General features: G+C 57.7%; 53 protein-coding genes and 3 pseudogenes. 22 read left to right on the top strand and 34 right to left on the bottom strand.

Annotated elements, in window-relative coordinates:
• Positions 1-118 precede the first annotated feature (118 nt).
• Positions 119-460, bottom strand: coding sequence for a hypothetical protein (locus tag ASE80_RS16340; RefSeq protein WP_056859833.1), 342 nt, complete (start codon positions 458-460; stop codon positions 119-121).
• 33 nt (positions 461-493) lie between these two features.
• Positions 494-1,138, bottom strand: a complete 645-nt coding sequence (locus ASE80_RS16335) for a hypothetical protein (protein ID WP_056859832.1) — start codon at positions 1,136-1,138, stop codon at positions 494-496.
• Between the two features lie 143 nt (positions 1,139-1,281).
• Here ASE80_RS16335 and ASE80_RS16330 point away from each other — a divergent pair, with 143 nt between their 5' ends.
• Positions 1,282-1,527, top strand: coding sequence for a hypothetical protein (locus tag ASE80_RS16330; RefSeq protein ID WP_056859831.1), 246 nt, complete (start codon positions 1,282-1,284; stop codon positions 1,525-1,527).
• A gap of 3 nt (positions 1,528-1,530) precedes the next feature.
• Here the strand turns inward: ASE80_RS16330 and yfcF are convergent, their stop codons facing one another.
• Positions 1,531-2,163, bottom strand: coding sequence for a glutathione transferase (yfcF, locus tag ASE80_RS16325; protein WP_056859830.1), 633 nt, complete (start codon positions 2,161-2,163; stop codon positions 1,531-1,533).
• A gap of 185 nt (positions 2,164-2,348) precedes the next feature.
• On the opposite strand from yfcF, the gene ASE80_RS16320 reads away from it, so the two are divergent.
• Entirely contained in the window at positions 2,349-3,797 is a 1,449-nt protein-coding gene (locus ASE80_RS16320; protein WP_056859829.1) for a hypothetical protein, read from the top strand.
• A gap of 144 nt (positions 3,798-3,941) precedes the next feature.
• On the opposite strand, the gene ASE80_RS16315 is transcribed toward ASE80_RS16320, so the two are convergent.
• Positions 3,942-4,493: a DUF924 family protein gene (locus tag ASE80_RS16315; RefSeq protein WP_371920521.1), complete on the bottom strand. Its 552-nt coding sequence runs from the start codon at positions 4,491-4,493 to the stop codon at positions 3,942-3,944.
• A 178-nt stretch (positions 4,494-4,671) separates the two neighbouring features.
• On the bottom strand, positions 4,672-5,277 hold the full coding sequence (locus tag ASE80_RS16310) for a LysE family translocator (protein ID WP_056859827.1): 606 nt from the start codon (positions 5,275-5,277) through the stop codon (positions 4,672-4,674).
• Positions 5,278-5,408: 131 nt separating this feature from the next.
• Between ASE80_RS16310 and ASE80_RS16305 the strand changes: the two genes are divergently transcribed.
• The 5 genes from ASE80_RS16305 to ASE80_RS16285 all read left to right on the top strand — a co-directional run bounded on the left by ASE80_RS16305 (position 5,409) and on the right by ASE80_RS16285 (position 10,583).
• Entirely contained in the window at positions 5,409-7,052 is a 1,644-nt protein-coding gene (locus ASE80_RS16305; RefSeq protein WP_056859826.1) for a sensor domain-containing diguanylate cyclase, read from the top strand.
• On the top strand, positions 7,052-7,501 hold the full coding sequence (locus ASE80_RS16300) for a GNAT family N-acetyltransferase (RefSeq protein WP_056859825.1): 450 nt from the start codon (positions 7,052-7,054) through the stop codon (positions 7,499-7,501). Before ASE80_RS16305 ends, ASE80_RS16300 begins: the two co-directional genes overlap by 1 nt.
• A 172-nt stretch (positions 7,502-7,673) precedes the next feature.
• Positions 7,674-8,771, top strand: coding sequence for a carboxynorspermidine decarboxylase (locus ASE80_RS16295; protein ID WP_056859824.1), 1,098 nt, complete (start codon positions 7,674-7,676; stop codon positions 8,769-8,771).
• A 28-nt stretch (positions 8,772-8,799) separates the two neighbouring features.
• Positions 8,800-10,044, top strand: coding sequence for a saccharopine dehydrogenase family protein (locus ASE80_RS16290; protein ID WP_056859823.1), 1,245 nt, complete (start codon positions 8,800-8,802; stop codon positions 10,042-10,044).
• A gap of 323 nt (positions 10,045-10,367) precedes the next feature.
• Positions 10,368-10,583: a hypothetical protein gene (locus tag ASE80_RS16285; RefSeq protein WP_056859822.1), complete on the top strand. Its 216-nt coding sequence runs from the start codon at positions 10,368-10,370 to the stop codon at positions 10,581-10,583.
• A 148-nt stretch (positions 10,584-10,731) separates the two neighbouring features.
• Here the strand turns inward: ASE80_RS16285 and ASE80_RS16280 are convergent, their stop codons facing one another.
• The 7 genes from ASE80_RS16280 to ASE80_RS16250 form a co-directional block, all read right to left on the bottom strand.
• The gene (locus ASE80_RS16280; protein ID WP_156376415.1) at positions 10,732-11,118 is read right to left on the bottom strand and encodes a hypothetical protein; all 387 of its coding nucleotides are present in this window, start codon (positions 11,116-11,118) and stop codon (positions 10,732-10,734) included.
• Between the two features lie 7 nt (positions 11,119-11,125).
• Positions 11,126-11,422 (bottom strand): hypothetical protein, encoded by a 297-nt coding sequence (locus ASE80_RS16275; RefSeq protein WP_056859820.1) that lies wholly within the window; start codon positions 11,420-11,422, stop codon positions 11,126-11,128.
• 827 nt (positions 11,423-12,249) lie between these two features.
• A complete protein-coding gene (locus tag ASE80_RS16265) occupies positions 12,250-13,230 on the bottom strand; it encodes an IS5 family transposase (RefSeq protein ID WP_056859818.1) in 981 nt (326 codons plus the stop codon).
• 125 nt (positions 13,231-13,355) lie between these two features.
• Positions 13,356-13,874, bottom strand: a complete 519-nt coding sequence (locus ASE80_RS30780; protein ID WP_133257351.1) for a hypothetical protein — start codon at positions 13,872-13,874, stop codon at positions 13,356-13,358.
• 482 nt (positions 13,875-14,356) lie between these two features.
• Entirely contained in the window at positions 14,357-14,872 is a 516-nt protein-coding gene (locus ASE80_RS16260; protein ID WP_056859817.1) for a DUF4823 domain-containing protein, read from the bottom strand.
• Positions 14,873-15,100: 228 nt separating this feature from the next.
• On the bottom strand, positions 15,101-16,303 hold the full coding sequence (locus ASE80_RS16255) for a phospholipase D family protein (protein ID WP_236708839.1): 1,203 nt from the start codon (positions 16,301-16,303) through the stop codon (positions 15,101-15,103).
• 172 nt (positions 16,304-16,475) lie between these two features.
• Complete coding sequence (locus ASE80_RS16250) at positions 16,476-16,985, bottom strand: ProQ/FinO family protein (protein WP_056859815.1); 510 nt, start codon at positions 16,983-16,985, stop codon at positions 16,476-16,478.
• Between the two features lie 77 nt (positions 16,986-17,062).
• Between ASE80_RS16250 and ASE80_RS31880 the strand changes: the two genes are divergently transcribed.
• Positions 17,063-17,449: a DUF7693 family protein gene (locus tag ASE80_RS31880; protein ID WP_442962911.1), complete on the top strand. Its 387-nt coding sequence runs from the start codon at positions 17,063-17,065 to the stop codon at positions 17,447-17,449.
• Positions 17,450-17,754: 305 nt separating this feature from the next.
• On the opposite strand, the gene ASE80_RS16240 is transcribed toward ASE80_RS31880, so the two are convergent.
• Entirely contained in the window at positions 17,755-18,003 is a 249-nt protein-coding gene (locus ASE80_RS16240; RefSeq protein ID WP_056859814.1) for a CsbD family protein, read from the bottom strand.
• A gap of 100 nt (positions 18,004-18,103) precedes the next feature.
• Positions 18,104-18,283 (bottom strand): CsbD family protein, encoded by a 180-nt coding sequence (locus ASE80_RS16235; protein ID WP_003191424.1) that lies wholly within the window; start codon positions 18,281-18,283, stop codon positions 18,104-18,106.
• 219 nt (positions 18,284-18,502) lie between these two features.
• On the opposite strand from ASE80_RS16235, the gene ASE80_RS16230 reads away from it, so the two are divergent.
• From ASE80_RS16230 to ASE80_RS16220, 3 genes are all read left to right on the top strand, one after another.
• Positions 18,503-19,816: a sensor histidine kinase gene (locus tag ASE80_RS16230; protein ID WP_056859836.1), complete on the top strand. Its 1,314-nt coding sequence runs from the start codon at positions 18,503-18,505 to the stop codon at positions 19,814-19,816.
• Between the two features lie 213 nt (positions 19,817-20,029).
• Positions 20,030-20,758: a helix-turn-helix domain-containing protein gene (locus ASE80_RS16225; RefSeq protein WP_056859813.1), complete on the top strand. Its 729-nt coding sequence runs from the start codon at positions 20,030-20,032 to the stop codon at positions 20,756-20,758.
• 79 nt (positions 20,759-20,837) lie between these two features.
• Entirely contained in the window at positions 20,838-21,782 is a 945-nt protein-coding gene (locus tag ASE80_RS16220; protein WP_056859812.1) for a DMT family transporter, read from the top strand.
• A 62-nt stretch (positions 21,783-21,844) separates the two neighbouring features.
• On the opposite strand, the pseudogene ASE80_RS16215 reads toward ASE80_RS16220, so the two are convergent.
• A pseudogene (locus ASE80_RS16215) lies at positions 21,845-22,312 on the bottom strand (IS66 family transposase); the annotation flags it as partial.
• A 155-nt stretch (positions 22,313-22,467) separates the two neighbouring features.
• Complete coding sequence (locus ASE80_RS16210) at positions 22,468-23,406, bottom strand: LysR family transcriptional regulator (protein ID WP_027620513.1); 939 nt, start codon at positions 23,404-23,406, stop codon at positions 22,468-22,470.
• 121 nt (positions 23,407-23,527) lie between these two features.
• Here ASE80_RS16210 and ASE80_RS16205 point away from each other — a divergent pair, with 121 nt between their 5' ends.
• Positions 23,528-24,454 (top strand): alpha/beta hydrolase, encoded by a 927-nt coding sequence (locus ASE80_RS16205; RefSeq protein WP_056859810.1) that lies wholly within the window; start codon positions 23,528-23,530, stop codon positions 24,452-24,454.
• A 25-nt stretch (positions 24,455-24,479) separates the two neighbouring features.
• Positions 24,480-24,770, top strand: a pseudogene (locus tag ASE80_RS30210) (transketolase C-terminal domain-containing protein); the annotation flags it as partial.
• A gap of 279 nt (positions 24,771-25,049) precedes the next feature.
• On the opposite strand, the gene ASE80_RS16200 reads toward ASE80_RS30210, so the two are convergent.
• Positions 25,050-25,412, bottom strand: coding sequence for a histone-like nucleoid-structuring protein, MvaT/MvaU family (locus ASE80_RS16200; protein ID WP_056859809.1), 363 nt, complete (start codon positions 25,410-25,412; stop codon positions 25,050-25,052).
• A gap of 499 nt (positions 25,413-25,911) precedes the next feature.
• A pseudogene (locus tag ASE80_RS16195) lies at positions 25,912-26,370 on the bottom strand (winged helix-turn-helix transcriptional regulator); the annotation flags it as partial.
• A 194-nt stretch (positions 26,371-26,564) separates the two neighbouring features.
• On the opposite strand from ASE80_RS16195, the gene ASE80_RS16190 reads away from it, so the two are divergent.
• The 3 genes from ASE80_RS16190 to ASE80_RS16180 all read left to right on the top strand — a co-directional run bounded on the left by ASE80_RS16190 (position 26,565) and on the right by ASE80_RS16180 (position 29,518).
• Positions 26,565-27,503 carry an aromatic alcohol reductase gene (locus tag ASE80_RS16190; RefSeq protein WP_056859807.1) on the top strand — a complete coding sequence of 313 codons (939 nt, stop codon included), beginning with the start codon at positions 26,565-26,567 and terminating at the stop codon, positions 27,501-27,503.
• 1,104 nt (positions 27,504-28,607) lie between these two features.
• Positions 28,608-28,943: a DUF6124 family protein gene (locus ASE80_RS16185; RefSeq protein WP_056859806.1), complete on the top strand. Its 336-nt coding sequence runs from the start codon at positions 28,608-28,610 to the stop codon at positions 28,941-28,943.
• Positions 28,944-29,014: 71 nt separating this feature from the next.
• Positions 29,015-29,518 (top strand): signal peptidase II, encoded by a 504-nt coding sequence (locus tag ASE80_RS16180; protein ID WP_056859805.1) that lies wholly within the window; start codon positions 29,015-29,017, stop codon positions 29,516-29,518.
• A gap of 41 nt (positions 29,519-29,559) precedes the next feature.
• Here ASE80_RS16180 and glsB read toward each other — a convergent pair whose 3' ends face one another.
• Positions 29,560-30,468, bottom strand: coding sequence for a glutaminase B (gene glsB / locus ASE80_RS16175; RefSeq protein ID WP_056859804.1), 909 nt, complete (start codon positions 30,466-30,468; stop codon positions 29,560-29,562).
• Between the two features lie 193 nt (positions 30,469-30,661).
• The gene (locus ASE80_RS16170) at positions 30,662-31,072 is read right to left on the bottom strand and encodes a hypothetical protein (RefSeq protein ID WP_056859803.1); all 411 of its coding nucleotides are present in this window, start codon (positions 31,070-31,072) and stop codon (positions 30,662-30,664) included.
• A gap of 109 nt (positions 31,073-31,181) precedes the next feature.
• Here ASE80_RS16170 and ASE80_RS16165 point away from each other — a divergent pair, with 109 nt between their 5' ends.
• The gene (locus tag ASE80_RS16165; protein ID WP_056859802.1) at positions 31,182-32,033 is read left to right on the top strand and encodes an AraC family transcriptional regulator; all 852 of its coding nucleotides are present in this window, start codon (positions 31,182-31,184) and stop codon (positions 32,031-32,033) included.
• Here the strand turns inward: ASE80_RS16165 and ASE80_RS16160 are convergent, their stop codons facing one another.
• Both ASE80_RS16160 and ASE80_RS16155 read right to left on the bottom strand, forming a co-directional pair.
• A complete protein-coding gene (locus tag ASE80_RS16160; RefSeq protein ID WP_056859801.1) occupies positions 32,034-32,663 on the bottom strand; it encodes a ribonuclease T2 family protein in 630 nt (209 codons plus the stop codon). It abuts the gene before it with no gap.
• A 37-nt stretch (positions 32,664-32,700) separates the two neighbouring features.
• Positions 32,701-33,681, bottom strand: a complete 981-nt coding sequence (locus ASE80_RS16155; protein WP_056859800.1) for a Gfo/Idh/MocA family protein — start codon at positions 33,679-33,681, stop codon at positions 32,701-32,703.
• Positions 33,682-33,808: 127 nt separating this feature from the next.
• On the opposite strand from ASE80_RS16155, the gene ASE80_RS16150 reads away from it, so the two are divergent.
• A complete protein-coding gene (locus ASE80_RS16150; protein ID WP_056859799.1) occupies positions 33,809-34,171 on the top strand; it encodes an NUDIX hydrolase in 363 nt (120 codons plus the stop codon).
• 339 nt (positions 34,172-34,510) lie between these two features.
• Here ASE80_RS16150 and ASE80_RS16145 read toward each other — a convergent pair whose 3' ends face one another.
• Genes ASE80_RS16145 through ASE80_RS16130 form a run of 4 tightly spaced genes read right to left on the bottom strand, consistent with a single transcriptional unit; the run spans position 34,511 to position 36,353 of the window.
• Positions 34,511-35,005 carry a periplasmic heavy metal sensor gene (locus ASE80_RS16145; RefSeq protein WP_056859798.1) on the bottom strand — a complete coding sequence of 165 codons (495 nt, stop codon included), beginning with the start codon at positions 35,003-35,005 and terminating at the stop codon, positions 34,511-34,513.
• Complete coding sequence (locus ASE80_RS16140) at positions 35,002-35,433, bottom strand: hypothetical protein (RefSeq protein ID WP_056859797.1); 432 nt, start codon at positions 35,431-35,433, stop codon at positions 35,002-35,004. Before ASE80_RS16140 ends, ASE80_RS16145 begins: the two co-directional genes overlap by 4 nt.
• Positions 35,430-36,008, bottom strand: a complete 579-nt coding sequence (locus ASE80_RS16135; protein ID WP_056859796.1) for an RNA polymerase sigma factor — start codon at positions 36,006-36,008, stop codon at positions 35,430-35,432. Before ASE80_RS16135 ends, ASE80_RS16140 begins: the two co-directional genes overlap by 4 nt.
• A 33-nt stretch (positions 36,009-36,041) precedes the next feature.
• Positions 36,042-36,353: a YXWGXW repeat-containing protein gene (locus ASE80_RS16130; RefSeq protein ID WP_056859795.1), complete on the bottom strand. Its 312-nt coding sequence runs from the start codon at positions 36,351-36,353 to the stop codon at positions 36,042-36,044.
• 217 nt (positions 36,354-36,570) lie between these two features.
• On the opposite strand from ASE80_RS16130, the gene ASE80_RS31125 reads away from it, so the two are divergent.
• Positions 36,571-36,711, top strand: coding sequence for a hypothetical protein (locus ASE80_RS31125; RefSeq protein ID WP_164488400.1), 141 nt, complete (start codon positions 36,571-36,573; stop codon positions 36,709-36,711).
• Here ASE80_RS31125 and ASE80_RS16125 read toward each other — a convergent pair.
• Positions 36,708-36,956, bottom strand: coding sequence for a DUF1652 domain-containing protein (locus ASE80_RS16125; RefSeq protein WP_056859794.1), 249 nt, complete (start codon positions 36,954-36,956; stop codon positions 36,708-36,710). The two genes, ASE80_RS31125 and ASE80_RS16125, sit on opposite strands and share 4 nt — an antisense overlap.
• Positions 36,957-37,202: 246 nt before the next feature.
• On the opposite strand from ASE80_RS16125, the gene ASE80_RS16120 reads away from it, so the two are divergent.
• Positions 37,203-38,147 carry a sensor domain-containing diguanylate cyclase gene (locus tag ASE80_RS16120; RefSeq protein WP_056859793.1) on the top strand — a complete coding sequence of 315 codons (945 nt, stop codon included), beginning with the start codon at positions 37,203-37,205 and terminating at the stop codon, positions 38,145-38,147.
• Positions 38,148-38,434: 287 nt separating this feature from the next.
• Here ASE80_RS16120 and ASE80_RS16115 read toward each other — a convergent pair whose 3' ends face one another.
• From ASE80_RS16115 to ASE80_RS16095, 5 genes are all read right to left on the bottom strand, one after another.
• Positions 38,435-38,695, bottom strand: a complete 261-nt coding sequence (locus ASE80_RS16115; RefSeq protein WP_056859792.1) for a hypothetical protein — start codon at positions 38,693-38,695, stop codon at positions 38,435-38,437.
• A gap of 3 nt (positions 38,696-38,698) precedes the next feature.
• Positions 38,699-39,145, bottom strand: a complete 447-nt coding sequence (locus ASE80_RS16110; RefSeq protein WP_056859791.1) for a GNAT family N-acetyltransferase — start codon at positions 39,143-39,145, stop codon at positions 38,699-38,701.
• Between the two features lie 83 nt (positions 39,146-39,228).
• A complete protein-coding gene (locus ASE80_RS16105) occupies positions 39,229-40,137 on the bottom strand; it encodes a helix-turn-helix transcriptional regulator (protein ID WP_056859790.1) in 909 nt (302 codons plus the stop codon).
• 36 nt (positions 40,138-40,173) lie between these two features.
• Positions 40,174-40,869, bottom strand: a complete 696-nt coding sequence (locus ASE80_RS16100) for a fumarylacetoacetate hydrolase family protein (protein ID WP_056859789.1) — start codon at positions 40,867-40,869, stop codon at positions 40,174-40,176.
• Between the two features lie 66 nt (positions 40,870-40,935).
• Positions 40,936-41,991, bottom strand: a complete 1,056-nt coding sequence (locus ASE80_RS16095) for an AbrB family transcriptional regulator (protein ID WP_056859835.1) — start codon at positions 41,989-41,991, stop codon at positions 40,936-40,938.
• Between the two features lie 106 nt (positions 41,992-42,097).
• Between ASE80_RS16095 and ASE80_RS16090 the strand changes: the two genes are divergently transcribed.
• Positions 42,098-42,997: a LysR family transcriptional regulator gene (locus ASE80_RS16090; protein ID WP_056859788.1), complete on the top strand. Its 900-nt coding sequence runs from the start codon at positions 42,098-42,100 to the stop codon at positions 42,995-42,997.
• 13 nt (positions 42,998-43,010) lie between these two features.
• On the opposite strand, the gene ASE80_RS16085 is transcribed toward ASE80_RS16090, so the two are convergent.
• Positions 43,011-43,340 carry a hypothetical protein gene (locus ASE80_RS16085; protein WP_056859834.1) on the bottom strand — a complete coding sequence of 110 codons (330 nt, stop codon included), beginning with the start codon at positions 43,338-43,340 and terminating at the stop codon, positions 43,011-43,013.
• A 90-nt stretch (positions 43,341-43,430) separates the two neighbouring features.
• Positions 43,431-45,923: a TonB-dependent siderophore receptor gene (locus ASE80_RS16080; RefSeq protein ID WP_056859787.1), complete on the bottom strand. Its 2,493-nt coding sequence runs from the start codon at positions 45,921-45,923 to the stop codon at positions 43,431-43,433.
• A gap of 1,482 nt (positions 45,924-47,405) precedes the next feature.
• Here ASE80_RS16080 and ASE80_RS16070 point away from each other — a divergent pair.
• The coding region (locus tag ASE80_RS16070; protein WP_162238852.1) for an RHS repeat domain-containing protein at positions 47,406-48,252 on the top strand (847 nt) is incomplete at both ends.

The raw sequence follows: 48,252 nt of genomic DNA, 5'->3' as shown, positions 1-48,252 counted from the left end.
TGCATGCGGATACTACTGATCAGACTAAATGCCATGCTGCGAGACGGTACAGAATGGCGCTGACGGACGGTAGGTTAAGACAGTTGCTCCCACATTTAAATCTGTACGCCTACCAGGATTATTTGCAATCCTGCGCCGCCAACTCCAGCCGCGAAGGCTTGATCGCCGACGCCAGCGGCTTGCGCTCATACAGGAACACCTTGGTGCCGTCCTGGGATTTGTAGGCTTCCAGCACATCATCGGCGGCAATCTTGCTGGTCAACACTACTTTGGCGTGACGCGAGTTCTGGGTCACGGTCGAGGTGATGCCGTGCTTTTCAAGCTTGGGCAATACGCACTGCACATAGCCCTCGGGCGTCTTGCTGGTTTGCAGGGTCAAGCTCGGAGCATTGGGAGCGGTGATACAACCGGTCAGCAACAAAGGTGCAGCAGCCAGGGCCGGAATGAAAAAAGCGCGCATATAAAATCCTGAGTATAAAAAGAAAAGTTCACATCAACTGGCGCGTACCAACGCCTTGAGCGACACGTCGAACTGCTTCAACGCATCAAGCTGTACATCACGCTGCTGTTCAATCTGTGCGGCAATTTCCGGCGCCGCCTTGTCATGCACCCACACCGACGGCACTTGCTTGTGCACCGAGCCTTCGGCCTTGGCGATGTATTGCAGGTTAGCGTCATAGAAGCGTGCAACAAAGCGCGCCTCAACCTGATCGTTACGCTGGGTCAACAGTTGGTTGTGGGTATCGAGCACCACCACCACATCCGGGTGCGCCTGCACCAGTTCATCCAGGCTGCTATAGACAGTGACTGTAAGAAAAGTGCCCTGCAGCGAACTCATCAACCAATCAATCGCCAGTTCCGGGTCGGAGCTGTTGACGAACGCTTCGCGGATGCGCCCGTCGAGGGCATCCCTGGCGCCGTTCATGGCCATGGCGTGGTAGCGTTCAAGGTAGCTGAGGTTGTCGCGGGTGTTTTCGCTGTACAGCACCCCCACCGATTGCGCGTGCCGCAGCGAGTCTACGCTACCGACGAGGGGCAGCAAATGGCCGGTACGCAGATCATCGGCAATCGCCGGGTTGGCCAGCACCGTGGTGCCGAGCATCAGTATCATCAGGCCCAGCTGAATAATCGTCCTCATCGCGCATTTCCTTGAGCAGCGTGTCGATGGGGCGATTCTCCGCTTTTGGCGCAAAAACAGAACGTGTGATCCTTGATGGTGACTATCATTTGAACCGATAGTGTCAGGCAGCCTATTCTCATAAAACCTATAAGGACCACGCCATGAAGCCCCACCAGAAAACCTTCGACCGCATCCGCGAAGCCGTATTGCCGGAGTTTCGCGAGCGGGTCGCCGATTACCTGGTCGATTATGAAAACGTGCTGCAGGACCCAACCGCAGATGCCGACCTGCGTTGCGCCAGCGCCCAGCAACTACGCGGCTACCTGCGCGGCTTGAACACCATGCGCGTGCTGGGCATGGCCGATTGGGAAGACCTGGACCGGCGTGTGGCCCAGGAATGGCTGTAACCCCTAGAGCGCCGGGCGTTGCAGGTTGACCCAGGCCTGCACCGAGGGCCGCTGCCATTGGCGCTGTGCATAGGCCACCAGCTCGGACGGCACCTTGTCACCGTTGAGGATCAGGCGGTTGAGCATCACAGCCAGGTCGACATCGGCAATCGACCACGCGCCGAACAGGTATTCCGAGTCGCCTGCCAATAACGCCTGTGCCGCGCTGATCAACTTGCGCGCGGCCGCCTCACCTGCAAGCGACAGCGGCGGCCTCTTCTGTCCGTAAAACACCACCAGCGTCGAGCGTTCCTGACGAATCGCCTGCAAGTCGCTGCGCAGCCACGCCTGGACCTGGCGCGCCCTCGCCCGCTGTTTTGGGTCCGTCGGGTACACCGTGGTCTCGGGGTAAGCCTCATCCAGGTATTCGCTGATCGCCGAGGACTCCGACAATGCAAAGTCGCCTTGCACCAACGTGGGCACGCGCTGGGTCAGCGACAGTTGGGCAAATTCCGCCGCGCGGTTTTGCGCCGTGTCCAGGTCAAGGGTGACGGTTTCGAAGGCCAGGCCCTTTTCCAGCAAGGTGACGAACACCGACAGGGCGTAGGGGCTGGTGAATTGAGCATCGACATAAAGGCGCAACGACGGTGCAGGCATAAGGTTCTCCTTGGGTGAAGGCCCACGCTACGAGATCGGCAACCAGAAAGACAATGCGCAGTTTTTATGGAGGCATTCCTGGCAGGAATAGCAGCATTAGTGGCAAGATCATAGCTCTTTGCCACGCCGCGAAGCCGGTCCGGCCTTCGCACCACTCACCCATAGCTTTCAAGGAAGATAAGCTTATGAAACAAGCAGTTGTCGTTATCCATGGCATCGGCGAACAACGCCCGATGGACACCTTGCGCGGCTTCGTCGAAGCGATGATCCCGGCGGACACGCCCGATGGCACGCCGTTCTATTGGAGCAAACCCGACCGGCTTTCGCGCAATTTTGACCTGCGCGTTTTGAAGTCCTCCGGCCGCACCAGCACGGATTTCTACGAGTATTACTGGGCCCACAAGATGCAGGGCACCAAGGTTGGCCACCTGCTGGGCTGGTTGTGGGATATTTTCAAGCGCCCGCGCCGTGACATTCCCGAGGCCATCGTGCCGATCTGGCGTACCACGCGCTGGACAGTGCTGGTGCTCCTGCTGCTGATTGCCAGCGGCACCCTCGCCACAGCCTGGGGCCGGTTCGATCACAGCGACAATCCCTTCGCGCTGGTGCCACTGCTGCTCGGCGCCATCGGCCTGGGGCTGCGTTATTCCGCGCTGTCCTACCTGGGTGATGCGGCCCGCTACCTGAGCCCCAACCCGCAGAACGTGGTGGTGCGCGAACAGATCCGCGCCGATGGCGTCGCGTTACTGCGCGCCCTGCACAACAAGGGCGACTACGACCGCATCATCGTCGTCGGTCACAGTTTGGGCAGTGTGATTGCCTACGACATCGTCGGCTACCTGTGGCATGAACATCACGATCAACTGACCAAGGTGATCCCCAGCAACCGCGAGTTGGCCAACCGGTATGCCGAGCACCAACCGCTGCAGCCGGTGATCAACGAAACGCTGCCCAACGCCGGCGCCGCCCTCGACGGTAGCCTGGGCAGTGTCCTGAGATTTCGTGAACAACAGGCCCAAGCGTTTATCGAACAACGCGGCCTGGGCAACCCCTGGCGCATCACGGATTTGGTCACGGTGGGTAGCCCCATGGCCCACGCCAGCCTGTTGCTGGGCCGCAGCGTGAGTGACTTTAAAAAACGCATCGAGCGCCGCGAAGCGCCGGCCTGCCCGCCTACCGAAGACACCAAAGGCTATGGCTATAACGCCCGCCAGCCGGTGATGCTCGGGCAAAAACCGTTTACCCCGCAGTACCTGCACCATGCTGCGGCGTTTGCCGTGACGCGCTGGACCAACCTCTACTTCCCCGCGCCCTACGGCTTGTTTGGCGATATCGTCGGCGGCCCGGTCATGCCGGTGATGGGTGCCGGCGTGCTGGATTTACCCGTCACCGTGGGCACCTGGAAAGGCTGGCTCGCCCACTCCTGGCTCAGCCACACCCGCTACTGGAGCGAGCGCGGCGGCGCCCAGGGCTACCTCGGCACGCTCACCCAGGATGAACACGCGATCACCCATGGCCCGCGCCCCTCGGCCACCGAAGCACTGCGCTGGGCGGTCGACCTCAAGGGGCTGCGGCGCTTTCGTCCAGTGGGTACCAAGGAAACCCTGGCGCCCGCCAGCGCCCAAGAAGCATGATCGTCCCCACGCTCTGCGTGGAAATGCCGCCCCGGACGCTCCGCGTCCCAAGTTGGCGCATGCCTTAAGCCTTGCGCAAGGCGACGCAGAGCGTCGCTGGATGCATGCCCACGCAGAGCGTGGGAACGATCACGCGATCGCCGCTTAGCTGGCGAAGCCGCCGGCCTTGAGAAACTCGTGCTCGAGTTCGGTGGTTGCCCTGGCCAACACCGCGTTGCGATGGGGAAACCGCCCAAACCGTTCAATGATATCGGCGTGTTCCTTGGCCCAATGGTAGGTGCTGGCGTCCAAAGGCTGGTTCAACGCCAGCGAACGCTGCTGGTCCGCCGGCTCTTCGGAATGTTCAAACGGCAGATAACAGAAGGCGCGCAGTTGGGGCTCGATCTGTTGGTCCAACCCGGCGTCCACCATCCGGTAGGCGTATAAACGCGCCAGCGGGTCGGTGGCGAACATATGCGCGGTGCCGCGAAACGCATTGCGCGGGTATTGATCCAGCAAGATCAGCAAGGCCAGCGCGCCCTGCGCCGACTCCAGCCAGCTTTCCAGCTCACGTCGAGCGGCTTGCATATGCGTGGCGTGAAAGGTCTCGCGAAAGGCCGCGTCAAACGCCTCATCCTTGGCGAACCAGCGCTTTGGCCCGGCCTGCTTCCAGAACGCGATCACCTCCTCGGCGGTTTGTTCGTTCATGCTCGTCATGGTTCTCTCCCACTCTTTAACGCAAAAAAAGCCCGGTAGATTTCATCATCGACGTCGGCGATATCCATTAAGTTTCCCACAAGCGCCGCGCAAGCTTGTGCGCGTTCGCACCTATGGGGTATTGATCGCCCTTGACGTCGAAGCCTGACACTGCGCGCCACCGAGGCTGACCCACGGCTTAAGGTGTAAAGACGTGCAGGTAGAACGCGTGGAACATGAAATACGCACACCCGGCCAGCGCCAGCCCCATGCAGCGGTTAAACCAGGTAAACGCCGCCGCCCCGTTGATCCGCCGCCCCAGCAGCGCGCCCAGCAAGGCGTACAGCCACGGCGCGCCGACTGCCCCCAGCCCCAGCAAGGCCGATACGCCAAAGATCGAGGCGCCGGTAATATGCGCCGCCGGCAACATCACGCTGGTGATCGGCAACACCGCGACGATGCCCTTGGGGTTGAGCAACTGAATCACCAGGCCATTCCAGAAGGTCAGGGTCTTGGCCGGCGAGCTTGAAGAATCATCCACCTCGGTACGCGCGGTGAACACCTGGTACGCGAGGTACAGCGTGTACACGCCGCCAATCAACGAGATATACGGCAGCGCCGCCTGGGAGATGATCGCTTCGCCGGTGTAGCCGAACAGCACGAACATCAACAGCATCGCGCACCCCACGCCGATGTAGAAGCCGGTGGAGCGACGGAACTTGCCCGTAAGCCCGGCATTGAGGCCCATCAAATTGACGGGACCGGGGCTGTACATGACGCTGAACGCGTAGAGGAAAATGTCCATGGGGAACCTGCAGTAGAAGAAGTCAGGCGAGTCTACTGAGGGGGTTGGTGCGCATTCTTGAACGTTTGTGGTTGTTCATCATCTCTGTGCAACGACTATCATGTTTAAAATACCCACTCAAATGAGTACCCATGATCAACGCCAGCCTGCGCACTCACCTGACCTTATGGTTTGCCGGTTTGTCACTGCTCACGCTGCTGAGCGTCGGGATCTACGTGGGCCATATCGCCACCGAACAAATGAAACAGGCCAGTGGCAATGCCCTGCTGAGCACGGCGCGCTCCACCGCGGCCTTGCTCGCCGTGCAACTGCGTGAACGCCAGCTGGAAGTGTCTTTGTTGAGCAAGGCGCCCCTGATGCGCAAGGGCAACCTGGATGCGCCAGACCTCCTCGCCCTGATGGAGTTGCGCACCCAGTCACGCGCCGAATATGCCTGGATGGGTATCGCCGACGCCGAGGGGCATATTCGCCAGGCGGTCAATGGGTTGCTGGTCAACCAGTCGGTCAGCCAGCGGCCCTGGTTCCAGGCCGGTCTGCGCGACGAATACACCGGTGACCCTCACGAAGCGGTGTTGCTGGCCAAGCTGTTGCCCAGTTCGGCCAGCGGCGAGCCATTGCGTTTTATCGACTTTGCCGCACCTATCCGCAATGCCCAGGGAGAGACCATCGGCGTGCTGGGCGCGCATGCGCATTGGCGTTGGGTCACGCAAATTGTCGACTCGGCAGTGATGCAAAAAGACGCTATCCCTGATATCGAAGCCCTGATCGTCGACTTCGACGGCAAGGTGCTCTACCCCGAGAGCCTTTCCGGCGAGCAAATGCCGCAAGGCAAACTGATCACCCATTCCGGTTGGTGGGCCGGCAACGGCTACGTCACGGCCTCGGTCGCCGTGCCGAGCCCGTCCAATGCGAAAATGACCTGGTACATCATGGTCCGTCAGCCGCTGGACGTGGCCCTGCAACCGGCGCGCACGCTGCTGTATAAATTGCTGATACTCGGCGTGCTGGCAGCGGTAGCGTTCGTCTTGGCGGCCTACTACCTCGCCTCCTCCCTCAGCCGCCCGATCGAACGCCTGGCCAAATCCGCCAGGCTCGTGCAGGAGCAGCAACCTGGCGCCGCGTTTGCACAGGAACACTCAGTGCTGGAGATCGCGCAACTGGGCCGCTCCCTCACTGGCATGACCCAATCGCTGCTGGCCAAGGAGCGCCAACTGCAAGAGGCAAACGCCACCCTGGAAGCCACCGTCGCCCAACGCACGGCCGACCTCACCCAGGCCAACGCCGACCTGCTCAACCTGGCGACCCACGATGCAATGACCGGCGTCTACAATCGCCGCCGCTTCGACGAAAAACTCGCCGAAAACAGCCTGCTGTTCCAACGCAGCGGCCGCACCTTCGCCCTGCTGCTGATCGACGCCGACTACTTCAAGCGCGTCAACGATACCTACGGCCACGCGGTCGGTGACGAGGTACTGTGCCAACTGGCAGCCCTGATCGAGAGCAACACACGTGCCACCGACTTTGTCGCACGTTATGGCGGAGAAGAGTTCGCGGTGTTGCTGCCGGAAGTCGAAGAGCCGGACAGCCCTGAGGTGGTCGCCGAGAAAATCCGCGCGGCGGTGGCGGCCGCGAAGTTTGCGACGGTTGGGCATGTGACGGTGAGTATTGGCGTGAGCATCGCGGAGCCGACAGACAGGGATTCTTCAGCGCTGCTCAAGCGTGCGGATATGCAGCTGTATCAGGCCAAGGGCGCGGGTCGCAATCGGGTGGCGTGATGGTTCTCAGCCAAGACTTTTCGATAAAACGCCTGGAAGATCTGCCCGAGCAGATCCACACGCTGCACGCGCAGGCCGTCGCCGAAGGGTTCAGGTTCCTCACGCGGCTTGTCACCGAATGGGAAAACCGCACCACCCGGTTTGATCAACCCGGCGAGTGCCTTTTGGGCGTGTTTCGCCACGACCAGTTGGTCGCAATCGGTGGCGTTTCACGCGATCCGTATGCCACTCCCGACAACGGCCGAATCCGCCGCGTCTACGTCGCGCCATCGATGCGTGGGCAACATATCGGAAAAGCGCTGGTGCAACAGTTGCTGGCATTCGCCGCCATGCGCTTTCAAACGGTGCGCCTGACGACAGATACAGCCCAGGGCGCAGCGTTTTATCTACAGTGCGGGTTTCACTCGGTGACTGATGACACCGCCACTCACGCCAAGTCCGTGCAGTGATTTGGCCCACCTGCAGCTACCGCGGACCGGCGTTGTAGCCATAAACAGTCATACTCAGGCGCTACCCTTGGAAATCTGGCGCGCAAAATCCGCCCGCTAACCTTCCGATCTGATCCAAGTGCGGGCACAATGCGTGTCCTTTTTTGGCAGGCACCGCCGCAGGCTCTCAAAAATGATCAAAACGCCGTACTACCTCATCGATAAACAGAAGCTTCTGGTCAACATGCAGAAGATTGCTTACGTGCGCGAGCAGTCCGGCGCCAAGGCGCTGCTGGCGCTCAAGTGCTTCGCCACCTGGTCGGTGTTTGACCTGATGCAGGAATACATGGACGGCACCACCTCGTCGTCGCTGTATGAATTGAAGCTCGGTCGCCAGAAGTTCGAAGGTGAAGCGCACGCCTACAGCGTGGCGTGGGCTGACGACGAAATCGAAGAGATGCTGGAGAACTGCGACAAGATCATCTTCAACTCCATCAGCCAATTGCAACGTTTTGCCGAACGCAGCGAAGGCAAGACCCGCGGCCTGCGCGTCAACCCGCAGGTCAGCAGCTCCGACTATTTGCTCGCCGACCCGGCGCGCCCATTCAGCCGCCTGGGCGAATGGGACCCGGTGAAGATCGAAGGCGTGATCGAGCAGATCTCCGGCTTCATGTTCCACAACAATTGCGAGAACGGTGACTTCAACCTGTTCGACCAGATGCTCAACACCATCGAAGAACGCTTCGGTGCGCTGCTGCACAAGGTCAACTGGGTGAGCCTCGGCGGCGGCATCCACTTTACCGGTGAAGGCTATGCCATCGACGCCTTCTGCCAGCGCCTCAAGGCGTTCTCGCAGAAGTACGACGTGCAGGTGTACCTGGAACCCGGCGAAGCGGCGATCACCAACAGCGCTTCCCTGGAAGTCACCGTGCTCGACACCCTCTACAACGGCAAGAACCTTGCTGTAGTGGACAGCTCCATCGAAGCCCACCTGCTGGACCTGCTGATCTACCGCCTCAACGCCAAGCTGGCGCCGAGCGCGGGTGAACACACCTATATGGTGTGCGGCAAATCCTGCCTGGCCGGGGACATCTTCGGCGAGTATCAATTTGATCGTCCGCTGGCCATCGGCGATCGGCTGTCGTTCATCGACACCGCAGGCTACACCATGGTCAAGAAAAACTGGTTCAACGGCCTGAAAATGCCGTCCATCGTAGTGAAACAACTCGACGGTACAGTCGAGGTGGTTCGTGAATTTGGTTACGACGACTACCTGTCCAGCCTTTCGTAAGCTGGCGGATAAAGGAGAGATAAAGCAATTGAAAAAGAACGTTCTTATCATTGGTGCAGGAGGTGTCGCCAAGGTGGTGGCCCACAAGTGCGCGCAGCACAACGACGAACTAGGTCGTATTGCTATCGCGTCGCGCAACATCTCCAAATGCCAGGCCATCATCGACAGCGTCAAGGCCAAGGGTAGCCTCAAGGTGCCTGCGGATATTAAAGCCTTTGCGCTGAACGCCATGGACGTGGAAGCGACCAAGGCCCTGATCCGCGAGACAGAGTCGCAGATCGTCATCAACGTAGGTTCCTCGTTCCTCAACATGTCGGTACTGCGTGCCTGCATCGACACGGGCGTTGCGTACCTGGACACCGCCATTCACGAAGAGCCGGGCAAGGTCTGCGAGACCCCGCCGTGGTACGGCAACTATGAATGGAACCACCTGGAAGAGTGCAAACAGAAGAACATCACCGCCATCCTTGGCGTGGGCTTCGACCCGGGTGTCGTCAACGCGTATGCCGCGCTGGCGCAGCAACAGCATTTCGACCGCATTGATTCGATCGACATTCTCGACGTCAATGCCGGCAGCCATGGCAAATACTTTGCCACCAACTTCGACCCGGAAATCAACTTCCGCGAGTTCACCGGGCAGGTGTGGAGCTGGCAGAACAGCCAGTGGACCAGCAACACCATGTTCGAAGTCAAACGCACCGACGACCTGCCGGTCGTTGGTTCGCAGAACCTCTACCTTACCGGCCACGATGAAGTGCACTCGCTGTCGAAAAACCTCGACGTGCCCAACGTGCGTTTCTGGATGAGCTTCGGCGAACACTACATCAACGTGTTCACCGTATTGAAAAACCTCGGCCTGCTCTCCGAAAAGCCGGTCACCACCGCCGAAGGCCTGGAAGTCGTGCCGCTTAAACTGGTCAAGGCCGTGCTGCCCGACCCGTCTTCGCTTGCCCCGGGCTACACCGGCAAAACCTGCATCGGTGACTTGGTCAAAGGCACCAAAGGCGGCCAGCCACGTGAGATGTTCATCTACAACGTGGCCTGCCATGAAGAAGCCTTTGCCGAGACCGACAGCCAAGGCATCTCCTACACCGCAGGCGTACCACCGGTGGCCGCTGCGCTGCTGGTGGCGCGTGGCGAGTGGGACGTGAAACACATGGCCAACGTCGAGGAACTGCCGGCTGAGCCGTTCCTGAAGGCGCTGGACGTGATGGGCTTGCCGACTCGGATTAAAGACGAGCACGGTGATCGGGCTTGGGATGCGATTGCCTGATCAGGTGATAGCTGACCGAACAAAAAAATGCGCCCTCAGGGGCGCATTTTTTGTTTGGAGAAAACACAAATCTCCACCCCAATGAAGATCAACCTGTGGGAGCTTGCCTGCGATAGCGGTCTTCCAGTACCGGATGGGTTGGCTGACACACTGCTATCGCAGGCAAGCCAGCTCCCACATTGAATCTCCGGTGAATGCCAAAACAGTTCAAAAAACTGTCAGTTCTCACAGGTTACGCCTCCCACAAACTGCGCTAGCTTGGCCAGTCGAGAGCGCAATCATCGATTGGCTCACCCATTCATCATGAGCGAAAGGACTCGTCCATGAACCGGCCAGAACCCGCAAATCGCAACACTTCGCCGATCAAGCCACGGGCACGAAACCGTTTAGGCATCACCGCCCACCTGCCCCGCTGGGTGTTCGCGGTGCTCATCGCACTTTGCACCCTTGGCGCACTGCAAGACCGCGCCCGCCGCGTACGCCCGGTGTACGCCGTGCTGCTGTGTGTCGGCGTGCTCATGCTGTTATGGGCGGGTTGAATACGCTGGATTGCGCCTGGTTCATAGCTCGCAGGTATGACCCTCGCCATCAACGAGCGATTAAGATCAACCTGTGGGAGCTGGCTTGCCTGCGATAGCGATCTTCCAGTACCGCATGGGTTGACTGACACACTGCTATCGCAGGCAATTAGGCTCCCTTAGCCAAGGCATCTCCCAGCTCCATCCAATACTGCTTAAGCGCGCCAACGTATTCACGTATGTGTGCGGGATTGACAAAGATGTCCTCACCAAGCAACGGCGTGTAGACACGTCCAGAGATAGGCCATCCGTTGGCCCGCCCGCCTATTTCGAACAGATGAGGAGCTATCTGCAATAATTCTTTGCTGCTTTTGCCTTCTCCATGCTTGATCGAGTTCGCCAGGTGCCGGAGTTCCTCAAGCTTCGGCCAACAGGCAAATTTCGTGATGTCCACATTGACGAGCCCGAGGCGTTTGCGTACTTCCTCGTGCGTATAGAGCTTACTGTTGTCTTTCTCTCGCCACCCCAGCAGCTCTTGGCGCAGAAACAGCATCACCTGCTGTTCATACAGGTGGTATAGGAAGAGCGCGCAACAATTCAAGCTCCATGCCCTTGAGCCCCATGTAGTGTGACACGGACGCATCTCTGACGGCCTCAGCTATGTCACCTTCATCCTGGTAGTCGCCGTAGTACGGCTGGCTCATAGCCTCCTTCCACAGATCGTTCTCAAGCTTTTCGCTTTCTGCCTCGATTGAGAGAAACGTTGGCTGAAGCCTCAGAAGGAACACGTCTTCGACCCTTTGGATCGCTGGGATGAAGTCGTCGCGAAAGCGCTGAAACCAGAGGTGGGAGTTGTGCATAGGCGCCATTTATCCTTCAAAAACCTATGGGTAGGTTGTGGGCATCATTTGGGATCTTCAAAATGACCCGCCCCAGCAAAATCGCCACCGTGATAACGAGCAGCAGGATGATTCATATCCATTGGTGGGAATTTAGCCTCGACCTTTTCCCGATAATCGTCGGCACTGTCCTTAGGAGTGCCGCCAAGGGACGAAGCGGTGCGATTATCCCAAAAAGATTCTCGCCTGTGCACCCAAACCCATAGGGCTCGCTCAGTAGGTTGGCATTACTGAATTTTCCACCCTCAAGCTCCGTGCTATGCAGCGTGAAGGTTTGCGCGTAGCTCGCGCTGGACGCATCCGAAAATGCGGATGCCAGGACTAGCCCAAGAAGTTTATTTTTCATGACGAGATCCTAGAAGATTTTTGGCATCTTGATCGTACGGTGGCGAGAGATCACGACCGTCTACGGTTCAATCAATCTTCATGCTCAAATGCTTATTATGCTTCGCTAAAGGACGTGACGGCGCCCAAACGCCCGCCTCTGCCGCCCTGCCGCACGCCCTGATTAGTACCCCTGTCCTCAGCGCCCTGATAGTCAACCTATTCGAGCGCTGTGTTCCCAGCGGGCCTTACTGTTGGCCACAAGCAGGTGACGGTAATCAGATCTACCACAACCCCATCACAACCTAGATTCCGCTAGGGATAGTCTGAAGTAGGCCGCTATTTTTCGACTGCTGAGCCATAGGCGCTTTCAAAAAACGGCAGCCGTTCAAAACCGATCACGTCTGCCGCCTATTCCATCCATTTTTTCCGCTGAACGCTCCTCGCAGCAGCTATTTCCCTCATTACGGACGCACCTCTCCTGCGCTGGAGAGCAAATATCGACGCGCCATCCAAAGATTCGACAGAGCGAACAGCGTCACCATCTGAGCAGTGTTTTTCACCAAGCCTCGGAAACGCACTTTCGTATAACCAAACTGACGCTTGATCACTCGAAATGGATGCTCAACCTTGGCGCGAACCTGGGCCTTGGCTTTCTCGATCTTGCGCATCGCTTTGTACAGCGCGCTGCGTTTACCGTGTTTTTTGTAGGTACTGCGCCGGGCTGCGATCTGCCAGATGACGTGGCGTCCCGCATGCTCTTCGCGCTTCTCGACACCGGTATAGCCTGCATCGGCGCAGACCACGTTCTCAGCACCGTGTAGCAGTTTGTCGACTTGGGTTATGTCCGCGACGTTGGCCGCAGTGATCACCACGCTGTGCACCAGCCCTGACTCATCGTCGACACCAATGTGAGCTTTGGCACCGAAGTAATACTGGTTACCTTTCTTGGTTTGATGCATCTCAGGGTCGCGTTTGCCGTCCTTGTTCTTGGTCGAACTGGGCGCATGAATCAGCGTGGCATCGACGATGGTGCCTTGTCGCAGCGACAAGCCGCGGTCGCCCAGATAGCCATTGATCACGCCGAGAATACCAGCGGCCAACTCGTGCTTTTCCAGCAGGCGACGGAAGTTGAGGATGGTAGTTTCATCTGGGATCCGCTCCAGGCTCAGACCTGAAAACTGGCGCAAGATCGTCGTCTCGTACAGCGCTTCTTCCATCGCAGGATCGCTGTAACCGAACCAGTTCTGCATGAGATGAACCCGCAGCATCGCCATCAAAGGATAGGCCGGACGCCCCCCTTCGCCCGTCGGGTAATGAGGTTCGATCAGGGCAATCAAACCCTTCCAGGGTACGACCCGATCCATCTCGATCAGGAACAATTCCTTGCGGGTCTGCTTGCGCTTACCGGCGTACTCGGCATCGGCGAAGGTCATTTGCTTCATTGAAAAGCTCGGCGATTGGTGTCCGGAGATTTTGCCAAATCAGGAAGTCTTTTTCAGGATTTCCCTAGACAACCGAATTTAACACTGAATAACTCCCAACAAATCTACAGAGCAATGTGTACAGCTTACCTGATTAAGAAAAAAACTGGCTTGTATCTAGGCCCATATATAAATGCATTTCCATTAATCTCTCTACATTTCCGCACAGCGTCGCCCAAGCTGTCTAACGAAAACATTTGCGACGTTGATACCCGCCTCAATATTTCCCGCCCATCTAATAACGCACCTGATACGTCCTCACAATCAATTTTATTTAAATACTCACTCAGAGAGTCGTGCGATATATCTATCCAAGCTATTTCTGGATCGCAAGACAAATCCCATATTGTCCTTACCATGGGACAGCCAGCTATCGTAGGCATGCCTCTTGCCTTCATAAAACTTTCAAAACTATAAAGCTCTGGACTTATCGTCACATAAATTCCGGACAAGGAGTCTTTCTTTATTTTTGGGCGACGAGGGAAAAGCGCCAGAACTCGAAAGAAAGCATTCTGATTTTCATAGGACTTCTTACCAAACTCCCTCATCATTGCTGGAAAAACTGGCGTCACATCTTGGTAGGACTGTTTCAGGATGGCTAGCATTTAAGGAACCAAGCAATATTCCACACTATGCTCGCTCATTAAACTCGTCGCCGCGATCTTTCTTATGTGGGTCATATCAACCTCCAAACAAAAATGAAAATGACGTACATGAATTTCCCACCAAAAGCCCGAAAGTGGTTGTTTGATTATCAAAAATCCCTATATATATACTGGACTCAGTCAGCCACACTGGAGTCCTCTTTGGAGTTATTCCGCATAGGAAATTCTAATGGGATCGGTATCAAGGTCTGGTGCAGCACACTTAAGCCACTTGTTAATACCAAGCAGTTAATAACCCTACGCATGCGGAGATGTCGCCATACACAAGTGGAGCACCCAGGCCTTGGCCGAAGATGGGACGATGGAACCAGTGTTACAGCGTAGGCACGGTTCATGACAGTTGTGCGCGAAAGCGTCCCACTAGATAGGTGGTGACAGCGCCCTGCACGAGAGCGCTCCGACCTTTTCCGCCGCCTGCAGCGTCAGAACAGTGAGGATACGAATTCTGCTACCGGATCAGGTAGCAAATCTTGGGGGTGATCACCACCGAGGGTTGCCAACCCGCTGCTGCCCTTGATGATCCCTGAGCTAATGACATCGCCGGTTCGTACGTTGACCACGTCCACTTTGACTTCAACCTTGTCTGGGATCATTGACCACTCGGTGGCTCGGTCTTCCCAATGCAGAATCGTCGGAAAGATCAGGATGTCCTGATCAGTACGCTGAGCTTGGGAGACGGCATCCTCGAAGTTTTCCATCACGCCACCGATTCGTACCAATCGTGATTTGGCACTCGTGGCGTTGTAGATGATCTTCGCAGTATTTTTCCCAGAACCGTTGTAGACGTGTGTCCCATACTCACCATCTTGCGGCGTCGAGATCAGGATGCGGTCGCTAGCCGCGATGCGCGCAGACCCATTCTGTTGCGGCGTCCAGTTGTGTGAATCGGCACAGCCGGCGAGAACCAGCATAAAACCTAGAAGAGCAAAGAAGCGCATCAATAATACATCCCTGTAAAAAGGCTAACGTGTCGGAACCGTGACATTACGTCATCTGCAATTCGGCCTACCACCAACCGCAATCCGGATGGCCTTGGCTCATCCCGGATAGCGCCTTGAATTTACGTCTCCCAACGTCCGTCTTTCGAGCAGCCCACCCCAAATCCAGTGGCACCACATGCCGCAACCCGCAAGGCGGTGTTCGATCAGCAGCAACCGTTTACCTCATCAAGACCAATAAACATAGTTAAACAGTGCGTCCAACTCTGAAAGGTTCTCTAGACCCAACTGGCTTTGAACATCTCTCGCGTCTCGGCAGAATCGGGCGTAAAGCTCCGGGGTTACGTTGGTTTTCAATGGTCGGATGGGATATTGGTCGTATCCGGCAACCAGTAAGCCATTCACCGCGTTCTGGTTCATAACCGCGTAGCGCTTATTATCCAAGGCATGCAGGATCTCCGTCAGAACGTTAATGCCCGCCCGGTCGATGTCCACGAAGTGGCGATGCAAAAGTTCGAATGCTTCCCCAGGAGTGGCCCGACCGAGCTGTAACGCCTCTGCAAGAGCCCTTATAAATCGCACCGACTTCACCGATACAATGGTTTTCCCACGATGCAACCCACCGGAATGGAAATGTACAATCAAGCCTTCGTAGGCCTCCAAGAACGCTTCAGAGGTAACCTTGCCGAGCGCAGCGATCTCTCTGATGCCTCGCCTAGCCGATAGCCGATCTTTCGCTCGATAGCTTTGCTGCGCTGTGAATCCGAACCTCGTTTTATCGGCCTTCATGTCTGCGAGTCGGTCGATCAGGACATCCAAGGAAAGCAGCTCTCCCCTACCGACTTTGTCCGCACGGCGATTCGCCATCCTGCGCCATGCTTCATGGACAGCGTAGAGTTTTGCGTATTTGTCTATGCGGGGCTTCGTAGCGCGAATTAGCGAGCCATCCTCGATTAGGCTCCCGAAATACCGTTCGACCGAAGACATCAATGCCCCGTCAAGATCGTTGACTACGACTGATGCTTCGTAGTTGTTCGAAAAACCTCCAGCAGTCATGTTCGCTGAACCAACGATCACTTTATGGCCACTTAGCTCACGTACCGCATAGATTTTTGGGTGAAAAGTGTCTTCGGTATTGCTCAGATACAGTTCCAGCTTTGTCGGAGATAGTTTTTCCAACGCGAGCAATTCATAAAGGATCGCAGGATCGGTAACGAAGAGGCTCAAGCCAATCGCGACGCGAGCCGTCATGCCGCGATCAATAGCCTGCTTGAGAGGCTCCAGAATTGTCTCCCCGACCGACGATTTGGCAAATGCGACCATGCATTCCAAATGCTGAGCATCAGCAAGCAGCCCGATGATCTCGTCTCCATGACCAGTGTCATAGCCGTTAAGTAAAAGCTTTAATCCTTCTGCCATTTCATCACCCACTATCCACGCCACTGACTCGTTTTCATCAAAAATGGGGGGGGTAGATTCACGACAGCCCCCCGCGAGAACGGCCCACCAAAGCGTTGACCAAGCCCTACTTCCTCAGTCGCTTACGTCTCAGAGAGCCCGTACTGAGGATCACCAAGTATCCCCCAACGCACCTAGACTGGATTCAGTTAGTATCCTGCTCCACCGCAGCAACGGCAGTGGGAGCCTGGCCCTCCTCTTTCAGCTTCGCACGATGTCTTCGGTCTTGACCACGCTGCCGCGAAGCCTGCTGCTTCGCATGCGTAGCCTGTGTAGCAGTTACCACGCCGGCTGGTTGACCACCCAAGTCCAAACGCAGCGCGTTCTCGACCATGCTTGCCCAATACCGAGCTCCCCGGCACCAAGTAGAAATACCCAGCTTCAGCTCTTCACGGGTCAACCCGAGTAGCTCCAGATGCTGCTCAGCATCCTTGAGAATGCCTTCCCTGAGTGGAGCCTTTGGGGCCGGATTGACAGGGAACGCCAATGGAAAATGCTTCTGCAGCGGCCAGATAGCTTCCACAGCTGGATCCTTGATACGAGGCTTAGCCTGCGAGGAGGACTTACGCTTAGGCTGTTTTGCGATATCGGCCTTTTGCGGCTCTTTTTCAGCCCGCAGGCGGTCACGGAGCTCAGCTAATTGTTCAAAACCCATCGTTCTATTCACTACTCGAAGGTTGATTGCGAGATGCAAGAATATTCCATGCAGCGCGTGTGAGTATCTGAGATGGTATGTACGCTGAGCAAATATTGAGAGAGGTCAGAGTGGCAGCTCATTCATCCCAGGTAGGTAGCGTTAGCGAAAACACTGCGGCTGAGCTCTCAGCGAGAGAGGTATGCCAAGTATTGCGGGAGGTCACCTTCGAGCGACGGATGATGACCAAGGAAAGCCAGGCATCTTGGGATGAGATTTATGCGGGCTATTTCGTGGTGAGCGTCGAGGGTTGGCGGATATCGATCTACAACGACTGTGACACGCTCGACTACTGCGAAGAGTGCATCAGCTCTGATGGGCGACGCTGGTCGTTTGACTCTGGAGATCGCTTTGGTACTGACCCAATAGCGTTGCTCAGCACTTGGCAACATCAGACGCTTGAGCGTCTCCTGAAAGCGCTCTAGGGAGCCAAGTTCGAACGGGCCTCTACGAGGACGGCTGTCGTAAACCAAGCCTCGATGTTGCCGAGTCTTGGCCCTGTGGGCTTCCATCCTCCCGCCTGCGCGCTCCGCTTGCTACTGACCCCAAGTCACCCTTCCAAGAGATTTGTGGCCCAATAGCTTCGACGTAATTTGGACGTGCTGCTTGGATGGAAGTGAGTTGTGCATACCTGCCCTCGTACCCCCGCAGCCCGCTGATGGACAGTTCTAGGGGACGGAGGCGATAAAAGTTAAATGGAGCACCCCTGTCGAAACGTCCTTTTCCTTACTCAGCGGCGAAATAGACGGTCTAGAACCAGCAGAGCAATTGCACCAATCGCGATTGCAGCAACTGGTTTCTCTTTAACGAACGTGGATACGCTGTCCAGGGCATCGCCATAGGTTTGAGTCAGCTGACCGGCAGCTTGGCGTCCCGCACCTTCGGCTTCCAGCTTCGAATCACAAAGCAGTTTTCCGACTGCGTTTTGGGCTTTACCGGCAACCTTTTCTACAACGCCTTCTACCTGCTCACTTCTCATGATTGATTAAACCTTCGTATAAGTTGGAAGCTCAGAATGAGTGAACTGCGATGGCTACCATCCGATAGCCATCCCAGCGAAACGGTGTTACCGCCTAGAACTACTTTTTGTCTACGGCGTCTTTGACCTTGCCAGCCACTTGCTGTGCTTCACCTTTCTTTTCTTGGATGGCACCTTCGACCTGTAGCTTCTCATTGCCTGTGACTTTGCCGACACCTTGCTTCACGTTACCGATAGCTTCGTTGGCCAGGCCTTTGATTTTGTCTGAAGTACCACTCATGGCTGTCTCCCGGTTAGGAATAGGTGTCCTATCTGGACAGAAAAATTGACTGACGACTGCGACCGGGAGTTCCACGGTTGACGACTACCACTCGTCGCCGGCCCTTCGAGTGCTATCTGGAAACAGATACATCGCTGTTCGGATGGAGAAACAATTTCTTGCTGTCCAAGCTATCAAAACAGCATGATCGCCCTACTGCCCTCAGCGATGCATAATCAGATGCCCCACATTCCTGCCCCCTTTCCTCCGAACGAGGATGAAAGAGCCCTGTCGCTAGAGCATCTCGGGGTGCTGGACTCAGCTCCGGAAAAAGAATTCGACGATATCGTCGTGCTCGCGAGCACCTTGTGTGAAGTACCGGTCGCGCTGGTTTCTCTGGTGGATAGAGAACGTCAGTGGTTCAAGGCGTGCGTCGGGCTGGACGTGAGGGAGACGCATCGGGATCTGGCGTTTTGCGCGCACGCGATCCTGGCTCCCGCCGATGTGTTGACTGTCGAAGATGCCAGACTCGACCCGCGCTTTGAACACAGCGCGCTGGTGCTTGGCCCGCCCTACATTCGCTTTTACGCGGGAGCTCCTATCATTGACGATACGGGGCACGCTCTGGGTACGGTGTGCGTGATTGATACCAAGCCGCGAACCCTGACAGCACCACAGCGCACTGCATTGTTGGCATTGGCGAGACAGACCGCTTCGTTGTTGCAATTGCGCCTGCTCAGACATCAAATAGAGCGTCGAGCAGAAATGCTTGAACAAGAACTGGCTCAGGCGAATGCACTTAATCAAGTGGCCGAAGAGTCACTGCGTCACGCCAAGCGTATCTCCTCCTTGGGAATGGTCACGGCCAGTATTGCGCACGACTTCAACAATATTCTTCAAGCGCTAAGCGTAAGTTTGCAGATGATCCGCTTGCGCGCCAGACGACCAAAAGCCGTCGAGCAATTTAGTGATACCGGATTGCAGGCGGTCGAACAGGGACGGCAGTTGGTCAATCATCTGCTTTCTTGTGTTCGACTCGACAGCCCAAATTTGGTGTGCGTTGACGTTAATGCTCGACTTGATGCAATGCGCGATGTGTTGTTTCACACCGCGACCGAAAGTGTTGAGCTGACTTTCGACCTGTCAGCCCCCGACACCGCAGTGATGTGTGAAGAAGCCCAGTTGAATGCAGCTGTCTTGAACCTTCTCACAAATGCCAGGGATGCGCTCGGGTCAGCAGGAAGTATCTGCATTTCAACGCGACTGATGCGGGTTGATGATGACGTAACACTGGCTGGAGGCAATTACGTCGTGCTCAGCGTCACTGATACCGGGCCAGGTATACCAGATGACCTGGCGGCTAAAATTTTTGATCCTTTTTTCACCACAAAGGAAAGAGGAAAAGGTACGGGCTTGGGCTTATCGCAAGTCCGTAAGTTCGCAGAGAACGCTGGGGGCACCGTCATGGTGGATAATGCACCCGACAAGGGAACAGTCGTATCTTTGTACTTGAAATCATTGGGTCGAATCGACTCTGCGATTAATCCCACATAATCATCGTGGCTTAAGTAACCTTCTTGACATGATTTGCCTGTATGCCGGCCTGATACGCTGTTGTTCCGTAAGTGTATGGCCAATACAGGTTGTGCGATCAACGGTCTGATCCGTAGATGTTAGAATCAGTGGCAAGTCTGACCTAACGCGGGCGCGCATTGGGCGTTTTGGGACGTCAACCTTGGATAACCAGACGGGCCGGAAGGTGCAGTAATGTTTCTTAGTCTTGAAGTTCGCAGCTATGAGAGGGAAGACCGTCACCACCACCACGAGCATGCTCAATTGGTACTGCCGATTCGTGGGGAAATGGAAATTGACGTAAACGGTCGCGGCGGCTGCATTGATCAGTCATTGGCAGCGCTTGTGACACCTGGCTCGATCCACTCGCAGCAGACTAACCTCGATAGCCGTTTTTTAGTTTTGGACTGTGCGCCGACGATTATGGAAACGCTCCAGATCGAGCGTCTTGCTCAGAAAATATATGTGCCCATTTCCCCCGCTACTCGTCGGCTTATAGAGTTCGCTGAGCTAATCGGCAATGCACAATTGTCCATCGCGGCCTCCCAATTGGGGCCTCTGCTTTTATCGTCTCTAAATCCGGATATCTCCCGTTTTCCAGACCCCATGAAGCAGTTGATCGCTCGTATTCAGGCGAATCCTGGAGCGAACTGGAGCAATGAAAGCATGGCTCAAGTAGCAAAAATGAGCATGAGTCAGATGCACCAACGTTTCCGGCTAATGTTCGAGATGAGTCCGCAAGTTTGGTTGACTGATTTACGCCTGCAAGAAGCTCAACGATGGTTGCGTGGAACCTCATTGACCATATCCGAGATTGCCTTGCGTGCCGGCTTTAGCGACCAGGCATCGCTGACCCGTGCCATGCAGCGCGTGAGGGCTACGACCCCGGCGGTTTATCGTAAAACGCAAAAACAGTCTGGGTAAAAAATCCCGTAGTTACCGACAATACTCCCCGAATCAGTTGCTCCAGACTTTACCCATAACGCTTTGGAGCGCGGATGAAATGCTTGCTGATCGATTACTGCTAAAGGGCATTGTCTACGGAGTTTGCGCGGGCCTGTGTTGGGGAGTGATCTTCCTCGGCCCCCAGCTCACCCCGGGGCTGAGCGGCCTGCAATTCGCCGTGCTGAGATTTCTCTGCTACGGCGCGATTTCGGTGACCTTGCTTATGCCCCGCTGGAGGCGCGTTTGCGCCAATCTCACTATCGCCGACTGGAAGTCACTCTTCTGGCTTAGCCTGATTGGGAACCTCATTTACTACACGCTAGTGGGCACCGGTGTGCAGTTGGTTGGCATTGCCACAACGTCTCTGATCGTCGGACTCATTCCCGTGTTCGTCACGCTGGCAGGTCGTCATGACGTCAACGCAATTTCTTTGCGCAAGCTAACTCCCTCGCTGTTCTGCGCTGTGGGCGGGGTCGTACTCATCAGCTGGCACGCACTGATCAACGGCGACAAGCCAGATATACTGACAAACGTGGCCGGAATTCTATGCGCAGCGGGCGCGTTAGTGACATGGAGTTGGTTCGCAGTGAGCAACGCTCGGCGGCTGGCTCAGGTAACCAGCGTTTCCGCCCATGACTGGGCACTGCTGACAGGGGTCATGACTGGCGCTCAGTCACTGCTTTTGGCGGTACCTGTCCTGGGCTGGCAGGTCGGAACGCATGACAACTCCGAATGGCTACACTTTGTCATGGTAGCCGGTGGCGTAGCGTTTTTATCTTCGGTTGTGGGTAATGCGTGCTGGAATCAGGCGAGCCGACTTCTACCACTGGCACTAAGCGGACAAGTGCTCGTGATTGAGACGTTAGCGGCGCTGGTTTTTGGATTTCTATGGGAGCATCGGCTGCCCGACTCACATGAAATTGCGGCGATTGCACTTCTGGTCACCGGTGTCTTGTGGTGTCTGAATTGTCATCGTACTCCCCGTCACTCTCCGGCTGTTTAACTCGTACAGAGATGCTATAGCGACAGTAATACTGACTACCCCTACCAGTTGTGATTAATTGGTCACCCACTATGCGGTAGCAACTGATCGATCTCACTCGCCCGGTGCGTCGGTAGGCGCGTGAGAACATCCTTCAGATACGCATATGGATCATAATCATTCAGCCGCGCAGACGGGATCAAGGTCATGATTGCCGCCGCCCGTTTGCCGCTGCGCAGTGATCCAGCGAAGAGCCAGTTTTCGCGCCCAAGAGCCCATGGCCTGATTTGGTTTTCGGCCCAATGGTTGTCAATGGGTACTGCCCCGTCATCGATGTAGCGTGATAGCGCTGCCCAGCGTTTCAGGCTGTAATCGAGTGCCCTGCTGATGGCTGAGCCTTCGGGCACCAGATCGCGCTGGGCGCTCATCCAGGCATGGAGCATGTTCATCACCCGTACAGCTTTTTCTTGTCGTATTCGACGCCTTAAATCCGGCTCCAGATCGCGGACTTCGCTTTCGATTTCGTACAGAAACTGGATATAACGCAGGGCTTACTCGGAAGATGGATAGGTCGCAGAGCACACCCGCGAGTATTACCCAGGGGTGACCGTCCCACTTGGCGTCCACAAACTCTCCCTCGTAGGTTTCCCCTGGAATGTTCCCCCTGCATTCGAAAGCATACTGGCCGTTATCAGCAGGTCACGGGTCATGCAGAGTGAATGCCTTCCGCAGAATGCTGCTCCCATGGTGGGCATGGTGACCAAGCCTCCACGAGCTTATCGATGAAGAGTCGAATTTTTGGAGAGAGGTGCCGCTTGCTAGGGTAGATCACCCGGATAGGCTCTGCGGCCTCTGCATACCCAGCGAGCAATTGAACAAGCTTGCCGCTCCTCAAATCGTCGTTCACCACGTAGGAAGGAAGAGTCGCGATGCCCAGGCCAGCTACAGCTGACTGGTGTAATGACTCAGCACTGTCCATCTGTAGCCTTCCACCATGAGTAACGGACACAGAGCTACCATTCACGCGAAAATTCCAAGGAAGCAATCTCCCACCACTCACGAAATGCAGGCACTGGTGCTCGGATAAATCCTCCGGCGTTTTAGGCTCGGCGTGCTCAGCCAAATATTTGGGGGAAGCGCAGGTAATCATTTGTTGGTAGGCCACAGTGCGCGTTAACAACCGAGAATCTTCCTTCGGTGGCCCGATGCGCATGGCCAAATCAAATCCCTCATCGATCAAATCGACCAGCCTGTCAGAAAAGGTGATATCCACGCTAAGGGAGGGCCAATCCTTAAGGCAGCACTCAATGTGCTGAAGGACATGAAGTCTGCCCAGCGCAACCGGCAGACTCATCCGCAGTCGCCCACTGGGTGTCGAACGACGAAACGCAAGGGCATCCTCCACGTCGTCCAGATCCTGAAGAACGCCCACGCAGCGCTCATACAGAACCTGGCCGTCATCCGTCATGCTTAAACTGCGCGTAGTGCGATTCAGTAAACGTACCTGTAAACGAGCCTCGAGCCTGACTATCGACTTCCCCACTGCAGAGCGCGTAAGGCCAAGCTGTTTTGCCGCTGCAGTGAAGCTTCCAGCGTTTACCGAGCTCACAAACGCGGCAATATCATTCAGGTTATGGAGTTCCATACGGCCTCGATGGTCTCAACGTTCGGGCGGCTTAGCACCTGTTATGGGGAACCCTATTCCCCAATACTAAGCATAGCATCTCAATTAGCTAATCCACTCCCAACGATCAATTGAGGTCATTATGAACACTAAAGTCCAAGCAGCCGTCCAAACCTGGGCCAATAGCCTTAGCGATCTGGTACCCGTTCTTAAGGGAATCGATACCACAACAAAAATGAGCGACATCCGCGACTCTTACGCAAAAATGCTCGCGCAAAATCCAGCGCCAGCTGGCGTTAAATTCGAAGCAGTCGACATGGGTGGCGTACCCGGCACACTGGTTACTCCGGACGAGATCAAAACCGACGCGGTCGTGATGTACATCCACGGCGGCGCCTACATAGTAGGACGTCCAGACGGCTACCACGGTATCGGCGGCAACTACGCGAAAATGCTTGGTGCTCGTGTGTACATGCCGGACTACCGCCTCGCTCCTGAGCACAAGTTCCCAGCATCAATTGACGACACATTGCGCGCTTACGAATGGTTGCTTGAGCAGAAAATCCCGGCTAACAAAATTGCGTTCTCTGGCGAGTCGGCTGGCGGCGCAATGGTTGTAAGCGTCATGGTCGCGGCTAAATCGAAAGGGCTTCCATTGCCTGCGGTTGGCTCCTCCATCTCACCATGGGCGAACCTTGAACACACCGGTGCTTCCATGAGCAACCGCGAAGGTCTGGATCCTCTGAACTCCAAGCCTGTCTTGGACATCCTCGCCAGAGCATTCCTAGGCGACACATTGGCTAATCATCCTCTGGCCTCGCCTGTGTTCGCGGACGTCACCGGTCTTCCACCAATCTTGGTGCAGATCGGCGAGAACGAGCTGATGTTGAGTGATGCAATGCGCCTTGCAACTCACCTGGCTGATAACCGCGTTCGCGTGAACCTAGAAGTATGGCCTGCGATGTTCCACGCCTGGCACTTCTACGCCACCATGCTGCCAGAAGGTCAGAAGGCTATGGAGAGTTCCGTTCGCTTCATCGAGGCTGCCTTGGCCGACGCTAACCGCTAAAACGCAGAACAACCGCGATAGCTTTGTGGCTGTCGCAGTGCTACACGTCCCAACCATCAAGCCGCTAGATGAGCAAACCATCTTGGCTGAAGCCCGAAAGTCCGGACGTTTGGTAGTCACAGCCGAAAACAGCTCGATTATCGGTGGACTCGGCGAGGCTGTTGCAGGGTTACTTCTGCGTAACGGCGTAACTCCTACCTTCCGGCAAATCGCTTTACCCGACGCATTCCTGGAGGCGGGCGCACTGCCGACGCTACATGATCGGTATGGCATCTCAACAGCAGCTGTATGTGCGCAAATCAAAGCTTGGCTGTAGGCCTCTGTGCAAGGCGCCTTAGTTTGAGGCGCCTTTTGCAAGGTTACATTGCGTGGCATAGGAAAATGCTCAACTACATAATCCGTTCCTGCAGCCTTTTAATTACCGGCGCGGAAATCTGGTAGCTGACGATGCTACACGACAGAAAATCACAACGTACAAGGGATACAACAGCATCAGGTATCTTTCGACCAACGAGGAGCGAGAGAGCAAACGCGTTAGTTTTTTTAAGCACCAAAAAAAAGGGCCCTCCCGGGCCCATTTATTCGAGCGCTAAAACTACTTGTTGAGCCAGGACTCAACAGTCGCCGCGCCGTGATCACTTTTCCACTGTTTCAAGCCTCTGTGATTACCACCTTTCGTCTCAATGGTTTCACCGGTGTGTGGGTTCTTATAAACCTTCACCTGGCGGGCCTTGCGTTTGGCTTTAGGCTCGGATACTGGAGCGCGACGACCTGCTTGTGGATCAAGCAGATTGATCACGTCTTTCAGGCTGTAGCCGTATTTTGCGAGCAAATCGCGCAGCTTCGTTTCGAATTCAATTTCTTTCTTAAGACCAGCGTCGCCCTTCAGGGCCTCAAGCGCTTGAAGCTGTTCGGCGAGATGTTTTTCAAGCTGGCGAAATTCTGCGAGTTTAGACATGGGAGTTTCCTGAGCAATTAGTATTTTCACGTTACAACAGAATAGACACTCGGATGAAGCAGAAGTATCAGTGTTCCTTAGCATCGTTGTCATATAGACCATTAGACAGGGGAAGCACTCCGCAAGAGATCGAGAGTTTTAAAAGATCTCTGCCCCTGATTCGCATAACCTTCGTGCTGGCTTCGGGCCGGTATCATCAGGCGCATACGATCAATAAGGACGTGCAGGAGAATGCTTATGCTGATTCACGAGGCTGATACGTTGAGCTCGTTGCTTGCTGAACAAGAGGCCGTGAAGGCCGCTAGAAAGAAGTACAAGTATGTGGACGTCGTCTAGGTAAAGTCGATGTAGCCGCGCCTAGGCTCGCTCTCCCGTCAAGGCTCTTAATAAGTGGCTTCAACTCTGCGGGTACGCGGTTGGAGACACAGAGGGCCAGAGAGATTGACCAATTGCTATTGCATAAATGAGCACAGGCCCCCTAACACACTGTGAGCCACATTCAGTCAGACGCGTCTGAGTCTATAGGTGCCGATGCAGGTATTTGCCATGCGGGTTTTTTGCCATCCTGACTGTCGAAAATACGCCGCGCCTTGCGAAAATCGTCAACATTCTCGACAACCCAAGTCCAGATAGGTGACATGCGGATCAACAGTCCCATACCCAAGGGCGTGAGCTCATACTCGACACGTGGCGGAATCTCACCGAACTCCCGCCGAGCCACTAGGCCATCCCGCTCCATGGAGCGTAGCGTCTTAGTTAACATCCGCTGAGTAACCCCAGTCATCTGCCTTTTTATTTCGGCATGGCGCATGGTGCCGTACACCCCCAGAGCATGCAGAATACCTAACGACCAGCGGCTTCCTGCGTGAGCAAGCACTTCTCGTCTGACGCCATCATCGTCTTCTCTAAGCGTTCGGCAAATTGTTTCTGCCTGGCTGAGAGCCTCCTGATCGGTCATNCTGCGTGAGCAAGCACTTCTCGTCTGACGCCATCATCGTCTTCTCTAAGCGTTCGGCAAATTGTTTCTGCCTGGCTGAGAGCCTCCTGATCGGTCATTTCTTTCTCTAGTATCACCGGTGTGCCTTCTTACTAATGTTGCCTAATCGTGCAAGCATTTGTTCATCTTACAGGCAACAGGTCTCAGGAGAAATTATGACCGAAGTAACCCAGTTCTCCCCCCAATCCATTCTCGTTTTAGGCGCCGGTGAGCTTGGGCTGCCGGTTCTGCGCAATCTGGCACGAGTAGCAAAGCGCGCGCCCGGTTCCACAATCAGCGTCCTGCTCAGGGATTCGACCATCATCACTCAAGTACCCGAGAAAAAGGTCGAAATTGATGAGCTCCGTGGCCTCGGCATCCAGATGGTGGCCGCAGACCTCGTGAATGACTCAATCGATCAACTGGCTGAAGTATTCGCCCGTTTCGATACCGTAATAGGCTGTGCAGGCATGGTTGCAGGCCGGGAAACCCCAGTGAAGCTGGCTACTGCTGCTCTGAAGTCCGGTGTTAAGCGCTACTTCCCGTGGCAGTTTGGTGTCGACTTCGAAGTGATCGGTCGGGGCAGTCCTCAGGATCTGTTCGATGCTCAGCTTGATGTTCGCGAATTGCTTCGTGCCCAGGATAAAACTGGATGGGTAATCATCTCGACAGGTATGTTCACCAGCTTTCTGTTCGAGCCAGTATTCGAGGTCGTTGACTTCGAAAACGACACCGTGAACGCGCTAGGCAGTCTTGAGACCAGCGTGACGCTCACGACTCCAGAAGACATTGGTGCGTTGACAGCAGAAATTGTTTTCTTCCAACCTCGATTACGCGATCAGATTGTGTACCTCTCGGGAGACACTGTGACGTATGGAGAGGTTGCGAGCCTCCTCGAGCGTGTACTGGGCCGCCCGTTCAAACGTAACGTGTGGACTGTTCCGCACTTGCTCCAAGAACTGGAAAAAGACCCAACGCATCACATCAAGAAGTACCGCGCTGTATTCGGGCAGGGCAGAGGCGTGGCCTGGCCTAAAGCAGGCACTTTCAACGTACAGCAGTCGATTCAAGTCACGACCGCTGAGGAGTGGGCCCGTTCAAATCTGGCAACCTGATCAGCACAAGGGAAGTAGCTGAACGAACATTCTCGCGCTGGGAGTTGACCTGCTAAAAACCCCTGAGTCTGATAATGGGTGCTGACGACCGAAGCTAAGACGCGGAGTACAAAGGCGGTCTTTTACTCGAACTTCATCCAGCCAACGCTCTTGTGAAATCAACCCTGCTAGCAGAAGCCAGCTCCCACAGGAGATCGCGTGCGTTCAGATAGTTCCCACAGTGGTTTCAGGTTGTCGGTCGGAATTGGGCTGACTAATCTCTGTGCCGTCGCTGCCAATTCAGCGGCCTGATTTGACCGTCCGATTAATTAAAGTACAGCTTGGCTCTAACCTATTTCAGGTGTTTTTTTCACGCGTGAGGTATCGTGTTGCGGTGGCTGTATGCGGGATACCTTCGGGTATGCCGGATTTCCTTTGATTGCCGGTCGGTCAACCCGTGTACAGCTGCCACCCTCTTCGCTTGACCGCGAACGTTGGCAGCTCCACTTAATCTTAGGACCTTCACCATGATCAAAGACAGCCCAAATCCCCCAGGCCAGCCAGACTACGACACCAGTACCCTGCACGAAGTGGCCTACCGTGCGATCGCCCACTACCTCAACCCCGCTCCGCTTCCCCAGCAACGTGACGCTGAGCGTCACAAGATGCATTCCCACGCAGAGCGTGGGGAACGATCAACCTCAAAACCGATGAAGATCAATAGGTGGGAGCTGGCTTGCCTGCGATTGCAGTCTTCCAGTACCGCATGGGTTGACTGACACACTGCTATCGCAGGCAAGCCAGCTCCCACAGGAGATCGCGTGCGTTCAGATATTTCCCACAGTGGTTTCAGGTTGTCGGTCGGAAGTGGGCTGACTAATCTCTGTGCCGTCGCTGCCAATTCAGCGGCCGGATTTGACCGTCCGACTTTAAAGAGCAACTGCACCCACACCGATCCTGGGCGTTTTTTTACGCCTGATGTATCGTGTCGCGGCAGCTGTACGCGGGATACCTTCGGGTATGCCGGATTTGCTTCTTTAGCCGGTCGGTCAACCCGCGTATAGCTGCCACCCTAATTCGTTTGACCGCGAATCGTGGCAGCTCCATTTATAAAGGAGCTTCACCATGATCAAAGACAGCCCACCCCCCCCAGGCCAGCCAGACTACGACACCAGCACCCTGCACGAAGTCGCCTACCGCGCGATCGCCCACTACCTCAACCCCGGCAAACCCATTCCCGAACCCAGTGAAGGCATCTTCACCGTGCGCGCCGACCTGGGCACCGAAACCCTGCTGGTCAACGCTTCCCAGGATCTGGCGTCCATCAGCGATATCGCCAACCACCTGGCGTTTGAAATCGACGGCTCCCAACGCAATGTCGCGCTGGGCATCTGCCGCATGCTCGAAGGTGTGCAACTGCTGGTGGACAAAGCCCTGAACGTGGCCCACCCAGCCGCCTGAAGATGGACGAGATAGAGCGCCTGAGCTATCTTCGGGCGCTCTATCGACAGACCGGAACAGGAAGTTACCGCTTGAGTACATCGCCCCTTCTACGAAGCCGCACCTTCGCCCTCCTCGCCGGCCTTGCCTTTATTGCCGTGGACCAGCTAGTCAAACTGCTGGCCCTGGTTTCGCTGCAAGCCAGCAGCTTCAAAATCGGCTCCAACCCTCTCAACCTTGCGCTGGAACTGAGCCTCAACCCAGGCGCCTTCCTCAGCCTGGGCGCCGCATTGCCGCCGCAGGTCAAACAGCTGATCTTTATCGTTGGCGTAGCCGTCGTGGTGACGTGGGCCATGGGGTGGTCGCTTTCCAACTGGAGCCAGCCGCTGCGTAAAGTCTTGCCGCTTTACGCAATTGCCTTGGGCGGTATCGCCAACTTGATCGACCGTGTGTTTCGCGACGGGCATGTCGTGGATTACATGGTGCTGAACGTGGGGCCAACCCATACCGGCGTGTTCAATATTGCTGATATTGCGATCACAGCCGGGGCAATGTTTTTGATGCTTGATCTGTTCGTGAAGCCTCGTAAGTCCTGATCAGCAAGGGGATTCATGCATCAGCGTGAATCCCCAGGCACTCAAAACACCGACCACCCAATCCGCTCGCTCAGCAACTCCAACGCCTTCATCCCCGCCAGCGAGTTCCCCGCCGCATTCAATTCCGGCGACCACACGCACACCGTAAATTGCCCCGGCACCACCGCGACAATCCCACCGCCAACTCCGCTTTTACCCGGCAAACCCACGCGGTAGGCAAAGTTGCCCGCCTCGTCATACAGCCCGCTGGTGGCCATGATCGAGTTGACCTGCTTGGTCTGGCGCGCGGTCAAAATCTGCTCGCCACTGTGGGCACTTACGCCCTCGTTGGCCAGGAAGCTGAATGCCCGGGCCAAATCCAGGCAGCTCATTTGCAGCGCGCAGTAGTTGAAGTAGCTGTGCAGCACCGCGTCGACGTCGTTGTGGAAGTTGCCGAAGGCCTTCATCAGGTAGGCCATGGCCGCGTTGCGCGCGCCGTGTTGGGCCTCGGAGTCGGCGACGACGCTGTTGACCAGGATTTGCGGGTTGCCCGACAGGCGCCGCACGAAGTCACGCATCGACAGAATCGGCACGGCAAAGCGCGACTGGTTGATGTCGCAGATCACCAGGGCGCCGGCATTGATGAAGGGGTTGCGCGGGCGGCCGCGTTCGAACTCCAGCTGCACCATGGAGTTGAACGGTTGCCCCGAAGGCTCGTGACCCAGGCGCTCCCAGATGGTTTCGCCGCCATGGTCGATGGCCTGCACCAGGCTGAACACCTTGGAGATGCTTTGTACCGAGAACAATGTGTCGGCGTCGCCTGCGCAATAGGCCGCGCCGTCGTTGCCGTACACGGCGATGCCGAGCTGGTTGGCGGGTACATCGGCGAGTGCGGGGATGTAGTCGGCGACTTTGCCCTGGCCGATCAGGGGGCGAACTTCGCCCAGGATCGATTCCAGCAGTGCCTGCATGTCTTGTCCGGTCATTCTTATTGAATCAGTGATAAGCGGGGCGCGGAGGATACTTTAATGCGTCCGCAAGCACACCATTCAACCAATGTGGGAGCGGGCTTGCTCGCGAATGCGGTGGGTCAGCCAATGATTCTTTGACTGACACACCGCTTTCGCGAGCAAGCCCGCTCCCACTTTTTTCGTCCCGGGCACTTCAAAAATGCGCCACATCCGACACCTGCTCATCGAGCACATCCCGCGCCAGCGCCCAGGCGCGGTCCCTGGATTCCACCACCAGCAGCGGGTAGCCCCAGGCTTTGCCAAACATCAGCGCAAACGGCTTGAGGGCCAGGCGTTGCGCGGCGCTGGGTTCCACTTGGATCATGCCTTTGACGTAGGCACGCAGCGCCTGTTTGTTGTTTTTCATCCAGATCGAAGCGTGTTTGCGCTCCTCGTGGGAGTGCTCGTGGTTGTTTTCGTCGACGGCTTTTTCGTGCAGCAGCACAAAGGCTTGCTGACGAGCCAGCAGGCTTTCGAACACCACAAAAGCATGCTCGGGGCCGCCTTCGTTCGGCGCGTCAAACACGATTTTCACCACGGGGAAGGTAGTACTGTCGAGTCGCACGGCAAAGCTCCTGAATGAGAGTGGCTCTCACTATAGGGATCTTGCGACTGGACGGCATTGCACAGAATAGCCAGAATATTTCGCAATTCGGCCAAAGAGCAAACCCGCCATGCAACGCCACCGCCTCGAAGAACGCGACCTTTCCCGGTCCAAGGACGCCGACCTGATTCCGCGCGCAGTGGTGGCCGTGGGTGCCACCAGCACGTCCGAGCGCTGGGAACATACGCCGCACTCGCACCGCAAAGGCCAGTTGATGTACACCCTGCGCGGGGTGATTCATTGCCAGATCGAGGCCGGAATCTGGATCGTGCCGCCCCAGTGCGCACTCTGGATTCCCGGCGGCCTGGCTCATGCCGCGCGGGGTGCCGGAGAGGCTGAGGTGTATTGCCTGCTGATCGACCCGGACGCTGCCGGCGCCCTGCCCACCCGGGGCTGCACGTTGGCCGTGTCCGGGTTGTTGCATGAGTTGATCAGCAAGGCGGTGAGTTTTCCGCACTTGTACGAAGAAAACGGTGCACAGGGGCGCCTGATCAGCACGCTGTTGGATGAACTGGCCCAGGCGCCCATTGAAGACCTGCACCTGCCCATGCCCCAGGACTTGCGGTTGCGGCGTCTGGCCGACAGCTTGCTGGCCGACCCCAGCGATAAGTCCACGCTCGAACAATGGGCACAGCGCATCGGCATGAGCGAGCGCAGCATGACGCGCCTGCTGCTGGAGGAGTTGGGTTTGAGTTTCGGCCGCTGGCGCCGGCAGTTGCATGTGATCTTGTCACTGCAACGCCTGGCCAAGGGGGAAAGCGTGCAACGGGTGGCGCTGGACCTGGGTTACGAGAATGCCAGCGGTTTTATCACCATGTTCCGTAAGGCGGTGGGCCAGCCGCCGGCGCGTTACCTGGCCGATCGCAGCGGCGCCTCGAGTGCAACGGCGCCTGCCGCCATCGCGTTGCACCCAGACAGTTGATCAGCGTTGAACCGGAATGCGGATATCGCCGCCCTTGCACTGGGTTTTAACACTGCGCGGGCAGCCGGCAAAACGCAGCTCTTTGCTCAGGCACACGCGCACTTCAGACAGCACCTTGCCTTTGCAGATAACCGCCATGCCATGGTTGCCCATGGCCGGGTTGCTCTGGCGGAACAGGCTTTCGATCGCCTGTGCACTCATGTAATTGGGCACATTGAACGGCTGCAACTGCTGCGGAATCTGCACGTTGGCCAAGGCCGTATCGGTGGCCTCCAGGTAACGCGAAGCGTCGAGCCCACTGCAGGTGCCGTGTTTGGCCCACTCGTGCTTGAGCAAGGCCTGCGTGGGGAAGATCAGCGCACCTTTGGCCAGGTCGGCCGCCGACAACCGCGATTGCGCATCGCACGACGCGGGCCAGCCGCCTTTGGCGTACTGCGGCCAAAGCCCATGCAGCACAAACCCATAGCCCTTGCCCGTGCATTGCTCGTTGCCGGGGTTGGTCAGGCAGAACGTCGGCGACCATGACAGCGACAACACATAAAAATCAAACTCCCCAGGCGTACCCTGGCTACGCGGGGCCGCCAGCACATTCGTGGCCAGTAACAGCCACAACAGCATCCAATATTTCATTTGCCCATTCCTTAGAGAAAACACTGGTATATCGCGATTAACCGGGCAAATTGGGGTTTCGTTGTAATACCTTATCCAGGATCCGGTCGGTCTTCAGCGCCTCGATCGCCAGTGAAGGATGTTCGGCTTCGCCACGAATATGCGCATTCATGGCCAGTACGTGATGCCACTGGATATGTTCATGGCAGGCTATTTCCAGCACCTCATCCACCTCACCTTCCAGGCGTAACGGCTGGTCTTCAAACACGGCAAAGGTGATGCGGCCACGGCTGCCGATCAATTCCACGCGGTCTTCGCGCCGGTCTGCGACAAAGTTCCAGCAGCCCATGCCCAGTGCGCCGTTTGCGAACGTCCAGCAGGCTGTTACCGCATCTTCCGCCGCGTAATTGCCGGCCTGTCGTGCGGTAAACCCGGTGACCTCGACGATATCGCCGGCCAGGTACTGGAACAAATCAAACCCATGGCTGGCCAGGTCGGCAAAGTAGCCGCCACCGGCAATGGTCGGGTCGGTGCGCCAGTTGGCAGCGCTGGCATCGGCGGCGGCCGGCGGCTTGCACAAGCTCCAGGTCACCTGACGCAACTCGCCGATGCGCCCGGCCTGCAGCCAGTCGCGTATTTGCTGGAAGCGCGGCAACGAACGGCGGTAATAGGAAATAAACAGATGCAGCCCCGCACGCTCGAAGGTGCGCTGCATCAAGGCACTCTGCTCGGCATTCAGCGACATGGGCTTTTCGACGCAGCAATGCTTGCCGGCTGCCGCCACCATCAAGCTGTATTCGAGGTGGCTGTCGGGCGGTGTGGCGATGTACACCGCGTCAACCTCGGGGTCGTCGATCAAGGCCTGGGCGTCGGTATAGAAGCGGGCAATGCCGTGGCGTGCCGCATACTCACGCACCGCTTCTTCACGGCGCCCCATCACGGCCATCAGCGCCGAACCTGGCGCTTTGTAGAAGGCGGGTCCACTCTTGAGTTCAGTGACGCTGCCACAGCCAATCATGCCCCAACGTACGGTATTCATCAGTTGTCCTCGTCCGTTTTCATCAAGGGGGCAGTATCCACATCACCGCTGGTGCATGCCAGCCTCAATCAGCATGACAATTGCATTACACTTTCATGACAGTCACTGAGCCAGGCAGGTGTAGACATTGAAAATACGTGCAACCGTTATTTGTGAACACGAGGGGCATATTCTCTTCGTGCGCAAGGCCCGCTCCAAATGGGCGTTGCCGGGCGGCAAGGTCGAGCGTAACGAGCGCCCGGTCGGCGCCGCCGCACGCGAGCCGGAAGAAGAAACCGGTTTGAATGTGGATGGTTTGTTGTACTTGCAGGAGCTGAAGGCCCGCGACACCGTGCATCACGTGTTCGAGGCCTCGGTGGTCAACATCAGCGAGGCGCGCCCCCGCAACGAGATCATTGACTGCCGGTGGCACGCCTATGGCGCCATCGACGAGCTAGACACCACTGACGCCACCCGGCACATCGTCAAGTCCTTCGTGCGCCGCCTCTGATTCCCTGCTCTGCCGTTCGACAAAGGATTTGACGAACGCGGCAGCGGCTGCAAATCCCGCCCCACCTCTGCCCTGCAAATATCACCCTGTACAACTTGAAGACATCCAGATTTCCCTGTGGCGAGCAGGCTTGCCCTGCGCTGGGCTGCGAAGCAGCCCCGAACCCAGGCGCTGAGTACGTTCAGGAAAATTGCATTGTCTTTACTGGGGCCGCTTCGCAGCCCAACGCAGGGCAAGCCTGCTCGCCACAACAGCCGACTTGCCACAGACTTCGTGTTAACCGGTGTTGCAAACTCCCACAATTGGATTGCATGGCATCAGCTGGATGTGAGCAACCGTTCAAGAACGCGGCCTGGCCCCGGCCACCTGCGGCAGCTTCTCACGGTTCTTGGCCTGCCCGCGCTGGTACAGCGCTTCGACCAGTTTCTGCCGCTCATCCTGGGGCAAATTGCTCGCGAACTGCGCCAGCGTCGCGTCCACCAACGCCCGCAACGCCACATCCGCCTCGCGGGCCTTGGCCAGTTCAGTCACCAGTGCCTCACGATCCAGCGTCGGCGCTTCGAGCTGCTTGATCACCCCCAGGCGTGCTTCGCGACCGGCCATGATCAGCGGCTGGCTGTCGGCGCGGTTGTGGCGCAGCAACTGACGCAATTCCTTGCGCCGCTCCATCGGCAACTTGATCATCGCCTGGCGCAGACCGTGCTGGTTGACCACCGCTTCGGCGGGCTTGGCAGTGGCCATCCAGTGATAGAGGCCGCCGCCCACACCGCCGATCAAAAACACGTTGAGCAGTACCGAAAAGACCAACCAGGGTTTAAGGGATGTTGGGGTCATTGCTCGGTTTCCTCGGCGTTGACGGTGAAGACGACATCGGCGTCGCCCTGATCGAAGACGCTGGGCAGCACCTCGGATGACAGCATCGGCAACGGCACACTCAGTGACGCCACCAGGACTCCGGCCGCGATGCCTGCAATGCCCACGCCCACCAACCCGGCGGGCGACAGCCAGTTGGCATAGCGCGACCAGAACGACGGCCGTTTCGGCGCAGACTCGCGAATCTGTCGCGCAAGGGTCGGTTCGTTGAACACAAGCTGATGGCAATCCAACTGGGCATCGAGCCAACCGACCTCGCGCAATGCCTCGCGGGCTTGAGGGTTGCCGCTGTCGAGCAGTGCCTGGGCAGCGGCTTGTTCGGCGCTGGGCCAGCGATGCAGGCTGGCGCCGTAGGCGTCAGCCAAGTGCGCAAAGCGTTCAGGTGTCATGGTTTTCCCCTTCCTGGGCGGGCGAGCCCGGGTGTGTCGGCTAGTTGACTGCGCAACTGGCGTCGGGCCCGCGACAGCAGGCTCTCCAGTGCCTCGACGCTGATGTTCATCAGGGCCGCGGCGTCGATGTTCGACAGCTCCTGGTAGTACTGCAGCACAATGGCTTCACGCTGGCGCTCGGGCAAGCTCGCCAGGGCGGCGGCCATCCTGGCGCTGCGGTCCGCCGTTTCCAATTGTTCATCCGGCGAGGGTGCGCTGTCCGCCAGTTCCAGTGCCTCGTCCTCATTCAACGGGCGCGCCTTGCGCCGGCGCAAGCGGTCATGGCACAGGTTGAGCGCCACGCGGTGCAGCCAGGTGTCAAAACGCGCTTCGCCGGGGCGCCAGTTGGCCGCCTGGCGCCAGATGCGCAGGAAGCTTTCCTGGGCCACGTCCTTGGCTTCGTCGGCATCCCCCAGCAGCCGACCGGCGAGCGCAAGCAGGCGCGGCAGCTTGCGCGCCACCATTTCGTTGACGGCCGCAGGTTCGTTGTTGCCGATACGTGCCAGTAGCTCAACGTCCGGATCAGTGTCTTTCAATCAGGTAATACTCGGTCCGGGGGCTAAGAGGTTTCAGCGGATCCAGTGCCCTTCGCGCCAGTACCAGTTGGGGCCACGGGATTCCCAGTGCCCAGGCTCCCAGCGTGCGTTACGCACCACTTCCTGCCAGTGGCCCGGCATCCAGGCATAGGCCCCATGTTCCCATTGCCAGTGGCCACGGTCCCAGACGAAACCCGGGCGTTCAGCCGGGATCACTTCGACGCGCTCCGCCGGTGGGGCCTGGCGGATGATCACTTCGGTCTGGGCAAAGGTCGGGGTGCTGACAAGCGCGGCGAAGGCCAGCGGGACCAGCAAGGCGTAGCGCAGTTTGGCCAGTGGGTTCATGGCAACTCCTTCATACGGCGGACGAAAATGTTCGCATCTGATGGGTTGAACGCTGGGCACAGGGAAATCCGTCGCGAGAAACCCAAGTTTTTTCTCGACGCTGGAAGTATTGCCCAGAGGATGAAGACGCTGGATGAAATGTTTGAAAGTATCGCGACGGATTTGCGCCGGTGGTTGCGTTCAAGACGTAACGCAGAACACACAATGAGGAAATATCATGACCCGTCGACTTTCTATGCTGGTTGCCGCCCTGCTGATTGTCAGCCTGAGCGGCTGCGTGATCCTGCCCGAACACCGGCATTGCTGCTGGCGCTACTACGGCGCAGTCGACACCTCAGCCAGCAGCGTGAACAGCTAGCCTACCGCCGCAAAACCACGGCGCCCGGCCTTGATCTCGGTGCGCAGTTCGCCGATAAGGTTTGAGATGGAACGGATGCTGTCCAGGCCTTGGGGCGAGACCCGGGTCAGCAGCAGATCGACGCGACCCGACGCCGGCTCGAACACGCTGATGCGCAGTGAACCGTCGCTGTTAAGGCTGCAATCACAAGCCAGCGGCAGGAAGCCTGAGGCCATGATCTTAGTGAGTTCATTGATCGCAATCATGCTGAGCCCCCGTCCCTGGGTTCGACCCTGTGGGTGTGATGCAACCAGCATAGGTAAGGTTTTGCCTGCTACCGAACAATTAATTCAAAAGTGATACCTGTGCCGCATTTCGCCCTGTAAACGCTGGTGCCCTGGCGCCAGAAACCCAGCACACGACCTCTCGTCTGCCGCTTTGGCAAGGGCTTGACTCACGATCTGTATCAAAAGACGCTCTTGGCTTTTCGCCATCATCCCGAGCCGACCGCCATGAGCATCGTTCCTCCGAGCCAGCCCGACAGCGACGTGTACAAAACCCTGCTGGAGTCGACCAACGCCATCCCGTGGCGCATCGATTGGCAGAGCATGACGTTCAGCTACATCGGCCCGCAGATCGAAGCGCTGCTGGGCTGGAGCCCGCAAAGCTGGGTGAGCGTGGATGACTGGGTCGAACGCATGCACCCGGACGACCGTGAATACGTGGTGAACTTTTGCGTGTCGCAATCACGCGCCGGCGTGGACCACGAGGCCGACTACCGCGCACTGACGGTCAACGGCGACTATGTGTGGATCCGCGATGTGGTGCACGTGGTGCGCAAGGGCGACGAAGTCCAAGCCTTGATCGGCTTTATGTTCGATATCAGCGAGCGCAAGAAGACCGAAGAGCACTTGATTCGCCTGCAAAAACAACTGGAGGAATACTCCTTCCAGGACGGCCTGACCGGCATCGCCAACCGCCGCATGTTCGACACCGTGCTCGAGCGCGAATGGTCCAGTGCGCTGCGCAGCCAGTTGCCGCTGTCGTTGATCATTCTGGATATCGATTTTTTCAAGCAGTACAACGACCACTATGGCCATATCAAGGGCGATGAAGCCTTGCGCCAGGTGGCGCGCACCTTGTCGTTGGCGGCTAACCGCCCGCGGGATTTTATTGCGCGTATCGGCGGCGAGGAATTTGTGTGGTTGCTGCCCGAAACCGACGCAGCCTCAGCCCGGCAAGTGGCGCAACGCTGCCTGCACTTGATTTGCCAGCAGCAGATCGAACACGCCGTTTCGCCGGTGTCCAACTTGCTGAGCCTGAGCCTGGGGGTGGGCACGCATACCGTGACGCCCAACAGCGACCTGCTGGCGTTCGTCGAGTCGGTCGACAAGTTGCTGTATCAGGCCAAACGCAATGGACGCATGCGCGCAGAGTTTGCCGACAGCCAAGTGTGACGCGAGGTCAAATTGCGGGCAAAAAAAATCCCAAGTAGCTGATGGAAACTTGGGATTTAAAAATGCATAAACCGTGGGAGGTGAACGCCCGGCTATAGTAACGACTGTAAAAACCTGTAACAAGATTATTTTATCCCTTTCGTCGGATTAAAAGCCGCGTAAGTCATTCAATAACCACATGATTTTTAAGGTAGCCAAGCAAACAAGTGCCACTTTTTGGTGCAATAAGCCGGTATAACCCTGATCACTTCGTGGCTATATATCCATTATTCAAATGGGGTTATTAATCATAACGGCGCGACACTCTCGCTGTATCGCTTTTTGAGTTGCTTACAGGCTTCAAGCAATTCCAGACCGGACGTCGAAGTGGCACGGGCCACACTTTCAAGATGTTGGCACAGCACCAAGCGTTCGGCGGCCTCTTGCCGTTCCAGGTCGACCTGAGCATTGAAACGCATAAACAAGACGCCCAGCAGCACCGCCGCGCACACAACCCCCATCGCCGCATAGCGAAGGCCGTTGGAGGACGGGGATTCTGCCGGGTTCATGAGTTAAGGTGCCCTGCTCTTTTCATACCGCACATCGTCGCCCTCGACCCGACCCACCTGCGTCCAGCCCAGCCGTTGATAGAACCCGTTGGCGCGGATCTCATCGCGCCCGTCGGTGATCAGGTACAGCGTCGAGTGGTGCTCAAACAGCGCGGCTTCAGCCACCGCCATCAGTTGGCGGCCCAGGCCCCGGCCTTCATGGGCGGGCAGTACGAATATCGCAAATACCTCACCGCTGTCAAAATTGACCATCGAAAAAGCAGCCGGCTCGCCCGCCACTTCTGCCAGCCACACGCACGGCGCTTCACGGATGCTGTCGGCCAGCACCTGTGGGGTAATGCCCAGATCCGCCATCTGCTCACGGCTCAAGTGGTTCTGCACCACGGCGGTGCGAATGGCGAACAACGTGTCGATATCCGCCAGCGTCGCCAGCCGAATAAGGGTTTGCATAGATGCCTCCTCCGGGGATGCACGCAATTGTATGTAAATAGAAACACATAGATTGTCGTGGATTTGTAAGAGAAGGCGTTCGACTACAGGGGTTTTGTCTGTTGTTGTCGCCGAAACTGCCCTGGCGCCAGGCCATGGGCCTTGCGAAAACAGCGGGAGAAGTACGCCTCGTCGGTAAACCCGCAACGCAGGGCAACGGCACCGATCATCTGCGCCGTGTTGAGCAATAAGGTGCGCGCCAATTGCATGCGGCGGTCGAGCACCCACTGGGAGAAGGGTTTGCCGGTTTCTTTGCGCAGCAAATGGGTGAGGTAGTTGGGTGACAGGAAGGCAGCGGCCGCCGCGTCAGTAAGAGTGAGGCCCGGCTCGTGCAGATGCTCGCGAATGTAGCCGTGCACCCGTGCCAGGGCGTCTTTGCGTCCGCGCCGGGTGGCGTTATTGGCGGCAAACGCCTGCAAGGGTTCGGCGTACTGCTGGCAAACCAACCCGACCAGTTGGAACAAGTAGCCTTTCAAGCGCTCACGGGCGCCGAAGGTGCGCTGGGCGTCCAGCGTGCGCATATGGCCGAGCCAGGTGTGCACTTGCTCAAAGTCCGCGTCGTCAAGGATGAAGTCCAGGTGCTCCTGAAAACGAAACGGTGACAGCTCCGGCGCCTGGCTGATGGGGATGTCTTCCAGGTCCAGCGGATCGCAAGTCAATTGCGGCAGGAAGAACGCCTGGCTGAAGTTGATCAGTATGAACTCGCCGTCTTGCGGGTGGGGAATCACATGCAGGCGATGGGGCAGGATAAACGCCAGGGCTTTGTGCGGAAAAGGGCGTACCGCGCCGCCGATATGTTGCACGGTGTCGCCGCCCAGGTTGATCTGGATCTGGAAGTATTCATGTCGATGCGGGCTGGTCAGCGCCGCCCGCCCGCGTTTGTCGCGGATATAAAAATCGGGGCGGTCGCTGCGTTGTTCCATGCCATAGGTGGTGACGCGGGTGCCTGGCATAACGGTCTCTCGAATGGCCTGGGCACCACTTTAGCCTCAACCCTGGCTGAGGGTGAAACTCAACTCGCCGATGCCGTCGATGCCGGCGGTCACCACGTCCCCACGCTGCAACGCGCCGACGCCCGCTGGGGTGCCGGTAAAGATCAGGTCACCGGCCTTGAGCGCCACGGATGTTGAGGCGTAGCTGATGATTTCGCTCACCGACCAGATCAGGTCAGCCAGGTCGCCGACCTGGCGCTGCTCACCATTGACCTTGAGCCAGATCTTGCCGCTGGCCGGGTGCCCGATGACGCTCGCCGGTTGCAAGGCGGTGCTGGGCGCCGACTCATCGAACGACTTGCCCCACTCCCACGGGCGCGCGAGTTTTTTCGCCTCGGCCTGCAGGTCGCGACGGGTCAAGTCGATGCCAACGCCATACCCCCAAACGTGAGACAAAGCGTCTTCAGGGCTGATATCCACCCCACCCTTGCCGATGGCCACCACCAGTTCCACCTCATGGTGCAAGTCGGCAGTCAGCGGCGGGTAGGAGATCACGCCTTCGGCCGGTACTACAGCATCCGCAGGTTTCATAAAGAAAAATGGCGGTTCGCGATCCGGGTCATGCCCCATTTCGCGGGCGTGTTCACTGTAGTTGCGGCCCACGCAGAACACGCGACGCAGCGGGAAACGTGCGTCGCTGCCCTGTACCGCCAGGGATGGTGTTGGCGCGGGGGGGAATACGTAATCAGTCATGGTCTGTGCCTCTTGGTTTACCTGGCGCCAGTATGGCCAGCAGCACCGGGGCAAAGTTGGACAGGTTTACGCAGATTTTGCACTGGCCGGTGTTTGTGCCCGCAACGCTCGATCAAGCAAGCGATACAGCGGCAGGCATGCGGCCTGGATCAGTAACATGCGGATAATCTGCATCGCCGTCACCAATGTCACTGCCAGCCCAAGCGCCTCGGCGGTCAAGCTCATTTCCGGCGCGCTACCGGGCATCATGCCCAGCGCCAGCGACAACCACGAGAAACCCAACCCGGCACCCAGGCCCCATGCGGCCAGTGCGGTAGCAATCACCGAGCCCGCCAGCAGTAACATCACCTTCAACAGAAAACCGGGTGCGCGGCGCAAAAAGCCGCGGTCGAACGTGGCGCCCAGCGCACACCCTATCAACAGTTGCCCGCAGCCACTGAGCCACATGGGCATGCTCATCGACAGATTGTTGCAACCCACACCGACCGCACAGATCAGCAACGGCCCAAACGTCCAGGGATTGGGCAGGTTGCAACGCTTGAACGCCAACGCCGCCAGCAAGCCCATGGCCAGGAGGAAAATCAGCCACGGCCAGACCACCGGCAATGGCGTGCGCGCAACGCTGTGTGCCAGGCCATAGTTTGCAACCGCAGGCACTGCCAGCAGGATGAGCAACAACCGCAGGCTGTGGGCGGCGGCAATGAAACTGGTGTCGGCCTGGCGCTGCTGGCCCAGGTGCACCATCTCGGTGGAATTGGCAGGCATCAAGGCAAAAAATGCGGTTGGCAGCGGTACGCCCCACCGATGCAAAACCAGTACCGAGCACAATGCCAGCACCAGCGTCAGCAGGACAGCCATGCCGATCAACCCAAAGTGGGCCGCCACTTCCTGCATGACGGGCAAGGTGAAATGGCAACCGATGGCCACCGCCACAATCAACTGCCCGGCTTTGCGCCCATGAGGTATTTGCGGTACCAGGCCGCCGCCACAACGTGTCAGCAGGACTGCCAGCAAGGAACCTATCACCCAAGGCAAAGGCCACCCCGCCCAGTGGGCAAGACTGCCGCCCAAGGCACCGACGATCAGCGTTGCAGGCCAGTAAAAACGAGGGTCACGGGGCATGATGAAATCCGACATGGAGAAGAATGCCGACAGGTTATAGACTTGCGCTCATCACAAAAAATATCCATTTGTGAAGCCTCTTATCATTCTTTGTTATGTGAGCCTTATGAATCTCAAAGCGCTGGAGTACTGCGTAGAAATTGCTCGTCAAGGCAGTTTCACTAAAGCCGCGCAGACCTTGCACGTAGCACAGCCGGCCCTGAGCATGGCAGTCAGTCGCCTGGAAGATGAGCTGGGGGTGGCGCTGTTCAACCGGGCCACGCGCCAGATCAGTGTCACGGCCGAAGGCCAACTGTTTCTGGCCCACGCCGAAAAATGTTTGCAGGGGCTTGCCGGCGCCCGCCGCGAACTGCAGGACCTGGACCAATTGCACAGCGGCGAAATCCGCGTCGGCGTGCCGCCCATGTACGGCATCCGGCACATTCCCGAATTGCTGATGCAGTTTCGCGCCCGCTATCCCGGGATTGCCATGCATGTGGTGGAAGGCAGTGCCGATGACATCAGCGAACGCCTGGCCACACGCAACATTGACGTGGCGCTGCTGGAGTCACGGCGGGTCAATCCGCAGTGGCAATCGGAATGGCTCGGCAGTGATGAGATGGTGCTGTGCATGAACCAGGAGCATGCATTGGCCGGGTGCGCCTCAATCCCGGCAGAACGCTTGCAGGACCAGGCCATGCTGGTGTTCGACAACACGTTCCTGCAACGCCACCTGCTGGATACTTTTTGCAGCAACGCCTGCGTGCAATTCAGCATTGCGCTGGAAAGCAACTTCGTGCCGCTGGTGATCGCCGCCACGCGCAACGGCATGGGCGCGTCCACCCTCTTGCGTTCGGTTCAAATCCAGGAAGCGGGACTCGTGGGTGTTTCATTCGAGCCCGCGCAGTTCATGCACTTCAACCTGTGCTGGCGCGCCAATGAGTACCTGTCGCAGGCCAATCGGCGTTTTATCGAAATTGCCCGAGCGTTTTTCCAGGAGGACGCCGGTTCGCCGCTGTCACGCTGAAACGGCGCAGCGATCATTTACGCGCCACTTTGTAGCGCAGGCAGTCCTGGTAAAAACTCTTGCGGATGACTTCGGGCTTGAGCCGTGAGCGGCTGTCGTAGGTCTGCTCGGTAATGCCCATGGCCATCATGCGCATCCACGACTTGTTGAACTTGATGGTCTGGATCTTCTGTCGCGCGGCATACAGCGACACACCCGACAGCTTGAGTTCCTGAGCCCTGGCGGCGGTGCCGGCGCCCCAACTGCACATGTACTTGTCGCCCTCGCGCAACTCCCGTGCCTGCACGCTCGCCGCGCCGCCAGCCAGGGAACAGGCGATCAGCATCATTCCAACAGTGCGCATTTGCATCCCCACCTAACCACCTGAAAATAAAAGTGATTTTGGCGGGGATTTTGTTACAAGGGGGCCATTAAATTGCCTTATCGGCAATTACTACCACTGGTAGGTGGCGCTCGCCTGCACGGTACGCTGCGAGCCATACCAGCACCACGAATAGGAGTAGCACGAGGCCACGTATTCCTTGTTCGCCAGGTTGGTGGCGTTCAGCGCCAGGCGCAGGTTGTCCTTGGGGTTGGCGATATTCGGGATGTCATAGTGCAGCGCCGCATCCATCAAGGTATAGCCCGGCACTTTCAGGGTGTTGGCAGTATCGCCCCAGGACGACCCCACATACCGCGCGCCGGCGCCCACGCCAAAGCCCTTGAGCCGGCCGTCGTGGAAGGTGTAGTCGGCCCACGCCGAAGCCGTATGGCGTGGCACGCCGTAGGTGCTGGTGCCCTCTACGGGAATTGCCGACCCGGTGCCGACATCGCTGATCGGCGCGTAGCGAACCGTGCTGTTGGATTTGCTCGCGCGGTTGTCCAGGTAGGCATAAGCCGCGGTAATGTCCAGGTTGTCGTTGAGGCTGGCCTTGCCTTCCAGTTCAAAGCCACGGGACTGTTGTTCGCCGTCCTGGATCTGGCAGCGGCCACTGCCGCACAGGTGGGTTGGGTCCGGGTCCATGGTCGGCACGTTGGATTGGCGCAGGTCGAAAATCGCTGCGGTGATAAAGCTGTTGCTGCCCGGCGGCTGGTACTTGATGCCGATTTCATACTGTTTGCCTTCGGTGGGTTTGAACACCGAACCGCCGTAACCCGTGCCCGATTGCGGGTTGAACGACTCCGCATAGCTGGCATACGGCGCCAGGCCGTTATCGAACAGGTAGACCAGGCCGACCCGTCCGGTAAACGCCTTGCTGTCCAGCGACGACTTGCTCTTGGCGCCGGAGCTGATGGTTTTGGTGGCGCTGTCGGTGCTGGCCCAGTCATAGCGGCCGCCGAGCAACAGCACCCATTGGTCCCACTTCATTTGCTCTTGCAGGTAAACACCGGTCTGCTCGCTGCGCGCGGTGGCGTCGGTGATGAACGCGGGCGTGGTGACCGGCGCGCCGTAGACCGGATCGAAGATATCCAGGTCCGGGCCACTGCCATAGCCGGTCTTGGTGTCGGTGCGAGTGTTCTGGTAATCGAGCCCCATCAACAGCGTGTGCTGCAACGGCCCGGTGTCGAATTTGGCCTGCACCTGGTTATCGAGGGTGTAGGCATCCATGTCCACATCGGCAGCGATGGTCGAGCGCTTGGAGGTGCGGTAGTCGCCCATCAGGTAGCTGTTATAGATGCTGCGATAGACACCCTCGGCGCGCAGGTAACGAGCATTTTGACGCACCGTCCAAACGTCGTTGAAGTGATGTTCGAAGGCATAGCCGAGGGAGTAATGCTCGCGGTCGCTTTTTTCGAAGTTCTTTTCACCGTCATAGAAGTCCACATTGATCTTGCGTCCTGTAGGGCTGCGCAGCACCGAGCCCCAGGCCGGCACCGAGCCATAGGACGCGCCTTTCGGGTCTTTCTGGAAATGCCCGAGCAAGGTCAGCGAGGTGGCATCGTCCGGGCGCCAGGTGAAGGCACTGGACAGCGACTGGCGGCGGGTTTCGGTGTGTTCGACCTGGCCATCGGCGTCATCGAACAACCCCGCGACGCGGTAGGCATACACACCCTGATCGTCAATCGGGCCGCTCAGATCGAAGGTGGTGCGCTTCTTGTTGAAGGTGCCGTATTCCACGCCGACCTCATGAAACGGCGTGTCCAGCGGGCGTTTGGTGACCATGTTGATCACCCCGCTCGGCGTGCCCTGCCCGTACAACACAGAGGCCGGGCCGCGCAGCACTTCGACGCGCTCCAGGTCAAAGGCGTCTTTCTGTGGCAAGGCATCCCGGCTTGACGGCATGCGCAAGCCATCGAGGTAGGTAGCCGGGGCGAAACCACGAATGGTCAACTGATCAAGACGCGACGCCGTGGCCCCACGGGTCTCCGGCACCACGGCAGCGCTGTAGCGCAGGATCTGGTTGAGGCTTTCGGCGTTTTGCGCACGCATCTGGTCCTTGGTGACCACCGAAATCGACTGCGGCGTCTCGATCAGCGCGGTATCGGTCTTGGTGCCCGACAGGCTGCGGGTGGCGACATAACCCGCCACCGGCCCGGTCGGGCTTTCGCTCTGGTAGGCGCCGCTGATGGTGGTGGCCTGCAACTGCATGGCGCCGCCATCGTCCGGGATCGCTTCGAGGCGGTAACGGTCGGCGGAAATCTTGATGGCCTGCAAGCCACTGCCCGCGAGCAATTGCGCGAGTGCCACGTCGGTGTCGTATTGCCCGCTCACACCGTTGCTGTGCTTGCCGCGCGTCAAGCCTGCATCAAACGCCAGTACCAGCCCGGCCTGCTCGGCAAGGCTATTGAGGGATTGGCTCAAGTCTCCGGCGGGAATCGAGAACCGGCGCAACGTGCTGCCGGTTTCTTCGGCAAAGGATGGCTGGACGACGAACAACGGCACAGCGGCAAAAGCCATCGCCACTGACAGGGCCAGTGGGTGCAAGGGACGAGCAAGGCGCGACATGGGAAATCCTGCGTAATGGAGGTTCTATTAACCATGACGGCCATGTCGCCAAATCGGGCAAGGATGAGAGTCATTTTTATTTGCATGACTTTATTGCAATGAGCCGGGTCGCTTTTTCGCGTAGTCCTTCGGGATAGTTTTTCGCGGTTTTTACCCGTCCCGCGTCATCCCATTCTGATTTTTCCAACCATTCGTCCAGCGGCTTTTTCCTGCAGCAGACTCCGACGCCTTGCCCTTTTTGCCGAGACGTCACGGATGACCAACGCCGCCCACATCGCCTTTATTGAACATGAGCTCAATGGCTTTCATCAGAGCCTGGCAGAGTATCGCCAGCAGATGGGCGCCTGGTATGCGCGGGCGTTGGATACGCTCAGCCATGCGGCGGACATGCCGTCGCTGCTGGGGATGGACCGCGTGCTGCGGGTTGGCGATGCGCAGCAGTCCGTGAGTATGACTGACATGGGCTTTTCCACCGTGGCCCAGTGCCCGGCGGGCGGCGAGCTGAAAATCCAGAGCCTGTTCGAATCGGTGTATGAGGTGCCGATCGGCAATATCCCCGTTGAGGTTGTCGGGCTGGATGACGGCAGTTCCACGCTTGTCATGCTCGATGAGCACGGCAAGGGCTCGCATTTTTGCGCCGCTGGCGGGCGCTATCAGGTGCGGGTACAGGGCGGCGTTTCTGCGCAGCAAGTGGACGCGCTGTTTGCCTCTTACGCAGGGCTGACGGCCGACCTGGAGCACTGGCTGCGCGAGCAGTGGAAGGATTTCAAACCCTATTGGCAGCAATCGACCGCCAGCGCGATTGGCAGCGGCGTACTGGCGGGCAGTTGGGCAGCAATCCGCGACGTGTGGGACAGCATCAAGCAGGTGCAGGCGATTCTTGAAGATCCGCTGAAATTTGCTGAGCAACTCGGCGCCGAGGCCGCCAGGTTGGCGCAGTTGGCCACCGATGCGCCCAGGGTCATGGAACAGGCCATGTTACTGGCCAGCGACGAGGCCGCGCTGTACCTGATGCTGCGCACCGCGATGCTCTGGCTGGACGCACTGCCACCCGGCGAAATCGCGGAAACGGCGGCAGGGTTTGTAGTGTCGCTGCTGATTGATCTGGTGATCGGCGCAGTACTGACCATCGCGTTGCCAGCGGCGGGCGTGGCTTATCTCGGCTTGCGGCTGGCCAAGTATGGCGCGCGGATTTTGGATGCCGCTGTGGGTTTTGTCAGGACCCTGCTCGGGATGCTGACCAAATTCATGCAGGCGGTGGATCGCTACAAGGCGGTGGCGGTTCGCGGCGTGGTTGGCGGGTTGAAGCAAGGCACGCTGCAAATGCGCTGGCGGGCGCGGCAGAACGCGGTACTGAAGCAGAAAGAGCGTGTTGATGACGTGCCGGCTTCGGGCAAGAACCTGAATGGCGATGCGGCGGCTGCGGCGAACAACACCGTTACCAATGGTTGCCCGGTGTCGATGGTTACCGGCGAGGAATTNGGTGCGCCAGGAACCTGTGGATGATGTGCCGGCTTCGGGCAAGAACCTGAATGGCGATGCGGCGGCTGCGGCGAACAACACCGTTACCAATGGTTGCCCGGTGTCGATGGTTACCGGCGAGGAATTGCTGACCCTCACCGATGGCGCGCTGGACGGGATTTTGCCGTTTGAGTGGACGCGGTTGTATCGCACCAGTGCGGTGGAAGTGGATTGCGGGTTGGGGTTTGGCTGGAGCCATTCGCTGGCTCAGCGGTTGGTGGTTTCGGGTGATTCGGTGGTGTGGACGGATCATGAAAATCGCCGTACCGAGTTTCCGTTGCCTACCGCTGCTCGACCGGCGATTACCAATAGCTTGGCTGAAGCGGCGATCTATTTGGGTGACTTGCCCGATGAGTTGGTGCTGGCTCAGGCGTCGCGGTTTTATCACTTTCGCGACGGTGTGCTGACAGCCATCAGCGATGCGTATGACAACCGACTGCGAGTTTTCCGCGATCGTTTGGGGCGGGTTGAACGGCTGGACAATGGCGTAGGCCGCTCGCTGTTTCTGCGTTATGAATTTGGCCGCATTGTGGCGGTGGACTATCAGGTTCATCGGGCCAAAGGGCATGAGCCGTTTGAATGGGTCACCGAGCAGAAGGTTGTTTCCTACGCCTATGACGAACTTGGCCGACTGGTTTCTGCGACCAATGCTGTAGGTGAAAGCGAGGTTTATCGGTACGACGAGCAGCACGTCATTCTTGAACGCGGGCTGGCCGGTGGGGCGAGCTTCTTTTGGGAATGGGAACGGGCGGGTAAGGCGGCGCGGTGTGTTCGGCACTGGGCCAGCTTTTCGCAGATGGATACGCGG

The sequence above is a fragment of the Pseudomonas sp. Leaf15 genome, assembly GCF_001421425.1.
Lineage (GTDB): Bacteria > Pseudomonadota > Gammaproteobacteria > Pseudomonadales > Pseudomonadaceae > Aquipseudomonas > Aquipseudomonas salomonii.
The sequence above is the reverse complement of the archived record's forward strand: the minus strand, read 5'-3'. Positions and strand labels throughout refer to the sequence as shown.

What these genes read in the sequence shown, in the direction of transcription:
- ASE80_RS16225 (WP_056859813.1), top strand. Translation starts at nt 20,030, where the DNA reads ATGTTTCTTAGTCTTGAAGTTCGCAGCTATGAGAGGGAAGACCGTCAC.
- ASE80_RS16315 (WP_371920521.1), bottom strand. Translation starts at nt 4,493, where the DNA reads ATGACGAGCATGAACGAACAAACCGCCGAGGAGGTGATCGCGTTCTGG.
- ASE80_RS16205 (WP_056859810.1), top strand. Translation starts at nt 23,528, where the DNA reads ATGAACACTAAAGTCCAAGCAGCCGTCCAAACCTGGGCCAATAGCCTT.
- ASE80_RS16265 (WP_056859818.1), bottom strand. Translation starts at nt 13,230, where the DNA reads ATGAAGCAAATGACCTTCGCCGATGCCGAGTACGCCGGTAAGCGCAAG.
- ASE80_RS16235 (WP_003191424.1), bottom strand. Translation starts at nt 18,283, where the DNA reads ATGAGTGGTACTTCAGACAAAATCAAAGGCCTGGCCAACGAAGCTATC.
- ASE80_RS16285 (WP_056859822.1), top strand. Translation starts at nt 10,368, where the DNA reads ATGAACCGGCCAGAACCCGCAAATCGCAACACTTCGCCGATCAAGCCA.
- ASE80_RS16335 (WP_056859832.1), bottom strand. Translation starts at nt 1,138, where the DNA reads ATGAGGACGATTATTCAGCTGGGCCTGATGATACTGATGCTCGGCACC.
- ASE80_RS16210 (WP_027620513.1), bottom strand. Translation starts at nt 23,406, where the DNA reads ATGGAACTCCATAACCTGAATGATATTGCCGCGTTTGTGAGCTCGGTA.
- ASE80_RS16320 (WP_056859829.1), top strand. Translation starts at nt 2,349, where the DNA reads ATGAAACAAGCAGTTGTCGTTATCCATGGCATCGGCGAACAACGCCCG.
- ASE80_RS16165 (WP_056859802.1), top strand. Translation starts at nt 31,182, where the DNA reads ATGCAACGCCACCGCCTCGAAGAACGCGACCTTTCCCGGTCCAAGGAC.
- ASE80_RS16105 (WP_056859790.1), bottom strand. Translation starts at nt 40,137, where the DNA reads ATGCCAGGCACCCGCGTCACCACCTATGGCATGGAACAACGCAGCGAC.
- ASE80_RS16300 (WP_056859825.1), top strand. Translation starts at nt 7,052, where the DNA reads ATGGTTCTCAGCCAAGACTTTTCGATAAAACGCCTGGAAGATCTGCCC.
- ASE80_RS16095 (WP_056859835.1), bottom strand. Translation starts at nt 41,991, where the DNA reads ATGCCCCGTGACCCTCGTTTTTACTGGCCTGCAACGCTGATCGTCGGT.
- ASE80_RS16250 (WP_056859815.1), bottom strand. Translation starts at nt 16,985, where the DNA reads ATGGGTTTTGAACAATTAGCTGAGCTCCGTGACCGCCTGCGGGCTGAA.
- ASE80_RS16340 (WP_056859833.1), bottom strand. Translation starts at nt 460, where the DNA reads ATGCGCGCTTTTTTCATTCCGGCCCTGGCTGCTGCACCTTTGTTGCTG.
- ASE80_RS31880 (WP_442962911.1), top strand. Translation starts at nt 17,063, where the DNA reads ATGTACGCTGAGCAAATATTGAGAGAGGTCAGAGTGGCAGCTCATTCA.
- ASE80_RS16310 (WP_056859827.1), bottom strand. Translation starts at nt 5,277, where the DNA reads ATGGACATTTTCCTCTACGCGTTCAGCGTCATGTACAGCCCCGGTCCC.
- ASE80_RS16110 (WP_056859791.1), bottom strand. Translation starts at nt 39,145, where the DNA reads ATGCAAACCCTTATTCGGCTGGCGACGCTGGCGGATATCGACACGTTG.
- ASE80_RS16275 (WP_056859820.1), bottom strand. Translation starts at nt 11,422, where the DNA reads ATGCACAACTCCCACCTCTGGTTTCAGCGCTTTCGCGACGACTTCATC.
- ASE80_RS16240 (WP_056859814.1), bottom strand. Translation starts at nt 18,003, where the DNA reads ATGAGAAGTGAGCAGGTAGAAGGCGTTGTAGAAAAGGTTGCCGGTAAA.
- ASE80_RS16200 (WP_056859809.1), bottom strand. Translation starts at nt 25,412, where the DNA reads ATGTCTAAACTCGCAGAATTTCGCCAGCTTGAAAAACATCTCGCCGAA.
- ASE80_RS16125 (WP_056859794.1), bottom strand. Translation starts at nt 36,956, where the DNA reads ATGATTGCGATCAATGAACTCACTAAGATCATGGCCTCAGGCTTCCTG.
- ASE80_RS16220 (WP_056859812.1), top strand. Translation starts at nt 20,838, where the DNA reads ATGCTTGCTGATCGATTACTGCTAAAGGGCATTGTCTACGGAGTTTGC.
- ASE80_RS16145 (WP_056859798.1), bottom strand. Translation starts at nt 35,005, where the DNA reads ATGACCCCAACATCCCTTAAACCCTGGTTGGTCTTTTCGGTACTGCTC.
- ASE80_RS16085 (WP_056859834.1), bottom strand. Translation starts at nt 43,340, where the DNA reads ATGCGCACTGTTGGAATGATGCTGATCGCCTGTTCCCTGGCTGGCGGC.
- ASE80_RS16330 (WP_056859831.1), top strand. Translation starts at nt 1,282, where the DNA reads ATGAAGCCCCACCAGAAAACCTTCGACCGCATCCGCGAAGCCGTATTG.
- ASE80_RS16295 (WP_056859824.1), top strand. Translation starts at nt 7,674, where the DNA reads ATGATCAAAACGCCGTACTACCTCATCGATAAACAGAAGCTTCTGGTC.
- ASE80_RS16230 (WP_056859836.1), top strand. Translation starts at nt 18,503, where the DNA reads ATGCCCCACATTCCTGCCCCCTTTCCTCCGAACGAGGATGAAAGAGCC.
- ASE80_RS16260 (WP_056859817.1), bottom strand. Translation starts at nt 14,872, where the DNA reads ATGCGCTTCTTTGCTCTTCTAGGTTTTATGCTGGTTCTCGCCGGCTGT.
- glsB (WP_056859804.1), bottom strand. Translation starts at nt 30,468, where the DNA reads ATGCAGGCACTGCTGGAATCGATCCTGGGCGAAGTTCGCCCCCTGATC.
- ASE80_RS30780 (WP_133257351.1), bottom strand. Translation starts at nt 13,874, where the DNA reads ATGCTAGCCATCCTGAAACAGTCCTACCAAGATGTGACGCCAGTTTTT.
- ASE80_RS31125 (WP_164488400.1), top strand. Translation starts at nt 36,571, where the DNA reads ATGACCCGTCGACTTTCTATGCTGGTTGCCGCCCTGCTGATTGTCAGC.
- ASE80_RS16115 (WP_056859792.1), bottom strand. Translation starts at nt 38,695, where the DNA reads ATGAACCCGGCAGAATCCCCGTCCTCCAACGGCCTTCGCTATGCGGCG.
- ASE80_RS16160 (WP_056859801.1), bottom strand. Translation starts at nt 32,663, where the DNA reads ATGAAATATTGGATGCTGTTGTGGCTGTTACTGGCCACGAATGTGCTG.
- ASE80_RS16130 (WP_056859795.1), bottom strand. Translation starts at nt 36,353, where the DNA reads ATGAACCCACTGGCCAAACTGCGCTACGCCTTGCTGGTCCCGCTGGCC.
- ASE80_RS16140 (WP_056859797.1), bottom strand. Translation starts at nt 35,433, where the DNA reads ATGACACCTGAACGCTTTGCGCACTTGGCTGACGCCTACGGCGCCAGC.
- ASE80_RS16100 (WP_056859789.1), bottom strand. Translation starts at nt 40,869, where the DNA reads ATGACTGATTACGTATTCCCCCCCGCGCCAACACCATCCCTGGCGGTA.
- ASE80_RS16185 (WP_056859806.1), top strand. Translation starts at nt 28,608, where the DNA reads ATGATCAAAGACAGCCCACCCCCCCCAGGCCAGCCAGACTACGACACC.
- ASE80_RS16120 (WP_056859793.1), top strand. Translation starts at nt 37,203, where the DNA reads ATGAGCATCGTTCCTCCGAGCCAGCCCGACAGCGACGTGTACAAAACC.
- ASE80_RS16155 (WP_056859800.1), bottom strand. Translation starts at nt 33,681, where the DNA reads ATGAATACCGTACGTTGGGGCATGATTGGCTGTGGCAGCGTCACTGAA.
- ASE80_RS16090 (WP_056859788.1), top strand. Translation starts at nt 42,098, where the DNA reads ATGAATCTCAAAGCGCTGGAGTACTGCGTAGAAATTGCTCGTCAAGGC.
- yfcF (WP_056859830.1), bottom strand. Translation starts at nt 2,163, where the DNA reads ATGCCTGCACCGTCGTTGCGCCTTTATGTCGATGCTCAATTCACCAGC.
- ASE80_RS16080 (WP_056859787.1), bottom strand. Translation starts at nt 45,923, where the DNA reads ATGTCGCGCCTTGCTCGTCCCTTGCACCCACTGGCCCTGTCAGTGGCG.
- ASE80_RS16305 (WP_056859826.1), top strand. Translation starts at nt 5,409, where the DNA reads ATGATCAACGCCAGCCTGCGCACTCACCTGACCTTATGGTTTGCCGGT.
- ASE80_RS16190 (WP_056859807.1), top strand. Translation starts at nt 26,565, where the DNA reads ATGACCGAAGTAACCCAGTTCTCCCCCCAATCCATTCTCGTTTTAGGC.